This window comes from Synechococcus sp. W55.2 (assembly GCF_047461635.1).
In the GTDB taxonomy this organism is placed as follows: Bacteria; Cyanobacteriota; Cyanobacteriia; order Thermostichales; family Thermostichaceae; genus Thermostichus.
In genome coordinates this window covers 1-57273 of the sequence record NZ_JANSHM010000005.1, presented here as the reverse complement: position 1 = coordinate 57273, position 57273 = coordinate 1, and the positions used below count along the sequence as shown (strand labels likewise).

Genomic DNA, 57273 nt, shown 5'->3' with positions numbered 1-57273 from the left:
GACGGGGTTAAAGGCATTGGGCGCGGGCAAAATGGCCGCCAGAGTCGCAGCTTCGGAAAGGCTGAGCTGGCGGCTTGGGATCCCGAAATAGAACTGGGCAGCAGTCTCAAAGCCGTAGATGCCGTTGCCCAGGTAAACATTGTTGAGGTAGAGAGCGAGGATTTCGTCTTTGCTGTAGCGCTGTTCCAGCTTCAGGGCGGCGACGGCCTCCCGCAGCTTGCGCCCGAAGGTGTTGCCGGAGCCGGTGTAGTCCCGCAGCACGGTGCGGGCCAGTTGTTGGCTGATGGAGCTGCCCCCCTGCTGCACTTCCCCCGAGCGCAGGTTCACCCAAAAGGCGCGGGCAATGCCCAGCAGATCCACCCCAAAGTGGGAGTAAAAGCGGTGATCTTCAGCGGCGACCACCACCTTGGGCAGAATTGGGCCAAAAGCTTCTAGGTTGGGCAGCTCCCGGTAGGTGTCCCCCTGATGGCGGCGCAGCTCCGTCTGCTGATCCCCGGCCAGGACGATCAGGGGGTTGCGATCTGCGGAGAGGGGCGGTTCCACTGAGAACTTGCTCCACTCATGGCCGATCCAAATCCTTGCCCCCAGCCCCAAGACTACCATCAGGATGAGGCAGCCGCGCACCCCATACACCTGTGGTGGGGGTGGATCCAGCACCTCTATGGCCACGCTCTCCGGATCCCGGGGCGGGCCAAGGCTCAGTTGCTGGCCGTGGCGCAAGATTACCCGGCGCACCCGCTCGGCGCCACCGAAGGGTTTGAGGCGAAAGACACCGTTGGTCGAGTCTTGATCTTCTAGCTGGTAGCGACCGGCATTCCACCCCAGCCAGTAGAGAATAGGGGGCAACGGGATCCGCCAACCCAGACCGGGCAGGCGCCAATCCGGGCGGGGACGGATGTGGGCGTGGAGATGGCTCACCGCGGGGGCAGGGATGCGAATGGTGGCCACCGTCTGGCTGCGACCGAGAATGTCGGATCCCTTCAGGGCAACCACCTGGGGGGGCTCTCCTGGGCAGGTAATCCGCAGGCGCACCGGGCGCTTGGGGGGAGGAGGTTCGGGGGGTTTGAGGAGAGCCGTAGGCCCGACAGGGAAAGGCCTCGCCAGAGTTTTGAAGAAGCGAGCGACGGTGCCCAACAGCGGCTTTTTGTCTTCAGAAGCAGACATGGCTCAGTCCCCCCGCAATTCGCGCGCACGGCGCAGCAGCTCCTGCATGGTCTGGCCGGGACGAGGGCCGCCTGCTGCTGAATTGAGGTTACGGGCCTTGGGAGGCCGGGCAACAGGGGCAGCCGGGGGTAGGGTGGGAGAGGAGGGGGAAGGTGGTGGAGCACCGCTGGGCAGCGTGGGATCCCAGAGGGCCATGTAAAGATGGCCTTGGGCGTTGCGTTCGATCCTGCCGGCCCAGGGGCCAACGCGGAATTGCACTCGCCCGGAACGCCCCTCGCGCACGGCTCGCAGTTCCCGCTGCAGTTGAGCAGGCAAGGGGGCTTGCAGCATATCCTCCAAGAGGCCTTCCACTTGCGGGGTGGGTACGCCATCGGTGACGGTGGCTTCGGTTTGCCGCAGGGCCAGGCTGGATTCGTCGTAGGTGAGGCCCAAGTCCACCCCGCCAAAGCGGTACAGGTCGTACACGGTATTGGGCCAAGCGCCCTGCCCCTGCTGGCTGGGGGATCCCAGGCTGGCTCGTACCGTCTCGCGGGAAGTCTCCAGGGGAAAGGCGCGAAACACCGGCTCGCTCCTGTTGTAGGGTTCCAGCTCCGGCGCGGGATCCCGCCGTCCGTTCTGCTCTGAAGCCAAAACAAGGAACTCAGGGATCCCCTCCAGCGGCGGCTCCTCGCTCGAACCACTCTCCTCAGACAGGGGATGGACATTCTCTGGGGCAGTGGAATCTGCCACTGCCGGACGAGATCCTGACCCGGAAACAAGGGGAGCTGAGGGGCGCTGGAGAAACCGTCCCCATCCCCAACTCACCAAGGTCAAGCCCAGCAACCCGCCCATTAGAAGGGGAATCAGGCGCACCCAAAGCAGGGATCCCCCGTTCTCGACCTCGGCGACCGCCGTCAGGGGCCTGAGCCGCAGAGTACCTGATGCGGCCAAGGGCGGCGCAACAGCAGTGGGGTCTCCAGAAAGTGGGCCAGAGGCAACACTTCCAGAGGAGATCAGCGGAGATTGAAGGGCAACGGTCTCTGGAGATCCTTTTTGGGATCCCTGTGCTCTGGCTTGAATGTGCTCCAGCTCCGCCAACACATTGGCCACCGACTGCGGGCGGGCGGCAGGATCTTTGGCCAGGCAACCGAGGATCAAGTCAGACAAACCGGCGGGCAGCGGAAACTTCAGTCCCCAGTCTTCTAGAGGGATGGGCCGGTGCTTGTGGTGGGCCTGGTACCAGCCCGGGAAAGATTCGGTGGTGGGCTTGAGGGGCATCTGGCCAGACACCATCTGGTACAGCATGATCCCGAAGCTGTAGATGTCGGAACGGGCGTCCAGCGGCAACCCTTCCAGCTGTTCCGGGGAAGAATAGGCCAGCGTTCCCAGGTAGGCATGGGTAAAGCTCAAAGATTCATGGCTGTTGAGCAGCTTGGCAATGCCGAAATCCACCAGCTTCGCCAGTTCCCCAAAACTGCTATCAGGCACTACAATCACGTTGGCCGGCTTCAAATCGCGGTGGATCACCTGCACCCGTTGCCCTTCCATGAGGATCCCCTCGTGGGCTGCTTTCAACCCCAAGCCAATTTGACGGGCCAGCCGGAAGAAGCGCTCCAAAGGCAAAGCCCCTGCGGCCAGAATATCCTTGAGGGTTTGGCCGTTCAGGTATTCCATCACATAGAAGGGCACCTCATCGGGGGTGAGGCCATAGTCATTGACTTTGACAATGTGCAGGCTTTTTTGGCCCAAAGCCGCGCAGGCTTTCGCTTCCCGTTCAAAGCGCAGGCGGGTGCGCTGATCCATTGCCGGCTGGGAAAGCAGCTTGACAGCCACTTCCACCCCACCAAAGAGCAAATCTTGAGCCAAATAGACTCGCCCCATGCCCCCCTGTCCCAGCAGATGTACAAGTCGATAACGCTGAGCCAAGAGGCGACCCAAAAAGGGATCCGACGCAGTAAACATAGGGAATCGCGGCGGTACAGAGAACAGGTTTGCAAGCCTCGCGAAGGGATCCGGCAGGAGCGGGCTACCTCTACCATAAGCACTGGAGCCGTCATAGGCCATGCTCGCCGCCGTCAATTCGATTGCCCTTGATGTCTTTGCCAATTGTTTACCACCCCGACTACAGTGCCCCCCTGCCGCCGGGCCATCGCTTTCCCATGCCGAAATTTCGCCTCTTGCAAGAGCTGCTGCTGCGGGAAGGGGTGATCCGCCCCCAGCAAGTGCACCACCCTGAGCTGCCCCCTCTCGCCTGGATTGAGTCGGTACATACCCCTGAGTACGTCAGGGCCTACTGTGAGGGATCCCTGGAAGCCAAATTGCAGCGGCGCATCGGCCTGCCCTGGAGCCCGGAGCTGGTGCAGCGCACCTGTCGAGCGGTGGGGGGCACCATCCTGACCGCCCAATTGGCCCTGCGCCACGGCCTGGCCTGCAACACCGCCGGCGGCACCCACCATGCCTTCCCCGCCTACGGCTCCGGCTTTTGTATCTTCAACGACCTGGCCATTGCCGCCCAAGTCCTGCTGCAGCAAGGGCTGGTGCAAAGGCTCTTGATCGTGGATCTGGATGTCCATCAAGGAGATGGCACTGCTTGGATCTTTCGCTCCGAGCCGCGGGTGTTCACCTTTTCCATGCACTGCGAGGCCAACTTCCCCGCCACCAAACAACAGAGCGACCTAGACGTGCCCCTGCCAGTAGGCATGGAAGATGAAGCCTATCTCCAGACCTTGGCCGACCACTTGCCCGATCTGTTGGCTCAGGTGCGCCCTGACCTGGTGCTCTACGATGCCGGTGTGGATCCCCACGAGGAAGATCTCCTGGGCAAGCTGGCCCTTAGCGACCAGGGCCTGTTTCGGCGAGACATGCAGGTGCTGAATACTTGCCTAAAGCAGGGCTACCCCGTCGCCTGCGTCATCGGCGGCGGCTACGGCAAAGACCTCAACCGCCTCGTGTATCGCCACTCCCTGCTGCACCGAGCGGCCAGCGAAGTGTACCGCCAATACCGTCTTTAGCCGGGCGCAAACTAGGCGTATTCGGCAATCACTACTGTGATGTTGTCTCGCCCGCCCCGCTCTTTGGCCGCCTCGATGAGCTTTAGGGGAAGTTGCTCCAAATCTTCCACCTGCAGGCAATACTCGATGATCACTTCGTCGTCCAGCTCCTCAGTTAGGCCGTCGCTACACAACAACAGGCGATCCCCTGGGTAAACTGTAATCGGCTGCACAGAAGGTGGACCCGCATCGGGTCGGCCCAGGCAGCGCTCGAGAATATGTCGCCAAGGGTGAATCCGGGCCTGCTCATAGGTCAGCTCCCCCAGTCGAATGGAGCGAGCCACTAAGGTGTGATCCTCGGTCATTTGCTGCATTTCGGATCCCCGTAGGCGATAGAGGCGAGAATCACCGATGTGAGCGCTCCAGCAGTTGTCATTGGGATCCACCATGGCCACCACCACCGTAGTGCCCATGTCTGCCCGCTCTGGATTTTCCCGCTGATCCTTGAGGATGGCACTGTTGGCTGCTTCTACGGCTTCGCTGAGCAACCGGGGTGCCGGCACGTTTTTCCAGCCTCGATCCAGATATTCTCGGATGGTCTCGACAGCCAACAGGCTGGCTGTAGCCCCGGCAGCATGTCCTCCCATACCATCGGCAACAATAAAGTAGCGTCCCTCCGGATCGCAGTAGTAGGCATCCTGATTGCTGCTGCGGATCTTGCCGGGATCCGTAGCGCAGGCATATCGTCGCATCACATCAATCGCTCTGACCGATTCAACCTTAAGAGTACTCTGATTAAAGCAAGAGCAGCGAGGGCAGCCAAAACCAAAGTGATAACCGTTAGGGTAGCATGTCCGGCCAAAAAGAGCTGAGTTGCGCTCAAAAAAAAGGCCGCAAACAACACCCCGTAAATGACTCCCAGCCCGGTGTTGTTCAGCTTGCGCAGCAAGCGCTCTGCCTCGCTCGAACGCACCCGCAGGCGTAGCTCCCCTTGTTCTATCTTGCTCAAGGTCGACTCGATCCGGCGCGGCAAGCTGAGGCTGCTGCTGGTGAACTCAGCCGCTTGACGGCCAACCTGGGCCAAGAGGGTCTCAGTCTTGCTTCCGTTTAAACTCATCAGCTCTTCCGCAAAGGGTTTGGCCACCTCCATAAAGTCGAACTCCGGATCCAACCCTTTCCCCAATCCCTCCAGCGTGGTCAGGGCCCGCATCACAAAAGTAAAGGTAGCCGGAAAACGAAACGGCTGATCGTAGGCCAGCTCGTAGAGGTCTTCGCTAATGGCCGCCACCGAGATTTCTCCTGAGTTGCTGGAAAAGGGTTTGTCCATAAAGTGATCCAGCATGTACTGCACCGAGCGGCGCACCGGAGCCAGATCGGCGGTGGGCACCAGCACCCCCAGTTCCACCAGCGAGGCCACCACCTGATCGGCATTTTTGGAGACCACACCTGCCAGCGTGCCCATCAGCTTTTCTTTCACATCGGAGGGCAGGCGGCCCATCATGCCGAAGTCGTAGAAGATCAGCGTGCCATCGGGCTTCACGGCAATGTTGCCGGGGTGGGGATCGGCGTGAAAAAAACCATCCTTGAGCAGTTGCCGCAGATAAGCCTCTGCCCCCAGACGAGCCAAAACCTTGCGATCCAACCCTGCCGCACTCAAGGCTTCGTAATCGCTGATTTTGATCCCCGGCAGGTATTCCAATGTCAACAGGCGAGGAGAGGTGTAACGCCAATACACTTTGGGAACAGCAATTTGCGGCATATCCCGAAAGTTGCGACGGAAGGTATCGGCATTGCGGCCCTCATTGAGGTAATCCACCTCTTCCCAGAGGGTGCGCCGACACTCTTCGTAGATGCCGATCCAGTCGCGGCCCGGCCCGCCCCAAGAGGTGCGATACTGAAAGAACTCGGCAATCCCACGGCAGATCTCCAAATCGATGGTGAACAGCCGGGTCAGCCCCGGACGCTGCACCTTCACCACCACCTCTTCCCCGGTTTTCAGCTTGGCGCGATGCACCTGCCCCAAGCTGGCAGCGGCCAAAGGGGTGGGATCAAAGTAGCTGTAGATTTGGGTTATCGGCCTGCCCAGCTCCTGCTGCACGATTGCCGCCACCTGTTCGTAGCTGAAAGCAGGCACCCGATCCTGCAGCTTGGAGAGCTCCTCGACATATTCCGAGGGGAAGAGATCGGCGCGGGTGGAGAAAAACTGCCCCACTTTAATAAAAGTAGGGCCTAAGTTAAGCAGCGTTTCGCGGATCCAAATGGCTCTGGCCCGGCGGCGCTGGGCCTTTCGCTCGGGCGTGGGTTGTCCCCCATAGCTCCAAGCCTGCTGATCCAGCCAAAGGTAAAACAGCCAGGTGAGCACAAATCGCCAAATGTCCAGCATGCGGCCCTGGCGAGTATAGTTCTCCCGGGCCCAGCGGTAGGCGGTATAGGGCTTGACGGGTTGTGATCCCAAAGAAGTCCGGGATCCCAAAAGGCTCGCGTTCAAGCGTTTCGACTCCGATATTTCTGCAACTCGGAGCGCAACTGCGCCACTTCTGCCCGCAAGTCGTCCAGAGTTGCCTGCAGATCTTCTGTCTGGAAAGGAGGCGGCACCCTTTCCTGGGCGGCCACGGATGCTTCTGCCTCAGCCCGGGTCATGACATCCTGGGCAAAGGTTTGCCAGCCCTCCTGCAGCTCAGCCCACACCTTGCCCACTTCCCCGGCAATATCGGTGAGGGCGCTTTCCAAACGCTCCCGTAGGACATCCGCCACAGCCTTGCCGACAAAAAAAGCCTGCACAACCGGATTCTTCATGCGACCCAAGTGTTAAGAAGCATCACCAGGATTATAACGAATCTTGCCCCAGGCACAGCGGCAGGCCGACCCATCCGAACAGCAGCGGATCGATCGGCCCGGCGGATTGGGGAGTTCGTCCAGTCCTAGCGGCGGTTGGTGGTCATGTCAGGGATCTTCAGATCGAAGACGCTGATGTTTTGCCGTGCAGCCGGCTTGGGATTGAGCATGCGGGCCATGTTGAGGAAGTTTTCTGGATCCCCGGCTTTGGGAGGACGGGTGAGACGATAGGTGCGCACCACTTCCCGCGTCGAGCGCTTCACGCCGGAGACATCGCGCCAACGGGCTCCATAGCGGGGGGTCACCAGGTTGGCGGGCTTTTCCGACAGGCGACGGCGTTGGTAAGGCACCACATCGTCCCCAAAGGCGGCATTGTACTCTTCGCTATCCACCACGGCATCGATGAAGCCATCTAGCCCCTTGGTGGCAACGATGATGGAGTACTTGATGCGCTCCTGTTGGCTGTAGGTGGGCCGACCCAAAAAGCGCTGGAAGGTGACCTCGATGAAGCGGTAGTTGTCGTTGGGAACCATGACCAGATCCCGGTACACCTCCGACTTGCCCAGGCCGCGCACAAACTCTTTGACCGAGATTGCCCCGTTGCGCAATTGGGACTCCAGAGCTTTTTGCCGATAACTCTCCAGCATCAGATGCTCGCTGAAGATCTGGCGATAGGCGGCGCGAATGATGTTGTCAATTCCTGTCGGGTCGTCAGGACGGTAGACCGGCGGTGTTTCGTCGCTGGCTACAAAGTAGCGAGGCACCCGTTCATTTTGGGTGGTGGGGCGATCGGCAAGCAACGGAAGGGACATAGATGGTGCTCCTAAAAAAACGAGAAAAACTTAAGAAAAACACAGTGGGGCAGGGAAGCTAAGGCTCAGCAGCCAATTCCTGCCAGCTCATCTGGGCGCGGAGAGGGATCAGAGGATCGGCATCTTCCAGGGCCATCTGGAGCGCAGCCTCGACTGAGGGGCGCAGAGATTGTTCACCCTGGCGAGCCAAGTCCGTCAGGGATCCAACGGCGGCGTAGCGGACTCCCCAATCGGCATCGGCAAGGCATTGCCGCAACAGGTGCAAGGCTCGCTCTTGATCGAGCAAGGGCCGCTTGGCCGCCACTCGTCCTAGCCCACGGGTCGCCGCCCGTCGCACACTGGGGGCAAAGTCCGCTACAATGGCTTCCGCCAAAAAGGGGTAGGCATCCCCATGGCCAATACGGGCCAGAGCCCGCACCGAATAGGCCCGCGCCCCGTAATCGAAACCGTCAATATGGCTCAGCAAGGGCTGCACCGCGGCTTCCCCAAAGCGCAGCACTTCCTCCAGAGCAGCCTCCCCAACTGCAGGGCGATTGAACCCAAAGGCGCGAATTAAGATGGGGATCCCTTCCACTTGGCCCAAAGCGCCCAGCGCCCTCACCACCCGCAACAATTCCTCAGGCGACGTGGCCTGCTCCAATTCTGCTGCCAGTTGAGCCACAGCAATGGGAAACGCTTGAGCAGCCGAGGCGGAGGACATAGGCAACGAATAGTCAAAGGTACACTTGAAACCGCTGATCAAAGGCACTGAGCGCCCCAGGATCCTAGAAGAGCTTCTCCAGTTGCGGCAGGATCACCGCCGTCACCTGAGCCAGCGGCACCCACCCCAACTGAAGCGCCACATCGAACAGCCGCTTCAGAGCATTGATGCGCAGGTTGAGAGCCACGTCGGCTGTGGCCAGCAGCGGCGCCCCCGCCACCCATCCCGATTCGGCCAGGTCGAACAAAGCGGCCTGTCGTAGGCTGGAGTTGGAGTGGGCCAGTAGCGCCACCAGGATTTGGGTCAGCTCCTCGGCTTGCGTAAAGCGATAGAGCACCCAAGCCGCTGCCGAACGCACCCGCTCAGAGGGATGGTTCAAAAAGGGCCGGATCGCTGCCTCAGCCTCGGTGGCCTGAAGCTGACCCAAGGCCTCGATAAGGGCTTCCCAGGGCTGCTCCTGCTCGCGGGACTGCAACAGTGCCAGCAAGGGATCCACCGCTCGCTTGTCCCCCAATTGAGCCAAGGCATAGGCAGCCTCTTCCCGCACATGAAAGTCGGTACAAGTGAGCGCCTCGATCAAACCGGGCACGGCCCGCGCATCCCCGATTTGCCCCAGGGCCTTAGCGGCATTGCGGCGCAGAGGATAGCCCCCCAAGGCAGTGCGATCCCGCTCATCCTGCAACGCCAAAAGCAGCGGCTCTACCCCCCTTGGATCCCGAACTGTGCCCAGGTACCAGGCAGCATAGTACCGATCTTGCAAGTCATCCCCCTGCAGCCGGGCTATCGCCTGCTCCCAAGTGAGCTGCTGCGGCAGCACCGCCGTGTTGGATGCCATACGAACCGTTGCAGAGCTGTTCATGACACCTGGGCAACCTTGCCGGTAACTTCAGTCGGCCGTCGGGCCTCCCTCACTCAGCAGCGCCGTTGCCCTGAGCGGGAGAGGCATTGGCTCCCGACAAGGCAGTGACCTGCACGATTTTGCCACCCATCCGCAGAATGCGCTGCATCTCGGCAGACAACCGACTGTAGGGAACGGTGGTGCTCAGGGTGCTGCGGCGAACTTTGGCAGAGGTGGCCAGAGCATCGGGCGGGTTGAGCAGACCGGTGTACTCAACTCGGTAAACCCGGCTGCCGGCTTCTGTCAGGGCTTCAGGGCTGGTGGTGCTTTGACCAAACATCGCTTTCCCCAGGTATCTATGAGACTTCGTTTGGAAGACAGGCAAACTGACCAGCGAACAAGCCGTACCGGCTATTCTCGCGAACCAGCACGCTGCCGTTGGGCAATGCCTACAATCCAAAGGCTAACTACCCCAGACTGGAGAGCAGGCGACCAACCCAACCGGCTTAAGAGAAGCCAAGGCGCCAAACCAACCTGGAAACAGGTGGAATAGACCTCTTTGGAGCTGTCGCCTGCTCTGGAGAGACACACAATTGGAAGACAAAGAAAGAGATCGTCCACTCCCAACAAGCAGGGATCTCTGCCCTGGGATCCCCTAGCTGAGGGCGTTGATGGCGTAATCGAAGTAGATGGCAGCTTCGTTGGCCGCTTGACCGCTCAGCATGCCCAGAGCGCGGCTCTTCATGTACTGCAGAGCCACGATGTACCAGCTGGGAGAGAGGTTAAAGGAGCGGTTCACTTCCCGCAGTCCGGCCACCAGGTATTCATCGAGGGGGCCGGTGCCACCTGCAACCAGAGAATAGGTAATGAAGCGGAGGTAGTAGCCGATGTCGCGGGCACACTTGGCTTGAAACACATCGCCGTGGCCCATTTCACCCGGCTGAGTCAGGTAAGGGAACCTCTTGAACACTTCCTGCACCGCTTCCCGCACCAGAGTTTGCTGGTTGTTGGTTAGGACACGGGCCGCTTCCAGAGAAGCAGCAGCACGCTGGTAACGACCATTCACGGCCTGCAGTTCGCTGGCATTCAGAAAACGCCCTTGATTGTCAGCGGAAGCAATCGCTTCAGTGATGACAGTTTTCACCTTGCAGCTCCTAAATTCATCGATTGTGTTGTTAATGGACGTTCTGTAGGAAAGGCGGACTGGATTTCCACCTGCCTATCAGAAATGAGGGATCTAACGGATCTCAATTCTGAAAGGAACGACCAAGCTGGCTTCGACCCAAAGCTCAAACGATGGCGGCAGCCGCCTTATCGAAGTAGCTGGCCACTTCGCTTTGCAGCGCCGAGCAGTCCCCAGGAGTGATGCCCTTCGGATCCATGATCTTGGCCAGCGCTTCCTTCTTCATAGCAGCAATGGCGTTGGCCACAGAAGAGGTGGGCACCCCCAGAGCAATGTAGGTTTCCCGCAGGCCGTTCAGGCAGCGATCTTCCAGCACAGAGCTATCCCCGGCCAAGGTGGCATAGGTGATGTAGCGCAGGATGATCTCCATGTCCCGTAGGCAGGCAGCCATGCGGCGGTTGGTGTAGGCATTGCCGCCGGGAGCGATCAGATCTGGCTCTTGAGCAAACAAAGAGCGAGCTGCATTGGTTACGATTTGGGCGGCATTGCTGGTCATGCGGTTGACAGCATCTAGGCGCTTGTTGCCCTCTGCCACCAAAGCCGCCAAACGGTCAAAGTCTTGGTCACTTAAAAAGGCACCGCGTGCATCTGCCTGAGCGATCACCCGGGTAAAAGCATCTTGCATGATGGATCTCCTTCTGGTCTTTCCAAAAAGTGGTGAGCGACTGGCTGAACCTCCCAAAAGCCGAATCCCAGGCTTTTTTGCGGGATCCTCTTTGACCCCCAAAAATCAAGGATTCCGTGGCAGCAGACCCCCCACCGAACCCCTAAATTTTTAGATAGGTCAAGAACCTCTGCGACTTTCAGACAGCCGAGCATCCAGCCTAATTTTATATCGCGGGATGGATGAGTGTTTTGTGAAGATTTGCAAACCTACCAACCCCAAAATGTCTGCCTAAGCTGGGATCCCTGGACTATGGGGCGCAGCAGGGGGGAAATGGGTCTGCGGGCTGGCTCACAAAATGTAAACATTTGTTTTGAGATGGAAGCAGTCTGAGTGGGCACCTTCCTGAACAGAAGTTAACACTCTGGAGTGGTCACCTCTTGCAGGGCCGCTTTGAGGGCTCGACAAAAGTGAGCTATTTGTTGCAGTCCTTCTTCAGGCGTGGGGGCTTTGGCCAGCCGTTGCACAAATGCGCTGCCCACAATCGCCGCATCTGCTCCCCAGAGAGCGATCTGGCGGGCCTGGTCGGGAGTGGAGATGCCGAAGCCCACCCCAATCGGCAGGGGGGTTTGTTGGCGCAGTTGCTGCAGCAAAGCCGGGATCCGCTTTTCCAGGGTGGCCCGTTCGCCGGTAACGCCGGTGGTGCTGACCAAGTAGACAAAGCCACTGGACTGCTGGGCAATGCGGCGCATGCGCTCCGGGGGGCTGGTAGGTGCCACCAGCAGGATGAGGTCGATCCCTTCGGCCTGGGCTGCTTGTCGCAGGGATCCCGCCTCTTCCAGAGGCAGATCGGGGACGACCAAGCCGGCACAGCCGGCCTGCCGCAGTTGATGCAGAAAGTTGGGGATGCCGAGCTGGTGGATGGGGTTGTAGTAGGTGAACAGGATCAGGGGGGCCTGCAGCGAGAGACAGCGCAAGCCTTGTAGAATGGCGCCCAAAGTGACTCCCCGACTGAGGGCGCGGGTGGCTGCTGCTTGGATCACCGGCCCATCCGCCAAGGGATCCGAGTAGGGTACCCCCAGCTCGATAAGATCGGCGCCGCTCTGATCCAGAACCTGCAAAGCCTCAAAGGTGGTTTCCAAGTTGGGATCCCCAGCGGTGAGGTAGGGGATGAGGGCTTTTTCACCACGGCTGCGCAGCGCCTGAAAGCAGGCTGTGATCCGAGTGGGCATGGGATCCATTCGATTCTGAGGAGATTGAGAGCATCCCCCACTGTAGCGTCTGCCGGGATCCCTAGGGGAGAGGCACAAAATCGTAGCCGGTACCGGAGCGGTTGCCGGGCTCAACCCGCACCAGCACATGGGGAGCATTGCGGTCGCCGGAGGGCAAGAAGCGCACTTCTCCGGAAGCGCCGTCCGGCAAGCGGAAGTTCGGGTCGCCCAGGGCGGCGAGAACAGCGCTGCGGCTGGGGGATCCCTGCTGGATGGCTCGCAAAAAAGCCCGGGTGGCGTCGTAGGCCAGAGCGGTGCGCCAGCTCACCTGCCCTCCCCAGAGCTGGGCTGCCTTCTGGGCAAACTCGCGGTTGCGCGGCACCTGGGGATGCCAGGGTACCGCCACCACCAAGCCCTCTACCGCTGCTCCCCCTTCTTGCAATGTGGTGAGGCTGAAGAGCACATCGCCGCCCAGAAGAGCAAGGGGCTTACCAGCTACAGCGTTCTCGCGGGCTACGGCCAGCGCTTTTTCGGCTACGGAAGCCGTGGGAGCTAAAAAAGCTACCTGGGCTCCTTGGCCGACGGCCCTTTGCAGGCTGGCCTGGGGGTTGAAGTCCGACGCCGATAAGTCGAACTCCGCCAGCACGATGCCCCCTTCGCTGGTCAGGGTGGAGGCAAAGGCGTCCCGCAGGCTGGTACTGTAAGCGCTGTTGGGGTTGTAGAAGATGGCCACCCTTTGCAGCCGCAACGTGTTGAGAGCATAACGGGCCAGTTGCGTGCCGGCCACTTGATCGGAGGGCACGGTGCGAAAAATGGCATCCCCCAGCATGCTGATGCGGGTGCTGGTGGAGGTGGAGGAGATCATGGCCAAGCCGGCAGGCTGATAAACCTCGGCTGCAGCCAGGGTGGCGTCGCTGGTGTTATGGCCGATCACGCCCAAGATCTCGGGCTGGCTCACCAGAGCCTTGGCCACCGCCGTTGCTCGCTCAGGGTTGTCGCCATCGTCCGCAATCACCACCCGCAACAGCCGCCCCCCTATCCCCCCTTGGCGGGCCAGCTCCTCCTGAGCTTGCGCCACCCCGCGCAGGGTCTCTTTGGCGCGGTTGGGGTTGCTGGAGATGGGCACCACCACCGCCAGGCTCAAGGGACTGCCCTGCTGCTGGGCACGGGCATTGTTCAAGAAAATGCGAGCTTCCGGGTCGTTGCGGTTGCTTTGCAGTCCCATCTCCAACACCGGGATGGCTGCGCTGAGGTTACCTTGGCGCAACAGCTCTGCAGCGGCAACGGCAGCGGGACTGCTATCGGCAAACAAGGTGCGCTCGCCGCTGGTCAGGAGCAGATCTTGTGCTCCACCCCCCAACCCTGGCAGCGATACTAGCGGTAGAGAAATGCCTTCCGGCCAGCGAACATAGCCCGCCTGCCAAGCGCGATGACCGCCCCAGAGTAGCAATAGCCCCAAGGCAATGTAGACAATGGGTGGTGGAGACTTGGCAACCATATTATAGAGAGAGAAAACGCTAGCTTTTGGCCAGCAAAGACACTGCTTGTATCCTCAGGAATCCTCAAAAGTCATCTTTCCAAGGATCTCTAGGGATCTCCGACTATGCATCAGCATGAGTGCGGGAGTATGTCACGGATCGGGACGGTAGGAAGGGCTGTTGCGGTATTGGCGCTCTAGCTGCTCCACAATGGAAATGGGAACGGATGAGGTCTCGGAGGGCTCTTCTGGCGAGGTGCCGATCTGCGTCTCGGTCTCCACATTGAACTGCCGAGATGTTGCCCAAACCACTGCTGCAATCAGCAAAAGGACGATAGCGGCACCGTAAAGAAAGGCGACGATGGCCATCGGGTCAATGGTTTAGCTTTCCCCTTCCATGATAAAGGCTGTCGAGAATTACCCACTTCAGGATCCCTTAGAGCAAGCCCTATGGGACTGGCACCGAGGAGAGGCCAAGGGATCCCTGCTCTTGCATGCCTACGGCCTGGAGGGGATCCCGTTGGCGGAAGAGCCCCAGGTGGTCTCCCCAGAGGTGTTCTTCACCCAGGAGCTGCCGGAGGTGGAGGCCATGGCTTTGGATCTATGCCGCGGTCGGGTGCTGGACATCGGCGCCGGCACGGGCCGCCACAGCCTGCTGCTGCAGGAGGAAGGATTGGCCGTGGCTGCCTTGGATCGCTCCCCGGTGGCGTTGCAGATCATGGCAGAGCGGGGGGTGCGCTGCCGCATTGCCGCCGATCTTTTCCACTGGGCGGGGCCAGGAGAGCCCTTCGATACCCTACTCCTGCTGATGAACGGCGTCGGCTTGGCGGGATCCCTGTCGGGCTTGGAGCGTTTTTTGCGCCTGGCTCGCCACTGGGTTCAGCCCACTGGCCAGTTGCTCCTGGATTCCACCGATTTGAGCGATGCCAGCGACCTCGCAGATCTGCGGAATCTGCCGGCAGAAGAGGGAGGGCGTTTAGAAAACTTGGAAGATCCCTCTGGCAAGCTGGCCGCTCCTGCCCACCTCGAAGCAGGTGGCTCAGAAGATTGGCAGGAAGGGAGCGAGGCAAAAGCCAAGGTAGTGAACTTTGTAGCCGAGTACAACGGCCAGCGGGGGGATCCCTTTCCCTGGCTATTTGTAGATCCGGAAACCCTGCTGCAGTGTGCCCACGCCAACGGCTGGCAGGGGCAGATTGTCTATCAAGAGCCGGAGGGGGCTTTTCTGGCACGCCTCACCCCCTTCTGAAGGACTCGCTAGTGGGAAAGGATCTGGGATAAAAACAGGCGGGAGCGCTCTTCTTTCGGATTGCTGAAAAACTCTTGGGGGGTGTTTTCCTCCACGATCTTGCCGCGGTCGAAGAAGATAATCCGATCCGCCACCTCGCGGGCAAAGCCCATCTCGTGGGTTACACACACCATGGTCATCCCCGAGCGGGCCAACTCCCGCATCACGTCCAGCACCTCCTTGATCATCTCTGGATCCAAGGCCGAGGTGGGCTCATCGAAGAGCATCACCGCCGGATTCATGGCCAAGGCGCGGGCAATCGCCACCCGCTGCTGCTGCCCCCCCGAAAGTTGCCCCGGGTATTTTTCTGCTTGCTCGGCAATCCCCACGCGGCTTAGCAGTTCCATAGCCCGCTCTATCGCCTCACTTTTTTTCATCTTTTTCACGTGGATTGGGCCAAGGGTTACATTTTGCAAAACCGTGAGATGAGGAAACAGGTTGAACTGTTGAAAAACCATGCCCACCTCGCGGCGAATGGCATCGATGTTGCGCAGGTCGCTGGTCAGCTCAATGCCATCTACCACAATGCGCCCTCTCTGGTGTTCTTCTAAGCGGTTCAACGTGCGAATAAACGTTGACTTGCCCGAACCTGAAGGCCCACAGATCACCACCACCTCTCCGCGGCGGATGCGGGTGGTAATGCCCTTGAGGACGTGGAAATCGCCGTACCATTTGTGAACATCTTCGCATTGGATAATGTCAGCGCTGGCTGCACTTTGCGGAGAGAGTGAAGACCTTATGTGCGGGGATCCTTGCATGGGTGGGTGACTCCCTAAGTTTCACCAAAGCAGGCATGGGTACCATGGCAGAACTGGCCGAGCCACAACCGTAGCCTCTGCAACATTTCCATACGCCCTGACATGTAAGGCTTTGAGAAAATCGTAGGCGCCTATGGCAAACCATTCTATGGGGTGTGGGGTGTGGCAGGAGTGTAACCCAATGGCACGGTATCTCGGTTGAAGTGCCGTGTATGAACGACTGTTGACGACGAAGATCTTGAGGATTGACATGGGGTAATTTTATGAACTGGATAAAGCATTTGAACGGATTGGCTCCCTTGGCCGGGGCACTGGCGTTGTCTATGGGCCTGCAGTCCCTTCCCGCTTGGGCGCAGCTGGGGCCGCTCACCGACCGCATCAAGGCTCGGGGCGAGTTGATCTGTGGGGTAAACAACCAACTGCCCGGATTCGGCAACCTGGATGACCAAGGCAAGTATGTGGGTTTTGATATCGACATCTGCCGGGCAGTAGCTGCCGCTCTCTTTGGAGATCCGGACAAGGTTCGATACGTCTACCTGACGGCGGCCAATCGCCAGTCTGCGATTCAGTCGGGCGAGGTCGATATGATTAGCCGCAACACCACCTGGACCCTCACCCGGGATCGCGAGTGGGCGGTGACCTTCGGCCCCACCACCTACTACGACGGCCAAGGATTTATGGTGCGGAAGTCGCTGGGGGTGGAAAAGCTGGAAGACCTGAACGGGGCCACCATCTGTGTGATTGCCGGCACCACCACCGAGCTGAACTTGGCGGATACCTTCCGCGCCCGTGGCATTGCCTTTACGCCAGTAACCTTCGACGGCGATGATTCCTCTTTCAACGCCTACGAAGAGGGCCGTTGCGATGCCATCACCAGCGACCAAAGCGCCCTCATCTCCCGCCGGGCCAGCTTGGCTTCTCCCGACGACCACGTGATCTTGCCGGAGGTGATCTCCAAAGAGCCCTTGGGGCCGCTGGTTCCCCACGGAGATGAGAGTTTCTCCGACATTATGAACTGGACGGTCTACGCCCTCTTCTATGCAGAAGAAAAGGGGATCACCAGCGCCAATGTGGACGAGTTCCTCAAGTCCGAGGATCCCGACATTCGCCGCTTCTTGGGCCAGGAAGGCAACCTGGGAGAGCTGCTGGGCCTGAAGCCGGATTGGGTGGTCAATGTCATCAAGGCGGTGGGCAACTACGGCGAGATCTTCAACCGCCACCTGACCCCCTTGGGCGTGCCGCGGGGCTTGAACCAGCCCTACACCAAAGGTGGGATCCAGTACGCGCCGCCTTTCCGCTAATCGCAAATCCGGGAGCCATCGCCCCCCCTGGGACAGGGATCTCGGTTGGTCAGTACCAGCCAGGGATCCCTTGTTTCCTGTCATACTTTGGATTGTTGCCTGCGCCCCATGACTGCACTGTCTGACCAGCCCCACCTTCGCCCCCCCTGGTGGCGGGATGAGCGTATCCTGAAGCTCTTGCTGCAGGTGGCCTTTGTCGTGGCCGTGCTGCTGGTGTTCGGGATCCTTGCTCAGAACCTCCTCGCCAGCCTGCGCCGCCTGGGCATCAGTTTGGGCTTTCGCTTTCTGGGCAACTCCGCCAACTTTGGGATCACCGAGGGGCTGATCCCCTACGACCCCTCCGAGAGCTACCTGAAGGCTCTGGCGGTGGGAGCGGTGAACACCCTCTGGCTGTCGGCAGTCAGCATTGTGTTGGCGACGGCGATGGGCTTTGTCCTGGGGATGGCTCGCCTCTCCAGCAACTGGCTGGCCCGCCAGCTGGCCACCGTTGTTACCGAGATCTTTCGCAATGTCCCGGTGCTGCTGATCGTGATCTTCTGGTACCAGGGGGTGATCCTCACCCTGCCGGGGGTGCGCAACAGTCTCTCCATCGGCGGGCTTGTCTTTATCAACCAGCGGGGAGTGAAGCTGCCCGGGTTGGATCCCAGCGGCTGGCTGGTTCCCGCGCTGGCCATTGTAATCGCGGCTGGGTGGGGGATCCGCAAGCTGCTCCTAGTCTGCCGACCCGAGCTGGGATCCCGGCAGCGGAACCTGTGGGTGGCTGCGGGGGTGGCGCTGCTGGCGGTGGCCTGCTGGGTGCTCTTCCCAGAGCCGCCGGTGCGGCTGGATGTCCCGGTACTGGAGCGCTTTAACTTCCGGGGTGGGATCCAGCTTTCGGCGGAGTTTACCGCCATGATGCTGGGCTTGGTGACCTACACCGGCTGCTACATTGCCGAAGTGGTGCGCGGATCCTTTTTGGCGGTGCCGCGGGGGCAGTGGGAGGCGGCCCGGGCCGTCGGCCTGTCGGAGCTGCAAACCTTTCGCTTGGTGATTGTGCCGCAGGCCCTGCGGATCATGATCCCCTCCTTGAACACTCAGTATCTCACCTTGATTAAAAACTCCAGCTTGGCCATTGCCGTTGGCTTCTCCGATCTGTTCAACATCAGCAGCACCATCATCAACCAGTCGGGACGCTCGGTGGAGATGTTCGCCATCCTCATGGCCACCTATCTGACCTTCAACCTGGTGGTTTCCTACGGCATGAACTGGCTCAATGCCCGCGTCAAATTGGTGGAGCGCTAACCCATGCCCAGCAGTCTCTCCTCTCCCCTTGTAGAAGAAAAGGTACTCCCCCCCAGGGAGAAACAAAGTCCTCTGGCTTGGGTGCGCCGCAACCTGTTCGACTCCTGGCTGAGCACCTTGCTCACCTTGGTCTCCGCCTTGGTGTTGGCCTGGGCAATTTCCCTGTTTTGGAACTGGGCGTTCACCCAAGCCCGCTGGGAGGTGATCCCGGCCAACCTGAAAATCTTTGCCAGCGGCACCTACCCCAGCAGCCAACTGTGGCGGGTGTGGGCGGTGTTGGGAATTGTGCTGGCCACCTTGGGGGTAGCGGGGGGGGCTTGGGGCGGTGTGCTGCTGCACTACCTCATTCTCTTGGGAGCTGCTATGGGCTTGGCCGCGTTCCTGCCTTTGGGAACCCAGTCGCAGGGGTGGCTGGCGGTTTGCTCTGGAGCGACTTTTGCCGCTATTGCCCTCAGTCGCGGACGGGAATCCTGGCGGCTGGCTTCCATCTGGGTTTGGGCCTTGATCTTGCCCCTCTGTCTGCAGCTGCTGCTGGGCGACCTGGGCCCCAATTGGCCGGCAGTGCGGGCTGAGCAACTGTCTGGACTGCTGCTGACCTTGATCTTGGCGGCAGCCGCCATGATCATCGGCTTTCCCATCGGGGTGTTGCTGGCGTTGGGCCGGGCCAATCGGGCGTTGCCGGTAATCCGGATCTTCTGCACGCTGGTGATCGAGCTGGTGCGGGGGGTGCCTCTGACCACCATTCTGTTTGCCGCCTGGCTGTTGGTGCCCTTCTTTCTGGGAGGGATCAGCGTCAACCTGATCATCCGGGCGGAGGTGGCCTTCATCTTGTTTACAGCCGTGTACGTGGCCGAGGACGTGCGGGGCGGCCTGCAGTCGATCCCGCTGGGCCAGCTGGAGGCGGCACGGGCGCTGGGCTTGAACCCCTTTCAAGTGACCGCTTTGGTGATTTTGCCCCAGGCACTGCGGGCAGCCGTTCCGGCGCTGGTGAACGAGTTCCTCACCCTCTTCAAAGACACGTCACTGGTGTTCATTGTCGGCCTCATCGACCTGCTGCAGGCGGGGCGCGTGGTGTTCACCAACCCCAACTGGCTGGGCACCCAGCGGGAAGTGCTGTTTTTTATCGGCCTGATCTACTTTATCTGCTGCTTTGCCATGGCTTACGCCGCCCAGCAGGTGGAAAAGGCGCTGGGCTTGGGCAAGCGCTAGAAATTGCAGCCACTCCCCTTCCCCGTCCCCTCTGCTTAGGCCCCGGGATCCCCTTAACAGGCCAGGGCTACATCCCCCTATAGCGGCTCGACAAGTGCTTTTCCCTGGAGAGGGGGCAGCGCTAAGATAGCGGGGAACGTCTCGTTACACCTTGGCCCATGACCCTTGCCTCTGAGACCGAGTCCCCGGAGCAAGCCGCGGCGGCCCCTGAGCCTGGTCGGGTGCGGGATCCGGAGTTTCCCTACGAGGTCGAGATGACCTTGATGGAGCACTTGGAAGAGCTGCGCAGCCGCCTGTTGGCCAGCGTGATCGCGGTGGCGATCTGCATCATCGCCTGCTTTGCCGTGGTGAATCGCATTGTCGCCCTGCTGGAGGTGCCCGCGCAGGGGGTTACCTTTTTGCAACTGGCGCCGGGGGAGTATTTTTTCGTTTCTGTGAAGGTGGCGGCCTACTCGGGGCTATTGCTGGCCACACCCTTTTTGCTCTACCAAATTGCCCGCTTCGTCTTGCCGGGGCTGAGCGTGAAGGAGCGCAAGCTGCTGGGGCCGGTGGTGCTGGGATCGAGCCTTCTGTTTGTGGCCGGCTTGGTCTTTGCCTACTATCTCCTCATTCCGGCGGCGCTCAACTTTTTCATTCGCTACGGCGAAGGGGTGGTGGATCAGGCTTGGTCCATCGACCGCTACTTTGAGTTTGTGCTGCTGCTGTTGTTCAGTACCGGCCTGGCCTTTCAGGTGCCGATTTTGCAGGCGCTGCTGGGAGGATTGGGTCTGGTGACTGCCGAGCAGATGTTCAAGGGCTGGCGCTACGTGGTTCTGGGCGCGGTGGTGGCGGGGGCCATTCTCACCCCTTCGACGGATCCCCTCACCCAGAGCCTTTTGGCCGGGGCTGTGACGTTTCTATATTTGTTTGGCATTCTGCTGGTGAAGCTCCTTGGCAAATGAGCCGAAGCTGCATGCGCTGATCTTGGCGGCTGGGTTTTCCACGCGGATGGGAGAGCCGAAAGCCTTTCTGCCCTGGAAAGACGGGCAAACCCTGCTCTCTTACCAGATTTTTCAGTGGCGACAGGCGGGGTTTCAACCCTGGGTGGTGCTGGGATCCCAGCATTTGGCGGCAGCCCAACCCCACTTGGCAGGGGCAGAGGTGCTGGTCAATCCGGCTCCTGAGCTGGGCAAGACCCACTCCATTCGGGTAGGGGTGGAAGGGATCCCTGCCGATTTTCAGGTGCTGGCCATTTCGGCGGTGGATCAGCCGCGCCCGGCGTGGATCTACCACAGCTTGCTGGAGTACCATCTGCGCCATCGCGCTTGGGTTACTGTGCCGGTGCATCGAGGGCGACGGGGGCACCCTACCCTGATCGACAGGCGCTTGCGGGAAAAGCTGTTGGATCTCCGAGAAGAAACCCTGGGCCTGCGCCGGTTGTTGCAGGATCTGGGCAGGCGGGTACAGGAGGTGGAGCTCTACACTCCTGAGATCTTCCTGGACTGCAATACCCCTGCCGATATGGAGGCCGCTGCTGCCGGTTGCGACAGCGTTGCCCAGGAGTGAGGGGATCCCCTTCAGCACTTGTCCTGCGACCGGTCGCCTCAGCGGTACCGAGCACTTCGGCGTTGCCCAGCAAGATGTTCTTCCCATTGCTCGTATGAGAAAGGGCCTTTATCCTGCCAGCACCTACGATCCTGCCTGCCCGGTCGGCAGCTACTGGGACAGCACGATAGCAGATCCCGGTTGGCGGCATCCGGCACCTTTGCAAGCGCAGGTGGGCGCGGAGGTGGTCATTGTGGGGGGAGGATTGACGGGGCTATCGACGGCTCTGCACCTGGCCCGCGACCATGGCATTTCTGCCTGCCTGCTGGAGGCGGGATCCCTGGGTTGGGGGGCCTCGGGGCGCAATGGCGGCTTTTGCGGGGTGGGGGCGAGCCACCTCACCCACGCCCAGATGGTGCGGCGGGTGGGCCTGGCAGAGACAGAGCGCTACTACCGGGATCAATGGCAGGCAGTGGAAACCGTTCGGGAGCTGGCGGCCAGCGAGGGCTTCTCCCTAGAGGCTCAGGGACAGGGCTGCTATGCAGTGGCCCATCGTCCACAGGCATGGTCGGAATTGGAGGCCGAGTACCTGATCTATACTCAGGTGGCGGGCTACCCGGCCCAGCTCCTCAACCCCAAAGAGCTGCGGGAACGCGGCTTCAACAGCCAAGAGAACCACGGCGCTTTGCACATTGGGGTGGGGTTTGGCCTCAACCCCCTCAAGCTCACCCAAGGACTGGCCCAAGCGGCCCACCGGTGGGGGGCGAAGCTGTACAGCGGCAGTCCGGTCACGGCCTGGGAAAAGGTGGGATCCCAACACTGCTGCCACACGCCAGGGGGAACGGTGCGCGCTCGACACTTGGTCATCGCCACCAACGGCTACACCCCAGAGGCCCTGTATCCCCAACTGGCGGGATCCCTGCTGCCGGCACTGTCCAACATCCTGGTCACCCGACCTCTGACGCCTCAGGAGCAGAAAGCGCAAGGGTGGTGGGATCCGACGCCGCTCTACGACATGCGGCGGCTGCTGTTCTATTACCGTCTGCTGCCGGATGGGCGCCTGCTGTTTGGGGGACGGGGTGGCACCCGCGATACCCCGACGGAGCGACGGCAGTTGCGCACTTGGATGACTCGACAGCTCTATCGTCTTTTCCCCGCCTGGGAAGGGGTGGAGATCGAGTACGCCTGGAATGGACTGGTCTGCCTTTCTCGACAGTTTCACCCCCACATCGGCCCTTCGCCGGCGGATCCCAGCCTGTGGTACGGCTTGGCCTATCACGGCAGCGGTGTGGCCACAGCAGTGTGGGCGGGCAAAATGCTGGCCCAGGAGATTGCCGGGATCCCTTCTCAGATGAGCGCTCTGTTTCGCCAGCCGCCCCGCGCTTTCCCTTTGCCCTGGCTACGGCTTCACTACCTGCGGCTGGGGTATCTTTGGTGGCAGTTGACGGATGGATAGCCTCTCCAAGTGTGCGGGGGATCCCTCTGTTCGGCAGAGAAGTCCTGCCCTAGTCTGGTTGTAGTTCGGGTGGAAACCATCGCTTGTCGTTGCTCCTGAGGTATCCAGTGCTGCTCACGTCTTGCCATCGGCCTGCTCCAGATCCGTCTCCTCTCGAAGCCCAATCGGCAGCCTGTCGCCGCCAACGGCTTTCGCAAGCGGGGCAGCGGCTGGGGTTTGCTCTGCTGCTCAGCCTACCCACCATGTTTTGGCCTTGGCCCCCCGGATTTGCCCAGATTGCCGGATCCCTTCTCAGCCCCTTGGTGGCCGCTTGGATCCGTTCTGAGGTGCAGAGGGTCGATAACCTGCAAGTGCAAATTGTCGGCTCTGACGCCCAGATTTTGAATGGGCAGATCCCTCAGGCCCAGGTGTCGGGAGACAACCTCAGCTATCAAGGCTTTCAGGTCAGCCATCTGCGGCTGCAGGGCCAGGATATTCGCCTCAATGTGGGCGAAGCCATCCAGGGACGGAGCCCGCTGCGGCTATTGGCCCCTGTGCCGGTGCAGGTGAGCTTGCGCCTCACCGAGGAAGACCTGAACCGCACCCTTCAGGCTCCCCTCATCCAAGCCCAACTGGCCCAGGCCCAGGTGCAGTTGCCCGTTGGGGGCCAAGTGGTGCCCTTTCTCATCCGCCAGCCTCAGGTCACGCTGGAACAGGGTCGGCTGCGCATCCAGGCCAACTTAACCACTCCGGAAGGGGTGGGAGCGCCGGTGACGGTGCTGACCGGCCTAGAAGCCCAAGGCCCCAACCGGTTGCGGCTGGTCAATCCCCTTTGGGTGAGCGAAGGCCAAGAGATCCCCATCCCTGGCCTGGCCGATTTCCCCATTCAGTTGGATCCGGGCGTGCGCATTGACCGCTTGGAGGTGCAGCCCGGCCAAATCCTCTACGAAGGGATCCTGACCATTTACCCAGAAGTCGCAACCGTGCCGCAGGGATAGTTCGCCTGGGCAGGACGGAGACCTTTCCCGTTCAGCAATGGGTGTGATCGGGATCAATCTCAAAGGATGTGCCTCTGGGCGAGGATCCCTCTAGCAACCGGAGGGAAAGGGATCTTGCTGGCCGTTTGCGTTGGTGCCCCGTCGGGAACCGCACCGTCCACAAGACGAGAGCGGCATCGACTCCCTTCGGTAGCCGGGCAGGAGTGGTGTATTGAGGTGAGATCATGATCCAGCCATCCAACTGCAAACTCGACCCCTGGGTCGCGGTAGCGGTGCGGAGCACTTGCGGCTGGGCGCTGCTGCTGATTTTGTCGGTTGGTTTTTTGGGGGGCTGTGCTGGCGACCCGGTTTCCACGGTGCCTCTGGACGGCACGGCTGCCGGCACCCGCACGGCCACTCCCGAAGGCCGATCCTTTTCCGATATTCAGCCTGGTCGGGAGCCCCGTCTGAAACACCTTTGGGCCAGCTTTGTCATCAGCCCCCAGCAATTGCAATCTGCCCGCGAGGCTTCTGTCTCTCTCCATCCGCAGGCCATTTTTCCCTGCACCGACTGCGAAAGCCTCCGATGGCAGCCGGGATCCCCGCCCCCCACTGCTTCCCCCGCTCCAGGCACCTACCGATCTGACCAGCTCACCTTCTCCTTCCGGGTTGAGCCCAATGAGACGTCCACCCGCCTCAGGGGTAGCTTTCACCTGGATACCACCACGCCTCTGATTCACCCCGGCGCAGGGGTGCGCTTGGTAATCCAACGGGCTTTCTGGGGGGAAGACCCGCTGGAACCGCTGCCACCTCCCCAGGACTTTCACCCTCAGCAGATCATCCGAGGCCAGTTCCAGGAGCGCAGTTGGATCCTCCCTTTCTCCCTGCCGCATCCCCCTGCCGGTGAGGTCTTGCCGCCGCTGCGGCTGGAGGTTGTTCTCACCTCGCCAATCCCACCCGATTCCGCCCCCTTTCTGCGGGGTAGGCCGCTGCCGCCACCTCCGGGTCGGCTGTATCACGGGGTCGCTTGGCCGGGCATTCCCACTTGGGATCAACTCCTCGCCTATCGCCAGGCTATCGGTCAACCCCCCGCCTGGGCAGCCGTGGATCACCTCTGGGATCCCCGCCAGGACTTTCCACAGCAGTTGGCCAGTCGCCTGCGGGAAAGCGGCTCAGTCCCCTACCTGCGCCTGCGGCTAGATCCAGCCCAACTTTCTGCCTTGGCCAATGGGGATCACGATGAGACCTTGCGCTCTTGGGCCCGCGGGATCCAGCGCTTTGCCACCCCCATCATCCTGGCCGTCGTTGTTGGCGACGGGGATCCCGAACGCGCTCGCGGTAGCGGTGGGGAGCCCTTTGGTGGGACGGAGTCCTCGCTGCAACAACGGGCTTACCAACACCTGATGCAAACCCTGCGCTCTGTTCGCGTTAGCGGGACGGAGTCCCCGGCCAATTTGCTCTGGGTGGTGGAGCTGGACGGAGAAGATGCCAAGGCCGTGTCCACCTGGGCTCGGTTCCCTGAGATGGACTGGCTGAGCCTACAGGTAACGGGGGATCCCGCCGCTTTTGAACCGCTGTACCGCCGCCTTGAGGCCCTCAACCCGGAAGTGCCTGTGGTGATCCGCGGGCCGGCTCCGGGCTCAGCAACCTCTCAACCGCTGCTGGAAGGTCTGGAGGCGCAGCGCTGGCCTCAGGTGATCGGCTGGAGCTGGACTTTAAGCCCGGACGGGATCCCTCCTGCAGCAGCACAGGATTGGCGGCAGCATCTGCAACAGGGGGATCCCAAGATATGGCTGGGGGAAATGCGGGTGCAACTCCCGCCCAGCCCCCTTCCCTCGCCCAAGCTCTGAGAAAGGGCGCCCTGTCTGGAAAAACCTCCCGGAAAAGTCGATAATAAGCCAGCCGTTTTACCTTTCCTTCAGGAATTGTGGCCCTGATCCCCTCATCACCTCCCCTGTCCCGCTTCGCCCAGGCCATCCAGCAGGGGGAATTTCTGCTCACCGCCGAGATTACCCCCCCCAAGGGATCCGACACCAGCACCCTGCTGTCTCTGGCCCAGCAGCTCAAGGGGCGGGTGCATGCCATCAACATCACGGACTCCAACCGAGCCATGGCCCGCATGAGCCCGTTGGCGGCCTCGGTGCTGTTGCATCAGGCGGGTGTTGAACCGATCCTGCAGTTGGCCTGTCGAGATCGCAACCGTCTGGCCCTGCAAGGGGATCTGTTGGGGGCCTCAGCCCTTGGCCTGCGCAATGTGTTGGCCCTCACCGGGGATCCCATCCACATCGGCGATTGCCCCGATGCCCGCGCCGTGTTCGATCTGGAATCGGTGCGCCTGCTGCAGCTTATCCAACGGCTGAACAACGGCCTCGATTGCAATGGCAAACCTCTCCCGGATGGGGGCACGCATCTGTTGGCAGGGGCAGCGGTGGAACCCCAATCGGGCAGCTTTTCCGGCCTGGAGCGGCGCTTCCACCGCAAGCTGGAAAACGGGGCCCAATTTTTCCAGAGCCAGATGGTTACCGACTTTGAGCAGCTGGAGCGCTTCATGGATAAGTTGGGCCGTCCCGCCGGCAAGCCCATTTTGGCCGGCATCTTTTTGCTCAAATCGGCCAAAAATGCCGAGTTTATCAACCGCAACCTGCCAGGAGTGAAGATCCCAGACGGGATTATCCAGCGGCTGGCCAACGCCGCCCACCCCCTCGAAGAAGGGATCCGCATTGCCGCCGAACAGGTGCGGCAGGCCCGCCAAATCTGCCACGGGGTGCATCTGATGGCCGTCAAAGCCGAGCACCTCATCCCCCGCATCCTGGATGAGGCCGGGATCCCTCCCCTGACCCACTAGCTCAAGACCTGCTCCAGCCCGTAGACCAAACCTTGAAGCTGCAGCACCTTGCGGATCCCCAGGATCACCCCCGGCATAAAAGCTATCCGATCGGTGGTGTCGTGTCTCAAGGTGAGGGTTTGCCCCATCCCACCAAAGATGACCTCCTGGTGGGCAATCAACCCCGGCAGACGAACGCTGTGAATGGGAATGTTGGGGCCAGAGAGCCCTCCCCGCGCACCGGGGATCAGCTCTTTTTCTTCCACTGAGGACTCCGTCCCGCTGTCGCGAACGGGCGGGTTAAAGGTTTTGCCCAATTGTCCCAGCCGTTGGGCCGTCTGCAGAGCCGTGCCGCTGGGGGCATCCGCTTTGCGGTTGTGGTGCAGCTCGATGATCTCGACATGGTCAAAATACTGGGCCGCCTGCAGCGCCATCTGCTGCAGCAAAATCATGCCGATGGCGAAATTGGGCGCGATTAAACAGCCCACACCCGACTTGTCCGCCAGATCCCGCAGCCGCTCCACCTGCTCCGGCGTCAGGCCCGTCGTCCCCACCACCGGGCGTACGCCAAAGGCAATGGCCGAGCGAACATGTTCAAAGGCCGACCGAGGATGGGTAAAATCCACCATCACGCCGCGGTTGCTGCGCTGCGACAACCTCAGCAACTGCCCCGGCAGGTCGTCGGTAATCTCCACCCTCAGGGATCCCAGGCCCAGCACCTCGCCAATGTCCGAGCCCAATTGCGAGCGGGCCACCGCCCCCACCAGGGTCATGTCGGGCGTCTGGGCAACGGCTCGCACCACCTCTCGCCCCATTTTGCCCAGGGCACCCACCACCAAAACCGGGATGGGGGATTGGGCCGCTCCTGGAGTTGCCAACCCCTGAGAGGGGTCTGCACCACTATCGCGATCGACCGGATCAACCGATGTTGTCACCCGCTGCTGCCCTCATCCAAGCTCTACGAAATGACTGCGAAAGCGGGGGATCCCTGCAGATCCATCACAGCTTCACCTCGATATCTACCCCTGCCGGCAGATCCAGCTTCATGAGAGCATCGATGGTTTTGGAAGAGGGGGAATAGATGTCGATAATGCGCCGGTGGGTGCGGGTTTCAAAATGTTCCCGCGAGTCCTTGTCGGTGTGGGGGGAGCGCAGCACACAGTAGATGCGGCGCCGAGTAGGCAAAGGAATCGGGCCAACCGGCACGGCGTCGGTACGACGAGCCGTATCCACGATTTTGTCGCAGGAAGTATCCAGCAGCCGATGATCGTAAGCCTTCAGGCGGATACGAATTTTCTGTTGAGTCAAGGTAGGCATGGCCGGAGAGCAATCCAGAAAAAGGGGGACTCAAAAAAGCTGGCAGGGAAAGTGCTCCGCGCCACTATCGCAACTGAGTTGGTCTGGGGCCGTCGGCACTCAATCCCTGCCAGGAAAAAGCAGCTTACTTCAGGATCTTGGAGACAACACCCGCTCCGATAGTACGGCCACCCTCGCGGATAGCAAAGCGCATCCCCTGCTCAATGGCGATGGGCTGGATCAGCTCCACCGTCATCTTAACGCGGTCACCAGGCATCACCATCTCTGGCTGGGATCCGTCATCAGCCGTGAAGGAAGAGATGGTGCCGGTTACATCGGTGGTGCGCACATAGAACTGAGGACGATAGCCGGCAAAGAAGGGCGTGTGGCGACCTCCCTCCTCTTTCTTGAGGACATACACCTCAGACTCGAAGTTGGTGTGGGGAGTAATGGTCTTGGGCTTGGCCAGCACCATGCCACGCTCCACTTCGTTCTTCTGAATGCCGCGCAACAGCACACCAACGTTGTCGCCGGCGATCCCCTCATCGAGGGTTTTTTGGAACATTTCCAGGCCAGTAACAGTGGTGGAGCGAGTTTCCCGCAGGCCCACCAATTCCACCGTTTCGCCCACTTTGATGCGGCCCCGCTCGATCCGGCCCGTGGCCACCGTGCCCCGACCAGTAATCGAGAAGACATCCTCCACAGCCATCAGGAAGGGCTTGTCCACATCCCGCTCAGGCGTGGGAATGTAGGAGTCCACCGCATCCATCAGCTCATAAATTTTGTCCACCCAAGGATCTTCGCCCCGCTGGGTTTTGGGGTTGGCGGTCATTCTTTCTAGGGCTTTCAGCGCCGATCCTCTGATGATGGGAACGTCGTCGCCGGGGAAGTCGTATTTGGAGAGAAGCTCCCGCACTTCCAGCTCCACCAACTCCAGCAGCTCTGGATCGTCCACCATGTCTGCCTTGTTCAGAAAGACCACCAAGCTGGGCACCCCTACCTGACGGGCCAACAGGATGTGTTCCCGTGTTTGGGGCATGGGACCATCAGCTGCAGACACCACCAAGATGGCCCCATCCATCTGAGCCGCGCCTGTGATCATGTTCTTCACGTAGTCGGCGTGGCCGGGACAATCCACGTGGGCGTAGTGACGGTTGGCAGTCTGATACTCGACGTGGGCGGTGTTGATGGTAATGCCGCGAGCTTTTTCCTCTGGCGCTGCGTCGATCTCATCGTACCTTTTGGCTGTGGCCTGACCCAAAGCAGCCAAGGTGGTGGTGATGGCAGACGTCAGGGTGGTCTTGCCGTGGTCAACATGGCCGATGGTGCCAACGTTGACATGGGGTTTGGTGCGTTCAAACTTAGCGCGTGCCATGAATCATCACTTCCTTTTTGGTTTCAGTCAGCTACTCATTTCCTTTGTTTTTGGCAATGATGGCTTCGGCGATACTGCGAGGAACTTCCTCGTAGTGGCTGAACTCCATCGTGAAGGTGCCTCGACCCTGGGTCTTGGAGCGAATGTCGGTGGCATAGCCAAACATCTCCGCCAAGGGAACTTTGGCATTGACTTTGGTAATGCCGCCTTCTGTATTCATCCCCTCCATCTGGCCGCGGCGGGCGTTGATGTCCCCGATGACATCCCCCACAAAGGCTTCAGGGACTTCCACCTCGACCTTCATCATCGGCTCCAGCAGGGTAGGGCTTGCCCTGCGAGCGGCCTCCTTCAGAGCCATCGAACCGGCGATCTTGAAGGCCATTTCGCTGGAGTCCACCTCGTGGTAGGAGCCATCCACCAGGGTGGCGCGGATGTCAATCAGGGGATAGCCCGCTAGCACACCGGATTCGCAGGCTTCTCGGATCCCTTGCTCGGCTGGCCCAATGTATTCTTTGGGCACAACGCCACCCACAATCTTGGAAACGAACTCAAATCCTGTACCTGGCTCCGCCGGCTCTAGGTCGATAACCACATGGCCGTACTGGCCGCGGCCACCACTCTGGCGAACAAACTTGCCTTCCACGCGGCTAACCGGCTTGCGAATGGTTTCGCGGTAGGCCACCTGTGGGTTACCAACATTGGCTTCTACGTTGAACTCCCGCAGCATCCGATCCACCAAGATCTCCAGGTGCAGCTCGCCCATCCCAGAGATGATGGTTTGATTGGTCTCGGGATCCACAGACACGCGGAAGGTGGGATCCTCCTTGGCCAGGGCCTGCAGGGCCTTGGAGAGCTTATCGATATCGGCTTTGGTTTTGGGTTCTACCGCTACTGAGATCACCGGCTCTGGGATAAACAGAGACTCCAGGATCACCGGCGCATTTTCGTCGCAGAGGGTGTCTCCGGTGATGGTGTCCTTGAGGCCCACCACAGCTCCCAGATCTCCTGCCCGCAGCTCATCCACGTCCAAGCGTTCATCGGCCTTCAGCACCACCAACCGCGAAATTCGCTCCTTCTTGTTCTTGGTGGAGTTGAGCACATAAGTACCTTTGGTCAACACCCCCGAGTAGACGCGAATAAAGGTGAGATCCCCGTACTTATCACTCATCAACTTGAAGGCCAGGGCGGAGAAGGGCTCATCGTCGCTGGCACGGCGGGACACTTCTGAGCCATCTGGCAGCACCCCCTTGATGGCCGGAATATCCACAGGCGAGGGCAGGTAATCCACCACCGCATCCAGCAGCATCTGGACTCCCTTGTTCTTGAAGGCAGAGCCACACAGCATGGGCACAATTTGGCCGCTGATCGTGCCTTTGCGCAGACCCGCCATCAAGTCGGCTTCGCTCAGATCTTCTTCGGCGAAGTACTTTTCCATCAGAGCTTCGTCCGTCTCGGCCACTGCTTCCACCAGCTTGGCCCGATACTCTGCCACGAGATCTTTCATCTCCTCAGGGATGGGGGCCGGACGAATGTCTTTGCCGATCTCATCCATATAAATGCGGGCTTGCATCCGCACCAAGTCAACAATGCCGCAAAACCCGTCTTCGGCACCGATGGGCAGTTGGATGGGCACAGCATTGGCCTTGAGGCGCTCCCGGATCTGGTTGTAAACCTTGAGGAAATTGGCCCCCATGCGATCCATTTTGTTGACGAAGGCAATGCGGGGCACATTGTAACGATTGGCTTGCCGCCAGACGGTCTCAGACTGAGGCTGCACGCCGCCCACCGAGTCAAAGACGGCGATCACCCCATCCAGCACCCGCATGGAGCGCTCAACTTCAATGGTGAAATCGACGTGCCCAGGAGTATCGATGATGTTGATGGTGTACTCCGGTGCGCCGGAGAGGGGCTGGGAAGGATTTGCGGGATCCCGCTTAGTCCAACGGGTGGTGATGGCCGCAGCGGTGATGGTGATGCCCCGCTCCCGCTCCTGGGCCATCCAATCGGTGACCGCAGTTCCGTCGTGAACTTCGCCAATTTTGTGCACCAGACCGGAGTAGAAGAGAATCCGCTCTGTGGTCGTGGTCTTGCCAGCATCGATGTGAGCCGCGATGCCGATGTTTCGGACTCGTTCTAGGGGAACTGTGCGTGCCACGTCAACCTCCCAATCCTCGTCGCCCTGCGACTTGGGCAAACTAAAAAATCCTTTACAATTCTAATCTTTTTTGCCGATTTTTCTCCACCTCGCTGGAACTCGGGCTGGGCAGAACAGGGATCCCAAAAGTCTCCACTGCCCCGCCAGGCTAGTTCAGTAGCGGTAGTGGGCAAAGGCCTTGTTGGCCTCGGCCATGCGATGCACCTCTTCCCGCCGTCGAATGGCGCTGCCGGTTTCGTTGGCTGCATCGATCAGCTCATTGGCCAACTTGGCGGCCATGGTGCGACCTGGACGAGTGCGCGAAAAGGTCACCAACCAGCGCAGCGCTAGGGAAGTGCCCCGTTCTCCTCTCACCTCCACAGGCACCTGATAAGTGGCTCCGCCCACCCGGCGGGCTTTCACCTCCACCAGTGGGGTGGCGTTGCGAACAGCATTTTCCAGCAAGGGCAGTGGGTCTTGGCCAGTGCGCTCCCGCACAATGTCCAGAGCTTCATAGAGGATCCTGGCAGCCAGGGATGCCTTACCCCTCATCATCAACTTGCGGATCAGCATGGTAACCAGACGGCTCCCATACTTGGGATCCGGGGGCACATCACGACGAGGGGCACGGTTGCGGCGAGACATAGGAGCTGGGTTGCTTGTTCAGATGGGGATGGCAGAAAGAAAGATGACGAGTGGGATATGGAGGGTTGAGGGTGAGGGCAAAGCTATTTTTTCTTGCCAGCGGCGGCTGGAGCTTGGCCCGGCTTGGGCCGTTTCGCCCCGTATTTGGAGCGGCCTTGTTTGCGGTCTTTGACCCCTGCAGCGTCGAGGGTGCCCCGGATAATGTGGTAACGCACGCCGGGCAAATCCTTAACCCGCCCACCGCGAATCATGACCACAGAGTGCTCCTGCAGGTTGTGGCCGATGCCGGGAATGTAAGCGGTGACCTCAAAGCCAGAGGTGAGGCGAACGCGAGCCACTTTTCGCAGCGCTGAGTTGGGCTTTTTGGGCGTTGTCGTGTACACTCGGGTGCAAACCCCCCGCCGCTGTGGACAAGCCTTCAGGGCAGGGGACTTGGTCTTGCGAGCGGCAACGCTGCGCTCCTCACGGATCAGTTGCTGAATGGTGGGCATGGGCTGGCAGAGAAGGTCACGGCTCAAATTTTAAATTATCCGGTTGAATTATCCGGCGATATTGAATCCTAGCAAGGCGGGATCCCAGCGTCAACTTGGGGATGGACTGCTGGGCTGTTAGCCTGGCCGAGTCTGAATTTCGGCCTCGTTCCCCCCTTGCCTCAGCTTTTTAGGAGACTCTGCACACCAGAAAGGATCCCTAGCAGACGATGGGCTGGTTAGATTGGTGGATTGTGCCTCCATGTCCGCTTTGCCGGCGCCCTGCCAAGGCCGTGTTCTGTCAAGACTGTCAAAGGCGGTTGCAGGCGGAACGCCTCGCCACCTGGCCAGTCACCACTGATCCTTGGCCGCTTTATGCTTGGGGGATCCACCGGGGGGCGCTGCGCAGGGCCATCTACTGCCTGAAGTACGAAGGACAACGGCGCATTGGCTCGGTTTTGGGAGAATGGCTGGGATCCCGCTGGGTGGAAAGCCGACAGCCGTCTTCAGGCTCCCGTAGGGCCTATGGCTTGGACTATACGGTGGTGCCCATCCCGCTTCATGCGGAGCGCCTGCGGCAACGGGGCTACAACCAAGCCGCCTTGATCAGCCAAGCCTTTTGCCAGCGGACAGGTCTGAGACATTGGCCTGAGGCTCTGGTGCGGGTGCGGGCCACAGCGGCTCAACATGAGCTCAACCCGCTGCAACGACAGCACAACTTGGCCGGGGCCTTTGCCCTGAAACATGCTCCAGCCACACCGGTTCTTCTGGTGGACGACATCTACACCACCGGCTCTACCGTTCAAGCCGCCCAGCAGGTGTTGGCCGCTGCCGGGATCCGTGTAGCCGGGGTAATCGTTGCCGCTCAAACCCCAAAAGCCGCCTCTCCAGACTGGCCCGGCCCTCCAGACCCTATCCCGCCTCCACCAAATTAAAGGCGGTGACAAACATAAAGTCACAAAACTCGCGCACCAAGTTCGGATCCCGCCAGCCCTTGCGGGTTTCCTCCCGCAGCACTTCCAGGGCCTGTTCGGCGGTCAGGGCCGGTTTGTAGGGGCGAGGAGAGGTCAGAGCGTCGAAAATGTCGATCACCTGAAAGACGCGGGCCAACAGGGGAATCTCTTCGCCTGCCAGCCCATCCGGGTAGCCGCTGCCATCCCAACGCTCGTGGTGGTGGCGGATGATCGGCAGCACATCCTGCATGGTGCGCAAGCCCCGACAAATGTCTTCGCCGATCAACACATGGGATTTCATGATCTCCCATTCTTCCGGGGTATGCTTGCCCTGCTTGCACAAAATCGCATCCGGGATCCCGACTTTGCCGATGTCGTGCAGGTAGCCGCCCCAGCGCAGGGCCTTGATCTGTTGACGAGACAGCCCCAAGTAACGGCCAAACTGTTCCCCCATGGCCACCAAGCGTTCGCAATGGTCACCCGTGGTGGGATCCCGACTTTCCACGGCGCGGGCAATGGCAAACAACACCTTGGCGGCGTGATCCAGGTCTTCGTTCAAACGCTTTTGGTGGATGGATGAGCGTACCCGCGCCAGCAGCTCCACGTGATCGAAGGGCTTGGTCAAAATGTCGTCGGCCCCCACCTGCATCCCCATCAGGCGATTGGAGCGGTCGGTCAGGGCAGTGATCAGCACAACGGGGATCAGGCGGGTCAGCTCATTGGCCTTCAGTTGCCGGCAGACATCGAACCCGCTCATGTTCGGCATCAGCACATCCAACAGCACCAAGTCTGGTCGAAGCCGCTCCACAGCCTCCAAAGCCTCTTCGCCGTTGGTGGCCTCGCTCACGCGGAAGTGGGCCGACCGCAACAGCTCACCGATGTAGAGGCGGCTGCTGGCCTGATCGTCCACCACCAAAACATGATCCGCCTCCGCCAGCTTCGGGTTTAGACGGGGAAAGGGGGTGTGAGTCAGGCGGGAGTTCATGGCGGCCAAAATCTAGTCTTGCATCGAGTACGAGCTTTCCTCCTCAGCCGGATTCGGCGCAACCCCACAGGGGATCCCAGTCCAAACACTTGGCCGTAGGATGCCAACAAACTCAAACGGCATCCCTCAGCCCTCGTATCTAGACACACTCTACACCCAGGTTTTTAAGACTGTACTCCGCAACTTTGCTGAACCTACTGCGCTCTTTGTAAGGCTGCCTGATGGGGATCCACATTGAGAAACACGGTGGCATCGCCCTCGACACGGATGATGCGCAAAGGGGGCAGCGAGTCCGTCGGGTTTTGGATGCGCTCTTGCAGCTTCTCGTAGAACAGCAGATCCGCCAGTTGCGCGTTCTGCGCTGCCGCTTGTCCTTTCAGCTCAATGGCCCGCTGGTTGGCCGCCGCCAAGATCAGCAGCCGCTCGGTCTCTTTTTCCTGAATTTGCGCCCGCACTGCCGCCGTTTGTGCTGTAATCGAGGCCACCTGTTTGCGTTCAATCGAGTCTCTTAAGGCTTGTGGGAAATCGGGGTTGCCCAGAAACAGGCCCTCCACCTGCACCAGAGGCAGGGTTTGGCCATCGCGGTTGACAGTAGGCATCTCTTGGCGAATCAAGTCCAGCGCTCGTTGTTCGATGGCAGCCCGCTGGCTTTTCCGGTAAAAGTCTTCCGAATCGAAAGAGGCGGAGATATCCCGGATTTTGGAGCGCACCACCGGCACCACCACCGTGGAAAGATAGTTCTCGCCGATGTTGGCGTGCAGCTCGTCCAAAGTGGCGAGGTTGGGCTTGAGGGCAATGGCCACATCGATGGCAAAGGCTTGTCCATCGGCGGTGTTCACGGTGATGGCGTTGCTGATGGCATTGGCCGAGGCAGGGTCGTTGGTAAACTCCCAAACGCGGGTGAGCACGGTGTAGGTGATCGGCGTCTCGATCCCCGGGATCCGGAAGATGACCCCCGGCAGTTCCACCCGCCCCTTTTGCAGCCCGGAAAAGGTATTGAAAACTACAGTGGCATGTCCGGGCAAAGTGACGTACAGGCAAGCGCGGAGCACTCCCAGGGCCGCCAAGACGGCGATCCCTCCTACGGTTAACCAACCCACTCTGCTTTGGGGTGCTTCTCCTGTTGGATACATGGCGGCTCCTCGTGGAAAGAGGATGAAAAAGTGCTGGTTGCTATTTGGTAACCAGAGTTTCCAGGCTGGACCCCAGTACTGTGGCTTTCACCACCTCTAGGTACTTTGGATTCTGGGTGAGGGCCTGTGCTTTGGCTCGCAATTGACCGGCTTCCGCCTCCGCTTGAGAAATGATGGCGCGGGCATCTTGGCGGGCCTGCTCGATCTCGAACTGCTTTTGCGCCAGTTGATTTTCAGCAATGGTTTTTGCCTCAATGGCCGCTACGAAATCAGGATCGAAATCCACATCCCGCAGCAGAAAATCCAAAACCTCGATGCCGTATTCCTTCAGCAGAAGAGCCACCCGTTCGCGGATTTGGCCCTGGAGCAGCGGACGCTCGGTAGAATACAGAGCCTGGGCAGAAAAGCCGCTGGTCTCATTCAGAATGACCGACCGGACGATGGGGGCGATGCGATCCAGGTAATTTTCCCCCAGTTGCGTATAGACCTTGGGGGCGTCCACAATGCGAAACTGCAGCGTCGCCTCAGCCGCAATCTGCTGCCCATCCTGAGAAAGGGCCACCAGCCGCGGTGCGTAGGCGGTCGGGTCGTTGTCCTTCCAGGTGAGGGCCTGCGTTTTTACATCGAAGGTAACCGTGCGCGAGACAAAAGGCGGCACCCAATGCAGACCTGGCTGCAAAGCCATCGGGCTCACCCCCCCTCCCCAGGTGAACACCACCATATTTTCTCCGTTGCCCACCAGTCGCAGCGGCCTGCCCATCGCCACTAGGATCAATACGGCTCCGGCAAGGGTGGCCTTGGGCAACCAGCGACCAACTCGCCTTTCCCAACCTTCTGCTCGCATCTCCCCATCTCCTGCGCATGCAGCCATTCTCGCGGCTGTGGGGAAATGAGGCCGAGAAATCGCCGCTATCTTTTAAGCCTTCTACAGGGATCCCTGTCTTTCTCTCCCACTATTCGCAACGATGTCGAGTTCTCTACAAAGTTCACAAAAGATCACTTCATACTTTGCAAAGACCCGTGACGGACAGGCGAAAAGGGAAGAAGATTAAGACATAATAAAGATTTGGGTTGCCGTTCATGCTGTCCATTCCCGATTACGAGCGGCGGGACATCCAAGTGCCACTCTCGTGCATCCCCGTTGCCGCCCGGGCCTTGATCCGGCAGGGGGTATCCGTCTGCTGGCGGGAAGAAAGCCTGTCTGCCTTGATTCGTCTGGGATCCAAAGGAGCCGCCGACCGAGCCGCCATTCTGCTGGTGGAAATGAGCCTCATGGGCCAACCTGAGGAGCTAAAAAGCTGGCTGGAGATGTGCTGGCGACTGCCCGCTTGTCCCAGGGAACCGCTGCAGGTGTAGGGGTACCCTCTGTGGACGAATGCGGGATCGGCTTCTGTAGCTATTCCTCTGTAGCTACTCTGAACATGTCTAAGACATCCCCCGCCGCCTTGCCCTGCTAGCCTCTCTCCCACTTTGTTTGGGAAGCTGCAAGCTTTTTTGCTCGAATTCTACCGAGTTTGTACCCCAGACTACAGCGCTGCTCAATCCAATTGTGACCTCAAGGTTTGCACTCCCCGCCGCGACCAGCTTACCGCTCCAGACCGATCGGCTACGTAGAGGGGTCGTTGTTTCTGCCGGAACCAGGTGACCACCGTCTCGCCGACAGAGCCAGAGCTAATGCCCGCCTGCACCTGAAAGCGCTCCAGGAGATCCAAAATCAGGGATCCCCCGTCCCACCACAGCCAGTCGATCTGGGCCGGCATCAGCGGGGATCCGGTTAGCTCGGCTTGCACATGGGTGCCGGCAGAGCCCAGCAGCAGCCAATGGGATCCCTCTGTTTCTAAAGTCAACACCAGGGGGTTGGTGTGGATGGCCTGTAGGCTCAACCGCTGCGACACCGGGATCCGGTCGGCAGGCTGCAACACTCGATAGGGGATCCCGGCAGCTTGCACAGCACTGAGGGAGCGCAGGTAACTTTCGGAAGCAGCGTTGGCCCCTCCCCCATCCCAAAATTGCCCAATCGCGCTGGCGGGACGCAGTCCTTTGGAGAAAGCCGACAGCAGGATCTCCCAGCCGCCATTGGCAGAGCCGACAGAGGTCATGGCCACCGCTCCATCCAGACGGTGCAAGCCCTGCTGCCGCAAAAAGGGCAACACCGTGCGTTCTGCCAGGCGGGGATCCCCGCTGTTGAGCAAGAGGTGGCGCCCTTCCGCTTGAATGGCCAGGATGGGAATTCGTCCACTGGCCAGGGCGGTGATCTGAACGGCTGGCCCCGGCCACATCCTTGGACCCAGGAGGATGGCGGCCATGATCAGGGCTGTGCCCTGCCAGCGGAAGGCCTGTCGCCACCGCGGCCAAAAGGTTAGGGCCACCAGCGCGCCGTAGAGGAGCAAGCACTGGAGCAGAGAAACTCCGCCGGTGTAGTAGGAGCTGAAGGGCCAACCGGCTATCCAGCTCACCCAGTTGATCAAAGGCGTGAGAAGCAGCCCTAGGGGCCTTGCCAGCAGGGATCCCAGCCCTGGAGAGAGTAAAGCCACAAAGGCCACCCCGAACCCCGCCACCAGCAGCGGCACCAGCAGAATCAGCAGCAGCGGGTTGGCCAGCAGTGAATAGGTGGGGATGCGGCCAAAGATGGCCACCTGCAGCGGCAAAGTCCAGATCTGGGCGGCCAGAGGAACGGCCAAGGCGGTGGCCACTGCCGGGGGCAAAAAGTCCAAGCGGGAAACGATGGGAGCTGTCCCCACCAGCAGGCCCAGGGTGGCGGCGAAGCTGAGCTGGAACCCCAAATCCGTAATCCACATGGGCTGATAGATTAGCAACACCACCGCCACCACCAGCAACGTGCCCAGCGGATTGAGCCTAACTTTTCCCTGCAGGCGCGGCTCCGTCAGCACCACCATGGCTGCTGCCCCCATCAGTGCTGCCCGCAACACCGAAGGGCTGAACCCCGTCAGGGCAATGTAAAGCCCCAGCACTGCCAGAATGATCCCCTGCTGCAGGCGCACCGCCAACCGCCGTGTTAGGACAAACACCACCCCCACCAACAGCGACACATGAAACCCAGAGGCGGCCAGCGCATGGGCCATGCCGATTTCCCGGAAGGCATCCTGCAAGTCGAAATCCAATTGGGCGGCCCGGGATCCCAGCACCAAGGAAGCCAACAGATTCCCCTGCCGCTCCCCCAATCCAGCAACGAACGCCTCTCGCACCCGCCGCCGCAACACCCAGCCCCCCCAACCTCTTCCCCCCGGCTGCAGGATCACCTCACGGGCGCTGAAGCCGGCAAAAGCCCCCTGGCGCTGCAGGTAGGCTTGAAAATCAAAGCTGCCCGGGTTCAAGGCCGGACTGGGAAGGTACAGGGATCCCGTCAGGCGCACCCGTTGGTTGGGGTGGAGATCCTTGTCCTGGAGGGCCTCAGGGCCGGTGGTGACGTAGAGCTTGCCGCTGACCTGGCGGGCCGTGGAGTCGGCGTTGAGCACCTGCTCTGCTCTCAGCCAAAATTGCCGCCGTTCGCTGCGGGTGGGACGAGGTTCCGAGAGGACGGTGCCCACCAAGTTCATCTGCTGCTGGGGGGCCAACAGGCTGATATCCGTCGGCCCGGGAAAAGGCTGCCGCCAACCCAGGTAATTCCAAGCCAGACACCCCACCAGACCCATCGCCAGCCAAGTGCGGGCCAGACGCGGTTGCCGCCGGCACAGCAGGGATCCCGCCAGCCCCAATCCCAGCAGGATCCCCCAGCCCCACCCGGCAGCCTGGGGCCAAGCCCGCACCAGCAGGCCCAAGATCCAGCCCAACCCCAGCAGATAGGTTCTTTCCATGTGCCGCAGACCCGTCTGCCCCCCACTGTACCGATGTGGTCAAGCGGGATCCATTGCGTTGTCTTAACCTTGCTCGCCTGCCGAAAGAATTGTATTAAAGGATACTCTTTCTCGACCTTGGCAAAGGGAGTGTAGATTAGGGCTGGTCGCGCCAGCGGGATGTAGTCCTTGGCAGTTTCCTGCGCCGGCATCCTGAAAACGACCCTAAAACGACCCTAAGTTATCTGTCCCCTTCCCCGCTGTTTCCCCTAGACCCTATGCGCATCCGATCCATCCGCGTTCTCAGTGGCCCCAACTACTGGAGCATCCGTCGTCATAAGCTGATTCAAATGCGGCTTGATCTGGAAGACTTGCAGGAGCGACCCACCAACACCATCCCGGGTTTCAAAGAAAGGTTGGAGGCCCTGTTGCCGGGACTGTGGGAACACCAGTGCTCCCGCGGCTGCTATGGGGGATTCTTGCAACGGGTGGAAGAGGGCACCCTCATGGGCCATGTGGTGGAGCATGTGGCCTTGGAACTGCAGACTCTGGCCGGCATGAAAGTGGATTTTGGCCGCACCCGCGAAACCTCCACCCCCGGCACCTACAACGTCGTGTTCGAGTATCAAGAGGCAGAGGCCGGGCGCTTTGCGGCCAAAGCTGCAGTCTACCTCTGTCAGGCTTTGGTGGATGGAGAAGACTACCGCCGCGACCTAGAACTGGACATTCAAGAGTTGCGAGAGATCCGAGAGAACGTCCGCTTCGGCCCCAGCACCCAAGCTTTGCTGGACGAGGCCGCCCTGCGCGGGATCCCCTATCTGCGCCTCAACAAGGGATCCCTGGTGCAACTGGGGTACGGCGTCTACCAAAAGCGCATCGAAGCCACCACCACTGAAAAAACCAGCATCATTGCTACCGACCTGGCCGCCGACAAGCGGGCCACCAAAGAACTGCTGCAGGACATGGGGATCCCGGTGCCCAAGGGCTATACGGTGCGTCGCCGCAGCGAGTTGGCAGCCACCATCGAGGATGTCGGGGGCTTTCCGGTGGTGATCAAGCCCCTTAACGCCAACCACGGCAAGGGCATCACCGTCAACATCACCAGCCTGGAAGCCGCCGAGATCGCCTACGATGCCGCCAGCCAATACTCCGATGTGGTGTTGGTGGAAAAGCACCTGGTGGGGGATGACTACCGACTGCTGGTGATCAACAACAAGCTGGTGGCTGTGGCCAAGCGGATCCCAGCCTATGTGGTGGGAGATGGCCGCTCCACCATTCAAGAGCTGATCGACGAAGTCAACAGGGATCCGCGGCGGGGGTTTGGCCATGAAAACGTGCTGACCCAAATCAGCGTTGATGACATGACCCTGCGCATCCTCGAAAGCAAAGGCTACACCCTGGATACAGTGCTGCCCAAAGGAGAACATTGCACCCTCAAGTCCACGGCCAACCTGAGCACCGGCGGCATTGCCGTCGATTGCACCGATATCATCCATCCCTACAACGCCTTCATTGCCGAACGGGCAGCTCAGATCATCGGCCTGGATGTGGCGGGCATCGACCTCATCTGCCCGGACATTGCCCAGCCCGTCAACGAAACCGGTGGCGGCATTGTCGAGGTGAACGCTTCTCCCGGCCTGCGCATGCACCTGGCCCCCAGCGAAGGGATCCCGCGCAATGTGGCTGAGCCCATCATCGACATGCTCTTTCCCCCCGGCAGCCACACCCGCATCCCCATCCTGGCCGTCACCGGCACCAACGGCAAAACCACCACCACCCGCCTGATCGCCCACATCCTCAAAGGCATCGGCAAGCGGGTCGGCTTCACCACCACCGACGGCGTTTACATCCAAAACCATCAAATTGCCAAGGGAGACATGACCGGCCCCCACAGCGCCCGCCTGGTGCTCAGGGATCCCACCGTAGAAGTGGCGGTGCTGGAAACGGCGCGAGGCGGCATTTTGCGAGAGGGGCTGGGGTTTCCGGAATGCGATATTGGCGTGGTGCTCAACGTAACCTCAGATCACCTGGGGTTGGGGGATATCGAAACCCTAGAAGACATGGCCCGCGTCAAATCCGTCTTGGTGGAAGCGGTACACGAGCGGGGCTACGCTGTCTTGAATGCCGATGATGGTCTGGTGGCCGCCATGGCCGCCAATGTCAAGGCGACAGTGGCCTATTTCAGCATGAACCCGGAAAATCCCCTCATTCAAAAGCACATTGCTTCCGGGGGCATAGCAGCTGTCTATGAAGAGGGCCACATCTCAATTTTGAAACGGGGCTGGAAACTGCGCATAGAAGATGTAACCAAAATTCCCCTCACCCTCTCTGGCAAGGCCAGCTTCATGATCCAAAATGTGCTGGCCGCTACTTTGGCAGCCTTCCTGCACGGGGTTTCCATCGACGACATCCGCATGGCGCTGGGCACCTTCACCAGTTCTGTAGCCCAGACCCCCGGTCGCCTCAACTTGTTTGATGTAGGGGGCTACCAGGTGTTGGTGGACTATGCCCACAACCCAGCAGGTTACGAAGCCATTCAAAGTACCCTGGAGCGCTGGGATTGCCAACGAAAAATTGGGGTTATCGGCGGGCCTGGGGATCGGCGCAACAGCGACCTACGAGAGCTGGGAGTCTTGGCAGCGCGCATGTTCGACCGAGCCATTGTCAAAGAAGATGATGACCGGCGAGGACGGGAACCAGGCGAGGTGGCCGCCCTAATCCGGCAGGGTTGGGAACAGGAAAAGGCAGGGGATCGTCTGCAGGAAATCTTGGATGAGGCAACTGCTATCGAAACCGCTCTGGAGAAAGCCGAACCCGGAGACCTGGTGGTGATCTTTCCGGCGGATGTACAGCGCACCATCCAGATCATCACCCGCTTTCAAGACAAGCTCAATCCCAAACCCAGTTACCGTGGCTCCTCCTACAGCATCGGCCCAGATTTGATCTCCCCCAGCCCTGACGTCAAACTGTCTTAGGCTGGCTGCCGACAACTCCAGAGTGCTCTATGGCCTCCATTCCTGGACAGACATCTGGACAGACATCGAGAATTGAGTGGGCGGAGGTGACCCATAAGTCCTCGGCGGCGATATCCTAAGTTTAGGCTGGCGGGGGCGGGTGACTTGTCTTTTGGGAAGCAGCAGGTGTTCGGCTCAGGGGATCCTCGGCTTTTCAGAAGCCTTAACCGTTCTAAAAAAGTCTGAGGGATGGCAGACAGAACTTTGGGGATCCCAAAAGGTCTAAAGACTCCGTCCCGCCGACGCGATGGGAATGTCGTTAGGGTAGTTGTGAATTTGGCAAGGAAAACAATGGACAGCGCTCTGCTTCAAGCGGCTCGCCAGATTTATCAATTTCATCTGCAGTATCGACCGGAAGTGCTGGAGCAACCTCCGCGGGGGGTAGTTATTCACCGCCGTACCCTGCGAGGGGATCTGATCTTTTCCGAGTTCCCCATCCTGCTGCCCCAGGAAACTTTTATTCCGCTGCAGCAATTGGAGCCGCTGCGGTGAGGCACAAGGAGCTACGCTGACAGAGCAGATCCTTCCTTTTTCTGCCTTTAGGGACTCCGTCCTGCCGACGCGATGGGAATGGCTGCCATGCTCGAGATTCTCCCCTACTGCACAACGCTCACATGATGTGGCTGAGCATGATGTGGCTGAGCAGCGCCGACGCCAACAGAATCTGGGAGCTGCGCCTGTTGGCCTGGGTGCTGGTACTGGTGCTGGGGGCCTGTGTGGGCAGCTTCTTGAACGTGGTGGTCTATCGCCTGCCGCAGGGTCTTTCTCTGCTCCATCCCGGATCCCATTGTCCAAGCTGCAAGACGCCGCTGGGCCCCACGGAGAACATTCCCATCCTAGGCTGGTTGTTGCTGCGCGGTCGCTGCCGCCATTGTGGAGCGCAGATTAGCTGGCGCTACCCTGCCGTTGAGGCGTTGACAATGGGCCTGTTTGCCCTCAGCATCGGCGCTTTGGGGTTTTCTGCCCAAGGGATCCTCACCTGCATCTTGTTGAGCTGGCTGTTGGCCCTGGCGCTCATCGATCTGGATACCTTTTTGCTGCCGGAGGAGCTGACCCGTTCAGGCCTAGTGGTGGGGCTTTTGGCCCGCCTGGCTCTGCCGTGGCTCCAGGGATCCGGATCCCTGGCCGCTACAGGCCTGTCACTGGTGGAAGGGATTGCAGGAGCTGTGCTGGGCCTCTGGCTGCTGGAGGGCATTGGCCTCTTGGCCCGTTGGGTCTTGGGGCGGGAGGCTATGGGCGGGGGAGATGGCAAGCTGTTGGCCCTGATCGGCATGTGGTTGGGCTGGCAGGGGGTGGTGGTGGCCCTTCTTTTGGGTTCCGGGTTTGGCCTGCTGGCTAGCTTGCTGGCCATGACCAAGGGGCGGGCCCGCCTGGGAAAACTCATCCCCTTTGGCCCCTACCTGGCCTTGGGTGGAGGGGTAGCGGCTCTGGCCGGATCCCAACTGGTGGAGGGCTATTTACGCTGGGCCGGATTGGTGGGGTAGAGGGAACGTCCATTCAACATTGGATACTTCATGTTTCGGGATCTATGACTTCAAACTGATCGGGAAAAAGAATGAGATTAAAATATCGAAAACCTCCTACCAAGCTCAAATCCGGAACCGCTAAATCAACCGCATAGCCTTCAGTGGGATCTGAGTAACATTCCACAATGGATCCCTGAGTTCCAGCAGGAATAGTGGTCTCGCTGAAATACTCCTTGACATCTGCCACAGTTTTGACTCTACTGTATGGCTTGATTCTAGAAGTGGTTTTACTCATCATTGTGTACCTCTAGCCAATTGGTGACCAAACGAGGGATTAAACTTTCCTTATCAACCTGCCACACGGTCACTAAAGTGCCTTTTTTCTGATTGAGGCCCAAAATTTCAATCTTGACTCGATAGCGGCTTCCATAGGGTGTTGGAAACGGATCCCCGGCTAAGGCGCAAGGCAGAGCAGCAGTAACCTGTTGCAGAATGTGAGCAAATCCCACCCTTCTTCCCTCTGGTGTACTGACATCATAGCCAAGCTCTGCAAAGGCAATCCACTTGCCTTGATTTCCAGGATTAGCTGGATTCATAGAGTAATCAACGAACTTGGCAGGATCCACTGCTGCTTCAGAAGCCCTGGGCAAGGATCCGGCCATGGTTGCAGCTTTTGCCGACTTCACGTAAGGTCTAAGGACTCCGTCCCGCTGGCGCGAACAGTAGCCCAGACGTCTCACGCTAACCTGAAACAACCATATTAATTACTCCACCCCTTCGATTCTGTCCTCGATCTCCTGATACAGCTCCTGCAGGCGCTCGATATTGGCCTGGGAAGTCTGCCAGTAGCCACGCCCATGCACCTCCAGCAGGGATCCGACAATGCGCCGGAAGGAGTGGGGATTGAGGTTCATCAAGCGCTGCCGCATCGCCTCGTCCTTGATGAAAGTCTCGTTGGTTTCCTCGTAGATCCAGTTGTCCACCGCGCCTGCCGTAGCTGACCAGCCGGAGGTGTTGACCAGCCGCTTGGCGATCTCCCGTACCCCTTCGTAGCCGTGCTTGAGCATCCCCTCATACCACTTGGGGTTGAGGAGCTTGGTGCGGGCGTCCAGACGGATGGTTTCGCTCAGGGTGCGGATCTGGGCGTTGGGCGTGGTGGTATCTGCCATGTAGGCCGAGGGGGCCTTGCCGTCGGGGCGCAGGCTTTGCACCAGCTTGGTGGGATCCGCGTCGAAGTAGTGGCTGACATCGGTCAGGCTGATCTCCGAGGAGTCCAGGTTCTGGAAGGTCACATCCACCGTCTTCAAGCTGGCTTCAAAAAGCTGCCGCATCTGCTGGTTAGGCAGATTCGAGCCAAAGGCAAAGGACTTGCGGGATAGGTACATCTCCCGCAGCTCCCTCTCGTCCTCCCAGGAGCTGTTTTCCACCGCCAGGTTGATGTTGGCGGAGTAGGATCCGGAAGCGTTGGAAAAGACCCGCGTTGCTGCCTGCTCCAACGTCAGCCCCAGCTCTTCTGCCTGCTGCAAGGCGTGCTTGCGCACAAAGTTCAGCTCCGGTGGCTCCACCGCTGCGGCCGCCAGCTTCACCGCCCGGTCGATCAGATCCATCTGGTTGACAAACAGATCCCGGAATACCCCAGAGCAGTTCACCACCACATCGATTCGGGGACGGCCCAGCTCCTCCAAGGGGATCAGCTCCACCTTGTTCACCCGCCCCAGGGCATCGGGTTTGGGTCGCACCCCCAGCAAACACAGCACCTGCGCCAGGGATTCCCCATAGGTCTTGATGTTGTCGGTGCCCCAGAGCACCACCGAGATGGTCTCCGGGTACCGGCCACCGTTACTGCTCATCTCGCGAGCCAGCAGCCGTTCCACCACCATCTCCGCCGACTGGATGGCGGCTGCCGTGGGGATGGACTGGGGATCCAAAGCGTGGATGTTGCGCCCTGTCGGCAACACATTGGGGTTGCGGATGGGATCCCCTCCTGGCCCCGGCAAAATGTACTCCCCTTCCAAGGCCCGCAGCAGGGATCCCAGCTCATAATCTGCCGTAATTTGCTTGAGGCACTCCTCCAGAAATTCAAACAAGGGCTTCAAAAGATCCGGATCCACCTGGGGGTAGCCCGCTTCTTTTAGGACTGCCAACCAGGGGGCTTGCCGGCCCATGTTGAAAAAGTTGAGCTTGGCCACCCGCGCGACCCGGCCCTGGGCGTCGGTCTGCTCCTGCACCAGCGCCGCCACCGCCTTCTGGCAGGCCTTGTTGATGCGATCCAGCAGCTCCGTATCCGCCAGGTGTCCCCGATCCCGGTTGCGGTAGATCTCATCGATATCCCGGCCCAGGCTTTGGGCAAGAATGCGCGGCAGACCCAGGATCCCTTCTTCCGGGCGGTCGATGCTGGCAATGCTCACCAGGGTGGCAATCGCCTCCTCTGCTGTGGGGGGCGCTCCAATGACGTGCAGACCACAGGGCAACAGCCGCGACTCGATCTCCATCAGCTTGGCGTAGAGCTTGCCCACCACCCTGTCCCGCTCTTCCAAGCTCAACTGGGCGGCGTCCCCCTGGGGCAACTCCACATCCTTGTCCAGGTTCACCAGCCGCGCCTTGTCGCAGATGGCGTTGACGATGGCGATGCCCCGCGCCCCCTCCCGCAGGGTTTGGTAGGAGCCGATCATCTCCCGCAGCTCTTGCAGCCCCTTGTAGAGGCCGGCGTTTTCTGCCGGCGGCGTCAGGTAGCTGATGGTGCAGGCGTAGCCCCGCCGCTTGGCAATAGTGGCCTCACTGGGGTTGTTGGCGGCGTAGTAGTACAGGTTGGGCAGGGATCCAATTAGATTATCCGGATAGCACTCGCCCGACATGCCGATCTGCTTGCCCGGCATAAACTCCAGGGATCCATGGGTGCCAAAGTGCAACACCGCATCCGCCCCCCAAACTTTCTCCAGGTAGGTGTAGTAGGCAGCAAAGCCGTGGTGGGGGCTGGCTGACCTGGAAAAAAGCAGCCGCATGGGATCCCCTTCATAGCCGAAGGTGGGCTGCACCCCGATGAACACATTGCCAAAGTGCTTGCCGTAGATCAACAGATTTTGCCCATCGGTATTCAGGTGCCCCGGCGCTGGCCCCCAGTATTGCTCGATGGCTTTCACGTAGGGTGTCAGCGCCTCGTACTCCCGCACCGACAGTTTGGCGGCCACATTCAGCTCCGGGCTAGCGTACTGGGCCTGGGGATCGTGCAGGATGGACTCCATCAGCTCCTGCGGGGTTTTGGGCAGCTCGGGGCCGAGGTCATAGCCGTTGTGGGCCAGGGCCTGCATCACCCGGTGAATAGAGGCAAACACATCCAAGTAGGCCGCCGTCCCCACATTGCCTTTGTCCGGCGGGAAGCTGAAGACGGTGATGGCGATCTTCTTCTCCAGCTTGGGCTTGCGCCGCAAATTGGCCCATTTAATGGCCCGCGCCGCGATCAGCTCGATCCGATCCTGCATTGCGTGAGCTTTGCCGGTGGCCGCATCCCGCCCTGAGAGGATGATGGGATCGATGGCCCCGTCCAGCTCGGGAATGGCAATCTGCAAAGCCACCTGCACCGGGTGTAGGCCCAGATCGCTGCTGGCCCATTCTTCCGTCGATTGAAACACCAAGGGCAGCGCCACCATGTAGGGGCGATTCAGCCGTTGCAGCGCTTCCACTGCTTTGGGGTGATCCTGCCGCGCCGGCCCCCCCACCAGGGCAAATCCCGTCAGCGACACCACCACATCCACAACCGGAGTGGTCTTTTGGGCATTCCAGAAAAACTCGTTCACTGGCTTGGAGAAATCTAGACCCCCGGCAAACACCGGCACCACCCGCGCCCCGCGCGACTCCAGCTCTTGCACCATGGCCACGTAGTGGGCATCATCCCCCGTCACCAGGTGGGTGCGCTGCAACACCAACCCCACACAGGGGGCCAAGGGATCCTTCACGTCCTGCGGCAGATCCTCGCGGGCGTTGTACCAATCCAAATACTCCGACAGGCTGGCAAACATCTGGGGTGCCAGGGGGTGCCAAATGCCCATCTCCAAATAGGTGACCGGCTCGGCAAACTGCACCTGATCCCGCATCCCCGGCAGGTAGCGATCCGCCAGCATCAGCAAAAAGTTCTCCAGGTTCTCGCGGGATCCCCCCAGCCAGTACTGGAAGCTGAGCATGAAGTTGCGGGCATCCTGCGCCTTGTCGAAGGGCAGATACTTCAGCACCTTGGGCAGGGTCTGCAGCAGCTTCAACATCCCCTCCTGGAAGTTGGATCCCTGCTGGCGCTTGCGCATGAACTGGGCAATGGCGCTCTTGGACTGTCCCAGCTGCGCCATGGAAAAGGATCCCATCTTGTTCAGGCGCATCACTTCCGGCATGGAAGGGAAGACCACCACCGCATCCAGCCGCTCCCGCAGGGGCTGCACCGCCTGCACCACCTTCTGGGCAATGTCCTCGATGAAGATCAAGGATCCAATAAAGACATTGGCCGTTTCCAGATCCCGCCGAAAAGCCTCATAGCCCGCGGGATCCCGCAGCTCCTCCACCAGATAGCCGGACAGCTCCACCGCCAGCTTGGAGTTGTGGGCGTTGATGTGCTGCACTGCTGCGGTCAGGGCACTCTGATATTGCGGCTCCAACACCACATACACCACCTTCATCAAGCGGCGATCCCCTACCTCAGCAGGGGCAACGTGGCGGGTGATGGGCTTAACCAGAGTAAACATGCGGTCGCTCTCCGTCCGGTGATGCAAACAGCCTACGGGTAAGCATTATCCCTTATGACCTGTTTCCCGTTCTACCCGAGAAACGGATCCCTGCTGGGGGCACGGAGGCAAGGCTGTAACAATTCGAAATAACCTTTGAGCCTCTGTAAGGGCAGAGGGATCTGATCACTCTGTGGGAGCCTTTCACGTTACCCTTAGCAAGGGAGCAGTGCAGTACGTTGTCTACGTTAAGGCTGCAGAGGATTGTTGAAGCAGAAGAGAATCGGCCAGGGTGAGTGAAGCGGAGTTAGCAGAACTTGTTTTGACTAAGCTTAAAGAAGCTGGGTTCGTAGTAACAGATGAAGGTAAGCTATGCCCTTCTGTCCTTGGTAAGGAGAGCTTGCGGCGGGTACACAGGCCTGCTCTTCAGTTAGAAATCGCTAACCGGCAAGATTGGCTTCGCCAATATCTTCCTAAATACCTCACCTTCTTCGCAGACGGTAACGAGATTATACCTGAGCGCATTGATCCGGTTTTAGTTGAGGTTACCAAACAGCAGCACCATGACCTCTTCCGCATAGCTCGGCTACTCTGGTCTATCCCGTTCTCCAAGGGATATGGGCGCCGCTCCCGGTTTCTAATCATAGACAAAGCTAATGACAAGCTGATCGGTCTGTTAGCTCTGCAGTCCCCGCCTCTTAGTTTTCCAGCTCGCGATCGTCTGTTTTGCTACCCCCCTGGCAAAAAAACGGAGATGGTTAACCAGACAATGGATATTCAAACTTTGGGCGCTGTGCCACCATATAACCGTCTCCTAGGTGGAAAACTGGTAGCGTTGGCAGCAGCGTCAAATGAGGTTCGACAAGCCTACTGGCACAAATACCTGGGTCGTGTGACTGAAATCGAACAGCGCATCCTAAAACCTCACCTAGTTGCACTTACAACCACAAGTGCTTTTGGAAGAAGTAGCCTGTATAACCGCCTGAGTTACAAAGGAATTCTTATAGCTAAGTCTATTGGCTATACCGAAGGATACGGAGCTTTTCACCTAGCGGAACTTTACCCACTATTCCGAGAGTTTTTAGAAAACCAAGGCATTTCGACTCGCGGTGGCTTTGGTAGTGGGCCAAGGCGGAAATGGCAAATAATAGTGAAAGCCCTCAGACGGCTAGGTCTTTCAGATCAGCTCCTCTACCATGGCATAAAGCGGGAAGTGTTTCTGTTTCGCCTGGTGGACAATCTGGAAGCATACATGGAAGGCCGTGACACTGAACCAATCTATCGCAATTTGCCATTCTCGGAACTGGTCGCCTGGTGGCGGGAGCGCTGGCTGCTGCCGCGAGCAGGGCGAGTGGATGGATGGCGGGCTTGGCGCAAAGAGGAAATCAAGAATATACTTCTGATGGAACAGAATAAGGCCACAGAGTAAAGATGGAGTAATTTGTAATGGAATCTGGAGAGCGTCCCTTTGGTGAACTTCCTGCTGCTTTAGTTGATGAGGCTCTCAAACGCACAGCGGATCTTGGTCAGAAACTGCTGGATAATTTTGAGCAAGTACGCACTCGTCGCGAGGAATGGCGAGAGGGCCTCAAGAGAGCAGGCTTGCTTCATCGCGATGCCGAGGTTCCCTATACGTCTGTTCCAACAACCTGCGGTGTAGATGGTTCCTATGCTGTTGAGCGATTGTTAGCCAGCGACCTGATTGCAGCAGCTGCTGTGGCTGTCGAAGGCTTGACGCCACCTTCAGAAACGCGCCACTGGCCCGAACCTCGCCACCGAATTTGGATAGAGACGGAGGCGCACGAAGCCGAAACGGGCACCATCCTGCGTGCTCTGATGATCGGTATGGAGTTAGAACTGGCAGCACAAGCGCCGCACGAGGTTGTCTTTATAGATGGCTCTCTCACGACCCCTCTCATTTACTTTAATCAGGCGCTGAACAAGAGTCAGGATGCTTTACATTTGCATACGACGGCCCGCTTTCTTGGGGGCGTGCTCTCGTTCCTGGAAGCTTACCGAACAGTATTGGCCTCAGCTCGAAGCGACCGTTGCTGGGTAGCGATACCCAAATATACGACAAGACGGGAAATTGGCCAGAAAATGGGCTGGCCTGATACCCACGACGATCGCGGACTTCTAAGTTTTGTGCTGGAGCCGGGTGAATACACAGGCCCTATGGTTCTCCAACAGCCTTCTCAACCCTGGCACTTGAATCTGGATCCACTCGCATCTAATCTCAAGCAAGAAGCAGAAGGCGTAACAAGGGAGATTGTTGCTCTACTGGATGAAATCCGGGTCGTTTATTATCGCCCTTATCCCTGGCTTCCCGCTCTTCGAGTGGAGATGAACCCGAAGGTATCTGAAAATCGGGCGCGCCTGGCCACAGTGCTCCATGGCATTCGTCATCAATGCGGTACACCGGCGGTCATGGAGCCCTACCCCCTCTACATGGCGGATCGTATGGTCAAGCACTTGCCCAAGGCCATCCCTACGTTTCGGCAGGTCACCAGCCAGCATATCGCTGAGACGTATTTGGGGGACATTAGTGAGGTTTTTCTAGGCCTGCATGGTTATCGCACCGAGTCAGGAGCCTGATCCTATGCCAACGAATAATCTTGATCAGCTTGTGGATGCAGCGGAACGGATTGGCGTGGTGGGGTCACCATCCTCTACCAGTGAATTGGTGCTGGACATCTTGGCCGGAGCCGTCAGCAAGAAGCTTGTGGGGGAACTGGCCCTGTTTCGCTATTACCAGGATGGGCTTTCTCATTATGCTTTGGGACAGATTACTGAGGTGAAACTGCGCAATGTCTGGCACGAAGACCCCACCATGCGCAGCCTGATTCGTCAGCGTGGGCGGGTGGATACAGTTAGCGAACGCCAGGATACCCATACAGGGGAGATGACGATCAGCGCCGTCTTCTCTGCTGAATCCAATGGCTACCGTCCCAGTATCCTGGGCACTGTCCCGGCTACAGGCACGCCCATTCATCTTGTCAATGATGCCGTTTTATCCGAATTGCTCTCGCCCTATCGTGACCAGCTTTTCTACCTGGGGCATGTCTATGGCTCAAAACCGCTTTTGCCCCTTTGGTTCAAACATTTCGACACTGGTCCCCAGGGTGCTGGCGAAGCCTACCATCTGGGCATTTTTGGCAAAACCGGTTCTGGAAAGTCGGTGCTGGCTAAGATGATCCTGCTGGCCTATGCCCGCTATCCCGGGATGGCACTCCTGGTCATTGATCCGCAGGGTGAATTTGCTAAAGAGGCGAGAGGTGAGGCAGTTCCAGGCGCATTCCAGTTGCGAATGAAAGAAGTCCTGGACAGGCTTGGAAAGCCGACCAATGTGTATAGCGTGAGGAATTTGGTGCTGGACCGGTGGAACTTGTTTGAACAGATCCTCTTGGAGTCAGGATTCTTTCAGCGGCTTGGCGTTAAAGCAGTCGAAAACCAGCGTCAGGCCGCAGAGGCCATAAGTGAGCAGTTGCAGAAAGACGGTGTACATCTTGCCGAGTTACACAAACGTGAGAGTTTCGATAAAGCGTGGGGATATTTGCAGGAAGAGCGTATTCAGGTGCGATTTTATGGTTCGAAGGAGGCTAGGGAACGAGTCCGTCAGCAGATGGCTGGTGCCAATCAGAATGACCTATATCAGACAATTTGGCTTCCTGTTACGCAACTGTTTCGTGAAGATCGTTCAGGAGCACAGAAAGTAGAGCAGCTGTTGGCCAGCCTGTTTAACTCTGATCGAAATCAGCGGCCTCTCGTCGTGATAGACTTGTCTATAGAACAGGCAACTCAAACTGCTGCGAGTTGGAATACGCTCCCCCTTTTTGGTGGAGATCAATCCCAGCCGCAAAGTACTCCCTTGTTCTGGAATGAGACGATACAAGCGCTGGTGATCAAACGGCTATTGGAAGGTATTCGCACAGCGGCAGAATATGCCTATCGGCAAAGCCAAGGTCTCAACACACTGGTGCTGATAGATGAAGCTCACCGCCTTGCACCCCGTGAAGAACCTGAGAGTGAAGAGAAGAAAGCTGTACGGGGCATCTTGATTGATGCGGCACGCACCACTCGTAAGTACGGAGTAGGCTGGCTATTCATCAGCCAGACCCTCTCTAGCCTGCACCGAGAGATTTTGGAGCAGCTGCGCATCCTTTTCTTTGGCTTCGGCTTAGGTATGGGAGCTGAATTCAAGACATTGAGTGAGCTAGTAGGTGGACGTAGCAAAGCTCTTGATCTCTATCAGCTATTCCGTGACCCACACTCGTCCTTTGACACTGAAAGCCGAGAGTACTCATTTATGACCATTGGCCCAGTTTCTCCTCTCTCGTTTGCGGGTACACCGTTGTTCTTCAACGCTTTTAGCAATGCCGACGAGTTTTTAAAGGCCAACTTTAGTAGTCTTATTAACAAATGAATAAGCTGTAAAGAGCACGATGAAGTTAAGGGGATCCATCAACTACCTCCAAGTACACTAAGAAACCCAGCCCCCGGAAACGTGACTGCCTGATTCTAGAAGCAGTGACAGCGAGGCAGCCTGGCAAGCCACGGGGGCTATGCTAGGCCGGGAGGTTAGTCTTGAAGCTGAGATGCGCGCTCACTACCTGCAACATGTGCCGTTTGAGGGTCTTGGCTACATAGAGTCTTGGCTTGGAGCCAAGGGATACCCTGTAACAGGCACAAGGTTCTTTGAATCGACGAGATTGCCGAGCCTGGATGAATTTGACATGCTCATCGTCATGGGTGGCCCTATGAGTGCCAATGACGAAAGCACGTTTCCTTGGCTGGTCCAGGAGAAAGAGTTCATCCGCAATGCTATCGAGGCTGGCAAGTCTATTTTGGGCATCTGCCTGGGGGCGCAACTGATTGCCAGCGCAATGGGGGCTCGGGTGTTTCCAAATCCCGTTAAGGAAATAGGCTGGTGGCCGGTGCAAGGGATCCAACCGGCTAACGAGCTGGCCTTTCGCTTCCCGCCTTCGATTGAGGTTTTTCACTGGCACGGGGAAACCTTCGAGCTGCCCCCTGGTGCAATTCACCTTGCCAAGAGCGAAGGCTGTGAGAACCAGGCCTTTCAGCTTGGACGCTCAGTGATCGGCCTCCAGTTTCACTTGGAAACCACGCCAGAATTGGTGCAAGGGCTTGTCTCCCACTGCCGCAACGAACTGTTGCCATCTACCTATGTGCAGTCGGAAGCAGAGATCCTCTCAGCCTCCCCTGAGAAGTACCAAGCCATAAACCGTCTAATGGGCGAGGTTCTCTCCTTTCTCTGTCGCTCCGATCCCTAGGCCCCGCGCTGCGCTCTAGAGAGCGGCCAAAGCCGTAAGATGCAGATCTGCAAGCCAAAGTTCCAAGAGGATAGACGTGGGCCATCAGGTTTTGGGACTGGGGATCGCGGGTTGGTCGGCTGCACGGCTGCTGCGGGCCCAGGGAAAAGAGGTGTGGGTCTGGGACGAGCAGGATTCGGAGCTCTTGCGGCAACGGCAGGCGGAGCTGGAACGGGAAGGGATCCCTGTCCTCTGCAAGGTGTGCCTCGGCTCAACTGTGCCTGCGACCTGCAAAGCGTTATGAATCTTTGTTTGAGTCGTAATTGAGAGGAAATAGGTGAGCTATAATTCCTAATGGACTTTTCTTTTCATTGCAGGTTGGGTAATGCAAAAACAGGAAGTCCTTACATTACTGGCAAATCACCAGAACACTCTGAAGGACTTTGGCGTAAAGTCTCTAATGCTCTTTGGTTCAGTAGCAAGGGATGAAGCGCAAACAGACAGTGATATCGATCTGCTAGTAGAGTTTGACCGTCCAGTTGGATTGTTCACTTTTGTACGCTTGAAACGATATCTAGAGGAAATTTTAGAGAGTCCGGTTGATCTAGGTACGCCTGACTCCCTCAAGCCCTATCTGCAAGAATCCGTTCTCCGGGAGGTGGTTCGTGCCTTCTAGAGATTGGCAGAACAGAGTAAGAGACGTGCTAGCTGCGATTGAAGAGATCCGAGAGTTTATAAAAGACATCACGTTCGATGAATTTCAAGTCGATCGAAAGACAGTTGGGGCAGTTTTGTATAATCTTGCAATTATTGGTGAAGCAGTTCGCGGCATTCCACCAGAGGTGGAGGCTTCGCATCCTGAAATTCCATGGGACGAAATGCGGGGAATGCGGAATATTGTGATCCATGAGTATTTTCAAGTGAGTTTGTCCATCATCTGGCAAACGATTCAAGAAGATCTTATTTTATTAGAAACCTCTCTTCGACAATTGATAAACCCTTAAGAGAAATGTATAATGTCGGAAGTAACAGCAGCATTAGACCTCACCTCATGCCCGGCTCCGATCCAGCGCGCCCATTTACTGTGGTGGTTGCCGACAACTTCCACTATGTGGAGAAATATAAAGAGTACGAGTACGGAAAGTTTGAGACCCTCGAAGCCGCAATTGCCGCTTGTAAGCGTATCGTCGACGAGTTTTTGATTGAGGCTTTGCGGCCCAGCATGACTGCTGACGAGCTCTACAGCGAATACACTTCGTTTGGAGACGACCCGTACATCGTTGGCTCGGAGGAGCCGGAAGTTCCCTTCTCAGCCCGTACCTAAGCAAAGGCGCGGTGTCTGGAGTTATGTGGATCCCAATCTGCACAAAACGCTGATGAGGATGAATCCGACAAATTGCCGGAGCAGCATCGGAAATAGAGGCAATTAAGTTAGATGAGGATCCCTCTGGGCCAGGATATATGGTTGTTTCAGACTGCAGGAAAGCAACTTGGGGATCCCAGGTTCCCCTAGTCTGCTTTGGGAGACAGATAAGGGGTATGTTTGTGTTGGCCGGTTAGAGATCGAAGGCAGGACAAATGTCCCAAACTTGTTCGGAATGACTATCGCAAACGGAGCTATTGTACTGGCTACCGTCTCATCGCCATTTGAATTGACTATAAATAAACACACAAGCTCTCAAGCACGGGAGGGCAACGGTGGGCATTGGATCCCGGGAACCAGGGATTCCAGCAAGCCGCTACAGGCATCCCAGAGCAGCTCGATCACGTAATGGAATCCAGCCTCACCCCCGTAGTAGGGATCCGGAACTTCTTCGTCAGAATGAGAGCGGCAATAGCTGCACATCAGGCGCACTTTCTCGGCATATTTTCCCTGGGGATCCAAGCTGAGAATGTCGCGGTAATTTTGTCGATCCATAGCCAGGATCAGGTCGAACTCGCGCAGGTCGGCGGGTTGGATCTGGCGGGCTTTGCCCTGCAGCTCCAGGCCATAGCATCGGACTGCTTGTTGCATGCGCCTATCTGGGGGGCTGCCGATGTGATAGGCTGCCGTACCTGCTGAGTCGCAGATAATTGCTTCCTTATGGCCGCTGCTGCGCAAAAGGTGATTGGTGATGCCCTCAGCAGTGGGAGAGCGACAGATGTTACCCAGACAGACAAACAGAAGCTTTTGGCTCATGGCAACCTCCCCATCGGATCCCATGTGTGGGCCCACCACAGGATGTATCCGCCTGCAACAGCGGGACGGATTCCCTTTCTATTTTCCACCAAGAGCCGCTGCAATGTTTTGTCGGCGGCTATCGTAACATTGCAGATTTAATTGAACCGACAAGGGATCCCCAGGCATTGCTGCAGCAGCTTCAGGTATTCTTGTCCCTCCATGAGAAAGGCACCAAAACGGGCCAGGTGCGGGTTCATCAACTGAGCGTCGAATAGGCGAAAGCCCCGCTCCCGTAAGTGCTCCACCAACTTCACCAAGGCCACCTTCGAGCCGTTGGGGATGCGGTAGAACATCGACTCGCCGATAAACGCCGCTCCAAGGGCAATACCCAGGATCCCGCCTGCCAAGGTCTCTCCCTGCCAGGTTTCAAAGCTGTGGGCAAAGCCAGACCGGTGCAGAGCTGCGTAAATCTGCTTCAGCTCGGGGCTAATCCAGGTTTGGGGACGAGCGGCACAGCCCTCTACCACCTGCTCAAAAGCGCAGTTCAGCCGCACCTGAAAGCGACCGCTGCGCACCAAGGGCCGCAACGAACGGGGGCAGTGAAATCGCTCATCGAGGGGGATCACCGCGTGCTGGTCGGTGCTGTACCAAGCCAGGGATCCCGTCTCTTCGTCGGCCATCAGAAAGTAGCCTTGGGCATAGCCTGCCAGAATGGTGGCCAGATCCACCTGCATTGCCTCAGTTGCGCTCCTCAAGATTGCCATTCTGCAGAGAGGCTGGCAAAATCCCCCCCATTGGCCCTGGGGTGACAATCCACACAGGCGCTCACCCGCACAGGAGTGGGAAACTCCACTTGCAGATGCAGGGCACGGAAATAGCGAGAATCTGCCAAGCGATAGGGCACCTGTTCCCCCTGTCGCAGGGGCCGGGAGTTGGGCCGCAAATAGCCCCAGGCCAGTTGTAAAGCCACACCGCTCAGGGGCTGGATCTGCTGGCCATAGTGGTTGGGATCCTGCAGCAGCCGTCGCCAGGTTTCAGTGGGCAACACTTGGGCGGGCAACGCCACATGGCAACCACCACAACTGCGCACATATTGAGCCTGCTCCAGTTGGGCTTGAGTCAGGCCCTGCTGCGCTTGTGCTCCCAGGTTCTGGGCCGATCCCGCCAGCAGGGATCCCATAAACCCGGCCAGGATGACTACCATGCTGCAAATCCAAAACCGCCGGCGTCGTCCTTGCAAAGGAGCCATGCTCTCACACCCACTGCCCATGCTTTCCCACTCTAGACCCACTCTAGATCAGGTGGCCGCTCGCCACAGTGGGACGGAGTCCATAAGATCCGGCCTCAACTGCTGGGATCGACTTGATCGACTTGGCCTATTTTTGGAGGAGCTTGAGAGATCGCGGATCTGATACATTTACGCTGAACACTGCTGAACATCACTGTTCAACTATGCAGCGATAGCATTCTGTTTGTTTCCAAAC

At 59.1% G+C, this 57273-nt stretch carries 54 protein-coding genes (1 of these 54 only partly in view); 24 read left to right on the top strand and 30 right to left on the bottom strand.

Annotated elements, in window-relative coordinates; translation table 11 throughout:
* Positions 1 to 1164 carry the 5' portion of a transglycosylase domain-containing protein gene (locus NW828_RS02255; protein WP_414381127.1) on the bottom strand. The gene continues 1191 nt to the left of window position 1, outside the view, so only the first 1164 of its 2355 coding nucleotides appear in the window; the start codon lies at positions 1162 to 1164; the stop codon falls past the left edge of the window.
* Positions 1165 to 1167: 3 nt separating this feature from the next.
* A complete protein-coding gene (locus NW828_RS02250) occupies positions 1168 to 3105 on the bottom strand; it encodes a serine/threonine-protein kinase (protein ID WP_414381125.1) in 1938 nt (645 codons plus the stop codon).
* A gap of 131 nt (positions 3106 to 3236) precedes the next feature.
* On the opposite strand from NW828_RS02250, the gene NW828_RS02245 reads away from it, so the two are divergent.
* Positions 3237 to 4154 (top strand): histone deacetylase, encoded by a 918-nt coding sequence (locus NW828_RS02245; protein WP_414343157.1) that lies wholly within the window; start codon positions 3237 to 3239, stop codon positions 4152 to 4154.
* 11 nt (positions 4155 to 4165) lie between these two features.
* Here the strand turns inward: NW828_RS02245 and NW828_RS02240 are convergent, their stop codons facing one another.
* The 12 genes from NW828_RS02240 to NW828_RS02185 form a co-directional block, all read right to left on the bottom strand.
* Positions 4166 to 4885, bottom strand: coding sequence for a PP2C family protein-serine/threonine phosphatase (locus NW828_RS02240; protein ID WP_414381123.1), 720 nt, complete (start codon positions 4883 to 4885; stop codon positions 4166 to 4168).
* Positions 4885 to 6621 (bottom strand): ABC1 kinase family protein, encoded by a 1737-nt coding sequence (locus NW828_RS02235; protein ID WP_414381121.1) that lies wholly within the window; start codon positions 6619 to 6621, stop codon positions 4885 to 4887. Before NW828_RS02235 ends, NW828_RS02240 begins: the two co-directional genes overlap by 1 nt.
* Positions 6618 to 6929, bottom strand: coding sequence for a DUF6825 family protein (locus NW828_RS02230; RefSeq protein WP_414381119.1), 312 nt, complete (start codon positions 6927 to 6929; stop codon positions 6618 to 6620). The genes NW828_RS02235 and NW828_RS02230 overlap by 4 nt, the downstream gene beginning before the upstream one ends.
* A 125-nt stretch (positions 6930 to 7054) precedes the next feature.
* Positions 7055 to 7780, bottom strand: a complete 726-nt coding sequence (locus tag NW828_RS02225; RefSeq protein WP_414381117.1) for a phycobilisome rod-core linker polypeptide — start codon at positions 7778 to 7780, stop codon at positions 7055 to 7057.
* 58 nt (positions 7781 to 7838) lie between these two features.
* The gene (locus NW828_RS02220; RefSeq protein WP_414381115.1) at positions 7839 to 8480 is read right to left on the bottom strand and encodes a HEAT repeat domain-containing protein; all 642 of its coding nucleotides are present in this window, start codon (positions 8478 to 8480) and stop codon (positions 7839 to 7841) included.
* Between the two features lie 64 nt (positions 8481 to 8544).
* Positions 8545 to 9315, bottom strand: a complete 771-nt coding sequence (locus tag NW828_RS02215; RefSeq protein WP_041436319.1) for a HEAT repeat domain-containing protein — start codon at positions 9313 to 9315, stop codon at positions 8545 to 8547.
* Between the two features lie 73 nt (positions 9316 to 9388).
* Complete coding sequence (locus NW828_RS02210) at positions 9389 to 9658, bottom strand: phycobilisome linker polypeptide (RefSeq protein WP_011432575.1); 270 nt, start codon at positions 9656 to 9658, stop codon at positions 9389 to 9391.
* Positions 9659 to 9973: 315 nt separating this feature from the next.
* Positions 9974 to 10462 (bottom strand): phycocyanin subunit alpha, encoded by a 489-nt coding sequence (locus NW828_RS02205; RefSeq protein ID WP_414343139.1) that lies wholly within the window; start codon positions 10460 to 10462, stop codon positions 9974 to 9976.
* Between the two features lie 145 nt (positions 10463 to 10607).
* Positions 10608 to 11129 carry a phycocyanin subunit beta gene (locus tag NW828_RS02200; protein ID WP_414381159.1) on the bottom strand — a complete coding sequence of 174 codons (522 nt, stop codon included), beginning with the start codon at positions 11127 to 11129 and terminating at the stop codon, positions 10608 to 10610.
* Positions 11130 to 11521: 392 nt separating this feature from the next.
* Positions 11522 to 12337, bottom strand: a complete 816-nt coding sequence (trpA, locus tag NW828_RS02195) for a tryptophan synthase subunit alpha (protein ID WP_414343136.1) — start codon at positions 12335 to 12337, stop codon at positions 11522 to 11524.
* A gap of 61 nt (positions 12338 to 12398) precedes the next feature.
* Positions 12399 to 13814 carry an ABC transporter substrate-binding protein gene (locus tag NW828_RS02190; protein ID WP_414381113.1) on the bottom strand — a complete coding sequence of 472 codons (1416 nt, stop codon included), beginning with the start codon at positions 13812 to 13814 and terminating at the stop codon, positions 12399 to 12401.
* A 132-nt stretch (positions 13815 to 13946) separates the two neighbouring features.
* Positions 13947 to 14162 (bottom strand): hypothetical protein, encoded by a 216-nt coding sequence (locus tag NW828_RS02185; RefSeq protein WP_011430147.1) that lies wholly within the window; start codon positions 14160 to 14162, stop codon positions 13947 to 13949.
* A 28-nt stretch (positions 14163 to 14190) separates the two neighbouring features.
* On the opposite strand from NW828_RS02185, the gene NW828_RS02180 reads away from it, so the two are divergent.
* Entirely contained in the window at positions 14191 to 15039 is an 849-nt protein-coding gene (locus NW828_RS02180; RefSeq protein ID WP_011432568.1) for a class I SAM-dependent methyltransferase, read from the top strand.
* Between the two features lie 8 nt (positions 15040 to 15047).
* On the opposite strand, the gene NW828_RS02175 is transcribed toward NW828_RS02180, so the two are convergent.
* Complete coding sequence (locus tag NW828_RS02175) at positions 15048 to 15836, bottom strand: amino acid ABC transporter ATP-binding protein (RefSeq protein WP_414381111.1); 789 nt, start codon at positions 15834 to 15836, stop codon at positions 15048 to 15050.
* 263 nt (positions 15837 to 16099) lie between these two features.
* On the opposite strand from NW828_RS02175, the gene NW828_RS02170 reads away from it, so the two are divergent.
* From NW828_RS02170 to NW828_RS02130, 9 genes are all read left to right on the top strand, one after another.
* The gene (locus NW828_RS02170) at positions 16100 to 17137 is read left to right on the top strand and encodes an amino acid ABC transporter substrate-binding protein (protein WP_011430144.1); all 1038 of its coding nucleotides are present in this window, start codon (positions 16100 to 16102) and stop codon (positions 17135 to 17137) included.
* A gap of 108 nt (positions 17138 to 17245) precedes the next feature.
* A complete protein-coding gene (locus tag NW828_RS02165) occupies positions 17246 to 18418 on the top strand; it encodes an amino acid ABC transporter permease (protein ID WP_414381109.1) in 1173 nt (390 codons plus the stop codon).
* Between the two features lie 3 nt (positions 18419 to 18421).
* A complete protein-coding gene (locus tag NW828_RS02160; protein ID WP_414381107.1) occupies positions 18422 to 19627 on the top strand; it encodes an amino acid ABC transporter permease in 1206 nt (401 codons plus the stop codon).
* A 254-nt stretch (positions 19628 to 19881) separates the two neighbouring features.
* Positions 19882 to 20568, top strand: coding sequence for a twin-arginine translocase subunit TatC (gene tatC / locus NW828_RS02155; protein WP_414381157.1), 687 nt, complete (start codon positions 19882 to 19884; stop codon positions 20566 to 20568).
* Positions 20558 to 21172 carry a nucleotidyltransferase family protein gene (locus NW828_RS02150; protein ID WP_414349906.1) on the top strand — a complete coding sequence of 205 codons (615 nt, stop codon included), beginning with the start codon at positions 20558 to 20560 and terminating at the stop codon, positions 21170 to 21172. The genes tatC and NW828_RS02150 overlap by 11 nt, the downstream gene beginning before the upstream one ends.
* Positions 21159 to 22607 (top strand): NAD(P)/FAD-dependent oxidoreductase, encoded by a 1449-nt coding sequence (locus NW828_RS02145; RefSeq protein WP_414381105.1) that lies wholly within the window; start codon positions 21159 to 21161, stop codon positions 22605 to 22607. Before NW828_RS02150 ends, NW828_RS02145 begins: the two co-directional genes overlap by 14 nt.
* Positions 22608 to 22690: 83 nt before the next feature.
* Complete coding sequence (locus tag NW828_RS02140; RefSeq protein ID WP_414381103.1) at positions 22691 to 23584, top strand: DUF2993 domain-containing protein; 894 nt, start codon at positions 22691 to 22693, stop codon at positions 23582 to 23584.
* Between the two features lie 224 nt (positions 23585 to 23808).
* Entirely contained in the window at positions 23809 to 25413 is a 1605-nt protein-coding gene (locus NW828_RS02135; protein ID WP_414381102.1) for a hypothetical protein, read from the top strand.
* Between the two features lie 77 nt (positions 25414 to 25490).
* Positions 25491 to 26408, top strand: coding sequence for a methylenetetrahydrofolate reductase (locus NW828_RS02130; protein WP_414381100.1), 918 nt, complete (start codon positions 25491 to 25493; stop codon positions 26406 to 26408).
* Here NW828_RS02130 and dapB read toward each other — a convergent pair.
* From dapB to rpsL, 6 genes are all read right to left on the bottom strand, one after another.
* Positions 26405 to 27265 (bottom strand): 4-hydroxy-tetrahydrodipicolinate reductase, encoded by an 861-nt coding sequence (gene dapB / locus NW828_RS02125; protein ID WP_414381156.1) that lies wholly within the window; start codon positions 27263 to 27265, stop codon positions 26405 to 26407. The genes NW828_RS02130 and dapB overlap by 4 nt on opposite strands.
* A 121-nt stretch (positions 27266 to 27386) precedes the next feature.
* Positions 27387 to 27704 carry a 30S ribosomal protein S10 gene (gene rpsJ / locus NW828_RS02120; RefSeq protein WP_414328725.1) on the bottom strand — a complete coding sequence of 106 codons (318 nt, stop codon included), beginning with the start codon at positions 27702 to 27704 and terminating at the stop codon, positions 27387 to 27389.
* 124 nt (positions 27705 to 27828) lie between these two features.
* A complete protein-coding gene (tuf, locus tag NW828_RS02115) occupies positions 27829 to 29058 on the bottom strand; it encodes an elongation factor Tu (protein WP_414381098.1) in 1230 nt (409 codons plus the stop codon).
* A gap of 31 nt (positions 29059 to 29089) precedes the next feature.
* A complete protein-coding gene (gene fusA / locus NW828_RS02110; protein WP_414381096.1) occupies positions 29090 to 31213 on the bottom strand; it encodes an elongation factor G in 2124 nt (707 codons plus the stop codon).
* A 153-nt stretch (positions 31214 to 31366) separates the two neighbouring features.
* On the bottom strand, positions 31367 to 31837 hold the full coding sequence (gene rpsG, locus NW828_RS02105) for a 30S ribosomal protein S7 (protein ID WP_011432554.1): 471 nt from the start codon (positions 31835 to 31837) through the stop codon (positions 31367 to 31369).
* Between the two features lie 83 nt (positions 31838 to 31920).
* Positions 31921 to 32328 (bottom strand): 30S ribosomal protein S12, encoded by a 408-nt coding sequence (rpsL, locus tag NW828_RS02100; protein ID WP_011432553.1) that lies wholly within the window; start codon positions 32326 to 32328, stop codon positions 31921 to 31923.
* Between the two features lie 209 nt (positions 32329 to 32537).
* Here rpsL and NW828_RS02095 point away from each other — a divergent pair, with 209 nt between their 5' ends.
* Positions 32538 to 33242: a ComF family protein gene (locus NW828_RS02095; RefSeq protein WP_414381094.1), complete on the top strand. Its 705-nt coding sequence runs from the start codon at positions 32538 to 32540 to the stop codon at positions 33240 to 33242.
* Here NW828_RS02095 and NW828_RS02090 read toward each other — a convergent pair.
* The 3 genes from NW828_RS02090 to NW828_RS02080 form a co-directional block, all read right to left on the bottom strand.
* Positions 33220 to 34245: an HD-GYP domain-containing protein gene (locus NW828_RS02090; RefSeq protein WP_414381092.1), complete on the bottom strand. Its 1026-nt coding sequence runs from the start codon at positions 34243 to 34245 to the stop codon at positions 33220 to 33222. The two genes, NW828_RS02095 and NW828_RS02090, sit on opposite strands and share 23 nt — an antisense overlap.
* Positions 34246 to 34439: 194 nt before the next feature.
* Positions 34440 to 35378, bottom strand: a complete 939-nt coding sequence (locus NW828_RS02085) for a prohibitin family protein (protein WP_414381090.1) — start codon at positions 35376 to 35378, stop codon at positions 34440 to 34442.
* A 40-nt stretch (positions 35379 to 35418) separates the two neighbouring features.
* On the bottom strand, positions 35419 to 36222 hold the full coding sequence (locus NW828_RS02080) for a prohibitin family protein (RefSeq protein WP_414381088.1): 804 nt from the start codon (positions 36220 to 36222) through the stop codon (positions 35419 to 35421).
* A gap of 236 nt (positions 36223 to 36458) precedes the next feature.
* On the opposite strand from NW828_RS02080, the gene NW828_RS02075 reads away from it, so the two are divergent.
* The gene (locus NW828_RS02075) at positions 36459 to 36734 is read left to right on the top strand and encodes a hypothetical protein (RefSeq protein ID WP_414349897.1); all 276 of its coding nucleotides are present in this window, start codon (positions 36459 to 36461) and stop codon (positions 36732 to 36734) included.
* Positions 36735 to 36916: 182 nt separating this feature from the next.
* On the opposite strand, the gene NW828_RS02070 is transcribed toward NW828_RS02075, so the two are convergent.
* The gene (locus NW828_RS02070; protein ID WP_414381086.1) at positions 36917 to 39193 is read right to left on the bottom strand and encodes a ComEC/Rec2 family competence protein; all 2277 of its coding nucleotides are present in this window, start codon (positions 39191 to 39193) and stop codon (positions 36917 to 36919) included.
* A gap of 257 nt (positions 39194 to 39450) precedes the next feature.
* Here NW828_RS02070 and cphA point away from each other — a divergent pair, with 257 nt between their 5' ends.
* The 3 genes from cphA (at position 39451) to NW828_RS02055 (ending at position 43670) form a co-directional block, all read left to right on the top strand.
* The gene (cphA, locus tag NW828_RS02065) at positions 39451 to 42147 is read left to right on the top strand and encodes a cyanophycin synthetase (RefSeq protein ID WP_414381084.1); all 2697 of its coding nucleotides are present in this window, start codon (positions 39451 to 39453) and stop codon (positions 42145 to 42147) included.
* A 330-nt stretch (positions 42148 to 42477) separates the two neighbouring features.
* Positions 42478 to 42678, top strand: coding sequence for a hypothetical protein (locus tag NW828_RS02060; RefSeq protein ID WP_011432545.1), 201 nt, complete (start codon positions 42478 to 42480; stop codon positions 42676 to 42678).
* A 122-nt stretch (positions 42679 to 42800) separates the two neighbouring features.
* The gene (locus NW828_RS02055) at positions 42801 to 43670 is read left to right on the top strand and encodes a prepilin peptidase (protein ID WP_414381082.1); all 870 of its coding nucleotides are present in this window, start codon (positions 42801 to 42803) and stop codon (positions 43668 to 43670) included.
* A gap of 269 nt (positions 43671 to 43939) precedes the next feature.
* On the opposite strand, the gene NW828_RS02050 is transcribed toward NW828_RS02055, so the two are convergent.
* Entirely contained in the window at positions 43940 to 44314 is a 375-nt protein-coding gene (locus NW828_RS02050) for a DUF6883 domain-containing protein (RefSeq protein ID WP_414330567.1), read from the bottom strand.
* 102 nt (positions 44315 to 44416) lie between these two features.
* Positions 44417 to 48379, bottom strand: coding sequence for a magnesium chelatase subunit H (locus tag NW828_RS02045; protein ID WP_414381080.1), 3963 nt, complete (start codon positions 48377 to 48379; stop codon positions 44417 to 44419).
* 271 nt (positions 48380 to 48650) lie between these two features.
* On the opposite strand from NW828_RS02045, the gene NW828_RS02040 reads away from it, so the two are divergent.
* From NW828_RS02040 to NW828_RS02005, 8 genes are all read left to right on the top strand, one after another.
* Entirely contained in the window at positions 48651 to 49787 is a 1137-nt protein-coding gene (locus NW828_RS02040) for a Druantia anti-phage system protein DruA (protein ID WP_414381079.1), read from the top strand.
* A 17-nt stretch (positions 49788 to 49804) separates the two neighbouring features.
* Positions 49805 to 50953, top strand: a complete 1149-nt coding sequence (locus NW828_RS02035; RefSeq protein WP_414381077.1) for a DNA double-strand break repair nuclease NurA — start codon at positions 49805 to 49807, stop codon at positions 50951 to 50953.
* Positions 50954 to 50957: 4 nt separating this feature from the next.
* Entirely contained in the window at positions 50958 to 52781 is a 1824-nt protein-coding gene (locus NW828_RS02030) for an ATP-binding protein (RefSeq protein ID WP_414381075.1), read from the top strand.
* A gap of 139 nt (positions 52782 to 52920) precedes the next feature.
* Positions 52921 to 53649 carry a type 1 glutamine amidotransferase gene (locus NW828_RS02025; RefSeq protein ID WP_414381073.1) on the top strand — a complete coding sequence of 243 codons (729 nt, stop codon included), beginning with the start codon at positions 52921 to 52923 and terminating at the stop codon, positions 53647 to 53649.
* A 76-nt stretch (positions 53650 to 53725) separates the two neighbouring features.
* Complete coding sequence (locus NW828_RS02020) at positions 53726 to 53932, top strand: hypothetical protein (RefSeq protein WP_414381071.1); 207 nt, start codon at positions 53726 to 53728, stop codon at positions 53930 to 53932.
* Positions 53933 to 54013: 81 nt separating this feature from the next.
* The gene (locus NW828_RS02015; protein ID WP_414329506.1) at positions 54014 to 54304 is read left to right on the top strand and encodes a nucleotidyltransferase family protein; all 291 of its coding nucleotides are present in this window, start codon (positions 54014 to 54016) and stop codon (positions 54302 to 54304) included.
* Complete coding sequence (locus NW828_RS02010; RefSeq protein ID WP_414343083.1) at positions 54294 to 54632, top strand: DUF86 domain-containing protein; 339 nt, start codon at positions 54294 to 54296, stop codon at positions 54630 to 54632. Before NW828_RS02015 ends, NW828_RS02010 begins: the two co-directional genes overlap by 11 nt.
* Positions 54633 to 54679: 47 nt before the next feature.
* Entirely contained in the window at positions 54680 to 54952 is a 273-nt protein-coding gene (locus tag NW828_RS02005; protein WP_414347213.1) for a hypothetical protein, read from the top strand.
* 354 nt (positions 54953 to 55306) lie between these two features.
* On the opposite strand, the gene NW828_RS02000 is transcribed toward NW828_RS02005, so the two are convergent.
* The 3 genes from NW828_RS02000 to NW828_RS01990 all read right to left on the bottom strand — a co-directional run bounded on the left by NW828_RS02000 (position 55307) and on the right by NW828_RS01990 (position 56993).
* Positions 55307 to 55807 carry a low molecular weight protein-tyrosine-phosphatase gene (locus tag NW828_RS02000; protein ID WP_414381069.1) on the bottom strand — a complete coding sequence of 167 codons (501 nt, stop codon included), beginning with the start codon at positions 55805 to 55807 and terminating at the stop codon, positions 55307 to 55309.
* Positions 55808 to 55944: 137 nt separating this feature from the next.
* On the bottom strand, positions 55945 to 56523 hold the full coding sequence (gene aat, locus NW828_RS01995; protein WP_414381154.1) for a leucyl/phenylalanyl-tRNA--protein transferase: 579 nt from the start codon (positions 56521 to 56523) through the stop codon (positions 55945 to 55947).
* A 17-nt stretch (positions 56524 to 56540) separates the two neighbouring features.
* A complete protein-coding gene (locus NW828_RS01990; RefSeq protein WP_414381067.1) occupies positions 56541 to 56993 on the bottom strand; it encodes a hypothetical protein in 453 nt (150 codons plus the stop codon).
* Positions 56994 to 57273: the final 280 nt, after the last annotated feature.

Excerpts from the sequence above, each read along its gene's own strand:
- NW828_RS02250 (WP_414381125.1), bottom strand. The coding sequence starts at position 3,105 with ATGTTTACTGCGTCGGATCCCTTTTTGGGTCGCCTCTTGGCTCAGCGT.
- NW828_RS02245 (WP_414343157.1), top strand. The coding sequence starts at position 3,237 with ATGTCTTTGCCAATTGTTTACCACCCCGACTACAGTGCCCCCCTGCCG.
- NW828_RS02240 (WP_414381123.1), bottom strand. The coding sequence starts at position 4,885 with ATGCGACGATATGCCTGCGCTACGGATCCCGGCAAGATCCGCAGCAGC.
- NW828_RS02230 (WP_414381119.1), bottom strand. The coding sequence starts at position 6,929 with ATGAAGAATCCGGTTGTGCAGGCTTTTTTTGTCGGCAAGGCTGTGGCG.
- NW828_RS02225 (WP_414381117.1), bottom strand. The coding sequence starts at position 7,780 with ATGTCCCTTCCGTTGCTTGCCGATCGCCCCACCACCCAAAATGAACGG.
- NW828_RS02220 (WP_414381115.1), bottom strand. The coding sequence starts at position 8,480 with ATGTCCTCCGCCTCGGCTGCTCAAGCGTTTCCCATTGCTGTGGCTCAA.
- NW828_RS02215 (WP_041436319.1), bottom strand. The coding sequence starts at position 9,315 with ATGGCATCCAACACGGCGGTGCTGCCGCAGCAGCTCACTTGGGAGCAG.
- NW828_RS02210 (WP_011432575.1), bottom strand. The coding sequence starts at position 9,658 with ATGTTTGGTCAAAGCACCACCAGCCCTGAAGCCCTGACAGAAGCCGGC.
- trpA (WP_414343136.1), bottom strand. The coding sequence starts at position 12,337 with ATGCCCACTCGGATCACAGCCTGCTTTCAGGCGCTGCGCAGCCGTGGT.
- NW828_RS02190 (WP_414381113.1), bottom strand. The coding sequence starts at position 13,814 with ATGGTTGCCAAGTCTCCACCACCCATTGTCTACATTGCCTTGGGGCTA.
- NW828_RS02185 (WP_011430147.1), bottom strand. The coding sequence starts at position 14,162 with ATGGCCATCGTCGCCTTTCTTTACGGTGCCGCTATCGTCCTTTTGCTG.
- NW828_RS02180 (WP_011432568.1), top strand. The coding sequence starts at position 14,191 with ATGATAAAGGCTGTCGAGAATTACCCACTTCAGGATCCCTTAGAGCAA.
- NW828_RS02175 (WP_414381111.1), bottom strand. The coding sequence starts at position 15,836 with ATGCAAGGATCCCCGCACATAAGGTCTTCACTCTCTCCGCAAAGTGCA.
- NW828_RS02170 (WP_011430144.1), top strand. The coding sequence starts at position 16,100 with ATGAACTGGATAAAGCATTTGAACGGATTGGCTCCCTTGGCCGGGGCA.
- NW828_RS02165 (WP_414381109.1), top strand. The coding sequence starts at position 17,246 with ATGACTGCACTGTCTGACCAGCCCCACCTTCGCCCCCCCTGGTGGCGG.
- NW828_RS02160 (WP_414381107.1), top strand. The coding sequence starts at position 18,422 with ATGCCCAGCAGTCTCTCCTCTCCCCTTGTAGAAGAAAAGGTACTCCCC.
- tatC (WP_414381157.1), top strand. The coding sequence starts at position 19,882 with ATGACCTTGATGGAGCACTTGGAAGAGCTGCGCAGCCGCCTGTTGGCC.
- NW828_RS02135 (WP_414381102.1), top strand. The coding sequence starts at position 23,809 with ATGATCCAGCCATCCAACTGCAAACTCGACCCCTGGGTCGCGGTAGCG.
- rpsJ (WP_414328725.1), bottom strand. The coding sequence starts at position 27,704 with ATGCCTACCTTGACTCAACAGAAAATTCGTATCCGCCTGAAGGCTTAC.
- tuf (WP_414381098.1), bottom strand. The coding sequence starts at position 29,058 with ATGGCACGCGCTAAGTTTGAACGCACCAAACCCCATGTCAACGTTGGC.
- rpsG (WP_011432554.1), bottom strand. The coding sequence starts at position 31,837 with ATGTCTCGCCGCAACCGTGCCCCTCGTCGTGATGTGCCCCCGGATCCC.
- rpsL (WP_011432553.1), bottom strand. The coding sequence starts at position 32,328 with ATGCCCACCATTCAGCAACTGATCCGTGAGGAGCGCAGCGTTGCCGCT.
- NW828_RS02095 (WP_414381094.1), top strand. The coding sequence starts at position 32,538 with ATGGGCTGGTTAGATTGGTGGATTGTGCCTCCATGTCCGCTTTGCCGG.
- NW828_RS02090 (WP_414381092.1), bottom strand. The coding sequence starts at position 34,245 with ATGAACTCCCGCCTGACTCACACCCCCTTTCCCCGTCTAAACCCGAAG.
- NW828_RS02085 (WP_414381090.1), bottom strand. The coding sequence starts at position 35,378 with ATGTATCCAACAGGAGAAGCACCCCAAAGCAGAGTGGGTTGGTTAACC.
- NW828_RS02080 (WP_414381088.1), bottom strand. The coding sequence starts at position 36,222 with ATGCGAGCAGAAGGTTGGGAAAGGCGAGTTGGTCGCTGGTTGCCCAAG.
- NW828_RS02075 (WP_414349897.1), top strand. The coding sequence starts at position 36,459 with ATGCTGTCCATTCCCGATTACGAGCGGCGGGACATCCAAGTGCCACTC.
- NW828_RS02070 (WP_414381086.1), bottom strand. The coding sequence starts at position 39,193 with ATGGAAAGAACCTATCTGCTGGGGTTGGGCTGGATCTTGGGCCTGCTG.
- cphA (WP_414381084.1), top strand. The coding sequence starts at position 39,451 with ATGCGCATCCGATCCATCCGCGTTCTCAGTGGCCCCAACTACTGGAGC.
- NW828_RS02060 (WP_011432545.1), top strand. The coding sequence starts at position 42,478 with ATGGACAGCGCTCTGCTTCAAGCGGCTCGCCAGATTTATCAATTTCAT.
- NW828_RS02055 (WP_414381082.1), top strand. The coding sequence starts at position 42,801 with ATGATGTGGCTGAGCATGATGTGGCTGAGCAGCGCCGACGCCAACAGA.
- NW828_RS02050 (WP_414330567.1), bottom strand. The coding sequence starts at position 44,314 with ATGGCCGGATCCTTGCCCAGGGCTTCTGAAGCAGCAGTGGATCCTGCC.
- NW828_RS02045 (WP_414381080.1), bottom strand. The coding sequence starts at position 48,379 with ATGTTTACTCTGGTTAAGCCCATCACCCGCCACGTTGCCCCTGCTGAG.
- NW828_RS02035 (WP_414381077.1), top strand. The coding sequence starts at position 49,805 with ATGGAATCTGGAGAGCGTCCCTTTGGTGAACTTCCTGCTGCTTTAGTT.
- NW828_RS02030 (WP_414381075.1), top strand. The coding sequence starts at position 50,958 with ATGCCAACGAATAATCTTGATCAGCTTGTGGATGCAGCGGAACGGATT.
- NW828_RS02025 (WP_414381073.1), top strand. The coding sequence starts at position 52,921 with ATGCTAGGCCGGGAGGTTAGTCTTGAAGCTGAGATGCGCGCTCACTAC.
- NW828_RS02015 (WP_414329506.1), top strand. The coding sequence starts at position 54,014 with ATGCAAAAACAGGAAGTCCTTACATTACTGGCAAATCACCAGAACACT.
- NW828_RS02005 (WP_414347213.1), top strand. The coding sequence starts at position 54,680 with ATGCCCGGCTCCGATCCAGCGCGCCCATTTACTGTGGTGGTTGCCGAC.
- NW828_RS02000 (WP_414381069.1), bottom strand. The coding sequence starts at position 55,807 with ATGAGCCAAAAGCTTCTGTTTGTCTGTCTGGGTAACATCTGTCGCTCT.
- aat (WP_414381154.1), bottom strand. The coding sequence starts at position 56,523 with ATGCAGGTGGATCTGGCCACCATTCTGGCAGGCTATGCCCAAGGCTAC.
- NW828_RS01990 (WP_414381067.1), bottom strand. The coding sequence starts at position 56,993 with ATGGTAGTCATCCTGGCCGGGTTTATGGGATCCCTGCTGGCGGGATCG.